This window comes from Candidatus Edwardsbacteria bacterium (assembly GCA_031082425.1).
Taxonomy (GTDB): Bacteria; Edwardsbacteria; AC1; order AC1; family EtOH8; genus UBA2226.
Genome location: JAVHLB010000007.1, coordinates 57672 through 113773, shown reverse-complemented (window position 1 = coordinate 113773; position 56102 = coordinate 57672). Strand labels below are relative to the sequence as shown.

General features: G+C 55.9%; 58 protein-coding genes and 1 tRNA gene (2 of these 59 cut by a window edge). 16 read left to right on the top strand and 43 right to left on the bottom strand.

Annotated elements, in window-relative coordinates; translation table 11 throughout:
• Both RDU76_08510 and RDU76_08505 read left to right on the top strand, forming a co-directional pair.
• Positions 1-38 carry the 3' portion of a tetratricopeptide repeat protein gene (locus RDU76_08510; GenBank protein MDQ7798965.1) on the top strand. The gene continues 1315 nt to the left of window position 1, outside the view, so 38 of the gene's 1353 nt are visible here — the last part of the coding sequence; the start codon falls outside the window, past its left edge; the stop codon is at positions 36-38.
• A 6-nt stretch (positions 39-44) separates the two neighbouring features.
• Positions 45-512, top strand: a complete 468-nt coding sequence (locus RDU76_08505; protein ID MDQ7798964.1) for a hypothetical protein — start codon at positions 45-47, stop codon at positions 510-512.
• Between the two features lie 690 nt (positions 513-1202).
• On the opposite strand, the gene RDU76_08500 is transcribed toward RDU76_08505, so the two are convergent.
• The 9 genes from RDU76_08500 to RDU76_08460 form a co-directional block, all read right to left on the bottom strand.
• Complete coding sequence (locus RDU76_08500; protein ID MDQ7798963.1) at positions 1203-2561, bottom strand: pitrilysin family protein; 1359 nt, start codon at positions 2559-2561, stop codon at positions 1203-1205.
• Positions 2558-3892, bottom strand: coding sequence for a pitrilysin family protein (locus RDU76_08495; GenBank protein ID MDQ7798962.1), 1335 nt, complete (start codon positions 3890-3892; stop codon positions 2558-2560). Before RDU76_08495 ends, RDU76_08500 begins: the two co-directional genes overlap by 4 nt.
• A gap of 13 nt (positions 3893-3905) precedes the next feature.
• Entirely contained in the window at positions 3906-4307 is a 402-nt protein-coding gene (locus RDU76_08490) for a PspC domain-containing protein (protein MDQ7798961.1), read from the bottom strand.
• A 12-nt stretch (positions 4308-4319) separates the two neighbouring features.
• Positions 4320-4511, bottom strand: coding sequence for a PspC domain-containing protein (locus RDU76_08485; protein ID MDQ7798960.1), 192 nt, complete (start codon positions 4509-4511; stop codon positions 4320-4322).
• 143 nt (positions 4512-4654) lie between these two features.
• Positions 4655-5908 (bottom strand): hypothetical protein, encoded by a 1254-nt coding sequence (locus tag RDU76_08480; protein ID MDQ7798959.1) that lies wholly within the window; start codon positions 5906-5908, stop codon positions 4655-4657.
• 22 nt (positions 5909-5930) lie between these two features.
• On the bottom strand, positions 5931-6503 hold the full coding sequence (locus tag RDU76_08475; GenBank protein MDQ7798958.1) for a zf-HC2 domain-containing protein: 573 nt from the start codon (positions 6501-6503) through the stop codon (positions 5931-5933).
• Between the two features lie 80 nt (positions 6504-6583).
• Positions 6584-7222: an RNA polymerase sigma factor gene (locus RDU76_08470; GenBank protein MDQ7798957.1), complete on the bottom strand. Its 639-nt coding sequence runs from the start codon at positions 7220-7222 to the stop codon at positions 6584-6586.
• 687 nt (positions 7223-7909) lie between these two features.
• Complete coding sequence (locus RDU76_08465) at positions 7910-8284, bottom strand: metallopeptidase family protein (protein MDQ7798956.1); 375 nt, start codon at positions 8282-8284, stop codon at positions 7910-7912.
• Positions 8277-9056 carry a TSUP family transporter gene (locus RDU76_08460; GenBank protein MDQ7798955.1) on the bottom strand — a complete coding sequence of 260 codons (780 nt, stop codon included), beginning with the start codon at positions 9054-9056 and terminating at the stop codon, positions 8277-8279. The genes RDU76_08465 and RDU76_08460 overlap by 8 nt, the downstream gene beginning before the upstream one ends.
• 313 nt (positions 9057-9369) lie before the next feature.
• On the opposite strand from RDU76_08460, the gene RDU76_08455 reads away from it, so the two are divergent.
• Positions 9370-10146: an inositol monophosphatase family protein gene (locus RDU76_08455; protein MDQ7798954.1), complete on the top strand. Its 777-nt coding sequence runs from the start codon at positions 9370-9372 to the stop codon at positions 10144-10146.
• 71 nt (positions 10147-10217) lie between these two features.
• The gene (locus RDU76_08450) at positions 10218-11594 is read left to right on the top strand and encodes a hypothetical protein (GenBank protein ID MDQ7798953.1); all 1377 of its coding nucleotides are present in this window, start codon (positions 10218-10220) and stop codon (positions 11592-11594) included.
• Positions 11595-11651: 57 nt separating this feature from the next.
• On the opposite strand, the gene RDU76_08445 is transcribed toward RDU76_08450, so the two are convergent.
• Both RDU76_08445 and RDU76_08440 read right to left on the bottom strand, forming a co-directional pair.
• On the bottom strand, positions 11652-13298 hold the full coding sequence (locus tag RDU76_08445) for a formate--tetrahydrofolate ligase (GenBank protein MDQ7798952.1): 1647 nt from the start codon (positions 13296-13298) through the stop codon (positions 11652-11654).
• Entirely contained in the window at positions 13288-16734 is a 3447-nt protein-coding gene (locus RDU76_08440) for an alpha-amylase family glycosyl hydrolase (protein ID MDQ7798951.1), read from the bottom strand. Before RDU76_08440 ends, RDU76_08445 begins: the two co-directional genes overlap by 11 nt.
• Before the next feature lie 154 nt (positions 16735-16888).
• Between RDU76_08440 and RDU76_08435 the strand changes: the two genes are divergently transcribed.
• Positions 16889-17608 carry a head GIN domain-containing protein gene (locus RDU76_08435; GenBank protein MDQ7798950.1) on the top strand — a complete coding sequence of 240 codons (720 nt, stop codon included), beginning with the start codon at positions 16889-16891 and terminating at the stop codon, positions 17606-17608.
• A 158-nt stretch (positions 17609-17766) separates the two neighbouring features.
• On the opposite strand, the gene RDU76_08430 is transcribed toward RDU76_08435, so the two are convergent.
• From RDU76_08430 to RDU76_08420, 3 genes are all read right to left on the bottom strand, one after another.
• The gene (locus tag RDU76_08430) at positions 17767-18300 is read right to left on the bottom strand and encodes a lipocalin family protein (protein MDQ7798949.1); all 534 of its coding nucleotides are present in this window, start codon (positions 18298-18300) and stop codon (positions 17767-17769) included.
• 35 nt (positions 18301-18335) lie between these two features.
• Complete coding sequence (locus RDU76_08425; GenBank protein ID MDQ7798948.1) at positions 18336-18755, bottom strand: secondary thiamine-phosphate synthase enzyme YjbQ; 420 nt, start codon at positions 18753-18755, stop codon at positions 18336-18338.
• Between the two features lie 62 nt (positions 18756-18817).
• A complete protein-coding gene (locus tag RDU76_08420) occupies positions 18818-20992 on the bottom strand; it encodes a Tex family protein (protein MDQ7798947.1) in 2175 nt (724 codons plus the stop codon).
• Positions 20993-21335: 343 nt separating this feature from the next.
• Here RDU76_08420 and RDU76_08415 point away from each other — a divergent pair, with 343 nt between their 5' ends.
• Complete coding sequence (locus tag RDU76_08415) at positions 21336-22037, top strand: tetratricopeptide repeat protein (GenBank protein MDQ7798946.1); 702 nt, start codon at positions 21336-21338, stop codon at positions 22035-22037.
• 32 nt (positions 22038-22069) lie between these two features.
• Here the strand turns inward: RDU76_08415 and RDU76_08410 are convergent, their stop codons facing one another.
• The 4 genes from RDU76_08410 to RDU76_08395 all read right to left on the bottom strand — a co-directional run bounded on the left by RDU76_08410 (position 22070) and on the right by RDU76_08395 (position 25921).
• Positions 22070-23254, bottom strand: coding sequence for an SPASM domain-containing protein (locus RDU76_08410; protein ID MDQ7798945.1), 1185 nt, complete (start codon positions 23252-23254; stop codon positions 22070-22072).
• A 72-nt stretch (positions 23255-23326) separates the two neighbouring features.
• A complete protein-coding gene (locus RDU76_08405) occupies positions 23327-24403 on the bottom strand; it encodes a type IV pilus twitching motility protein PilT (protein ID MDQ7798944.1) in 1077 nt (358 codons plus the stop codon).
• A gap of 1 nt (position 24404) precedes the next feature.
• Complete coding sequence (locus tag RDU76_08400) at positions 24405-25454, bottom strand: type IV pilus twitching motility protein PilT (GenBank protein ID MDQ7798943.1); 1050 nt, start codon at positions 25452-25454, stop codon at positions 24405-24407.
• Positions 25455-25834: 380 nt separating this feature from the next.
• Positions 25835-25921: transfer RNA gene (locus tag RDU76_08395), tRNA-Leu, on the bottom strand.
• A gap of 155 nt (positions 25922-26076) precedes the next feature.
• Between RDU76_08395 and hemW the strand changes: the two genes are divergently transcribed.
• Positions 26077-27207 (top strand): radical SAM family heme chaperone HemW, encoded by a 1131-nt coding sequence (hemW, locus tag RDU76_08390; protein MDQ7798942.1) that lies wholly within the window; start codon positions 26077-26079, stop codon positions 27205-27207.
• 475 nt (positions 27208-27682) lie between these two features.
• On the opposite strand, the gene RDU76_08385 is transcribed toward hemW, so the two are convergent.
• From RDU76_08385 to RDU76_08375, 3 genes are all read right to left on the bottom strand, one after another.
• Positions 27683-29440, bottom strand: a complete 1758-nt coding sequence (locus RDU76_08385) for a DEAD/DEAH box helicase (protein MDQ7798941.1) — start codon at positions 29438-29440, stop codon at positions 27683-27685.
• A 116-nt stretch (positions 29441-29556) separates the two neighbouring features.
• On the bottom strand, positions 29557-30420 hold the full coding sequence (locus tag RDU76_08380; protein MDQ7798940.1) for a 4Fe-4S binding protein: 864 nt from the start codon (positions 30418-30420) through the stop codon (positions 29557-29559).
• Positions 30421-31017: 597 nt separating this feature from the next.
• On the bottom strand, positions 31018-31584 hold the full coding sequence (locus RDU76_08375) for a nitroreductase family protein (GenBank protein ID MDQ7798939.1): 567 nt from the start codon (positions 31582-31584) through the stop codon (positions 31018-31020).
• A 156-nt stretch (positions 31585-31740) separates the two neighbouring features.
• On the opposite strand from RDU76_08375, the gene RDU76_08370 reads away from it, so the two are divergent.
• Entirely contained in the window at positions 31741-32475 is a 735-nt protein-coding gene (locus RDU76_08370; protein ID MDQ7798938.1) for a carbon-nitrogen hydrolase family protein, read from the top strand.
• Between the two features lie 12 nt (positions 32476-32487).
• Positions 32488-34083: an L-lactate permease gene (locus RDU76_08365; protein MDQ7798937.1), complete on the top strand. Its 1596-nt coding sequence runs from the start codon at positions 32488-32490 to the stop codon at positions 34081-34083.
• A gap of 100 nt (positions 34084-34183) precedes the next feature.
• On the opposite strand, the gene RDU76_08360 is transcribed toward RDU76_08365, so the two are convergent.
• The 22 genes from RDU76_08360 to RDU76_08255 form a co-directional block, all read right to left on the bottom strand.
• Positions 34184-34693 carry a hypothetical protein gene (locus RDU76_08360; protein MDQ7798936.1) on the bottom strand — a complete coding sequence of 170 codons (510 nt, stop codon included), beginning with the start codon at positions 34691-34693 and terminating at the stop codon, positions 34184-34186.
• A complete protein-coding gene (locus RDU76_08355; protein ID MDQ7798935.1) occupies positions 34680-36284 on the bottom strand; it encodes a hypothetical protein in 1605 nt (534 codons plus the stop codon). The genes RDU76_08360 and RDU76_08355 overlap by 14 nt, the downstream gene beginning before the upstream one ends.
• Before the next feature lie 120 nt (positions 36285-36404).
• Complete coding sequence (locus tag RDU76_08350) at positions 36405-36905, bottom strand: isochorismatase family protein (protein MDQ7798934.1); 501 nt, start codon at positions 36903-36905, stop codon at positions 36405-36407.
• A gap of 16 nt (positions 36906-36921) precedes the next feature.
• Positions 36922-39084: a DUF5916 domain-containing protein gene (locus tag RDU76_08345; protein MDQ7798933.1), complete on the bottom strand. Its 2163-nt coding sequence runs from the start codon at positions 39082-39084 to the stop codon at positions 36922-36924.
• A gap of 53 nt (positions 39085-39137) precedes the next feature.
• Positions 39138-39521, bottom strand: a complete 384-nt coding sequence (locus RDU76_08340) for a hypothetical protein (GenBank protein MDQ7798932.1) — start codon at positions 39519-39521, stop codon at positions 39138-39140.
• A gap of 141 nt (positions 39522-39662) precedes the next feature.
• Positions 39663-40370 carry a TetR family transcriptional regulator gene (locus RDU76_08335; protein MDQ7798931.1) on the bottom strand — a complete coding sequence of 236 codons (708 nt, stop codon included), beginning with the start codon at positions 40368-40370 and terminating at the stop codon, positions 39663-39665.
• Positions 40371-40543: 173 nt separating this feature from the next.
• The gene (locus tag RDU76_08330; GenBank protein MDQ7798930.1) at positions 40544-41002 is read right to left on the bottom strand and encodes a redoxin domain-containing protein; all 459 of its coding nucleotides are present in this window, start codon (positions 41000-41002) and stop codon (positions 40544-40546) included.
• 66 nt (positions 41003-41068) lie between these two features.
• Positions 41069-41203, bottom strand: coding sequence for a hypothetical protein (locus tag RDU76_08325; protein MDQ7798929.1), 135 nt, complete (start codon positions 41201-41203; stop codon positions 41069-41071).
• Between the two features lie 2 nt (positions 41204-41205).
• A complete protein-coding gene (locus tag RDU76_08320; GenBank protein ID MDQ7798928.1) occupies positions 41206-41727 on the bottom strand; it encodes a DUF255 domain-containing protein in 522 nt (173 codons plus the stop codon).
• A 31-nt stretch (positions 41728-41758) separates the two neighbouring features.
• Positions 41759-41935, bottom strand: a complete 177-nt coding sequence (locus tag RDU76_08315) for a hypothetical protein (protein ID MDQ7798927.1) — start codon at positions 41933-41935, stop codon at positions 41759-41761.
• Positions 41935-42339: an OsmC family protein gene (locus RDU76_08310; GenBank protein ID MDQ7798926.1), complete on the bottom strand. Its 405-nt coding sequence runs from the start codon at positions 42337-42339 to the stop codon at positions 41935-41937. The genes RDU76_08315 and RDU76_08310 overlap by 1 nt, the downstream gene beginning before the upstream one ends.
• A gap of 31 nt (positions 42340-42370) precedes the next feature.
• Positions 42371-42946, bottom strand: coding sequence for a rubrerythrin family protein (locus tag RDU76_08305; protein MDQ7798925.1), 576 nt, complete (start codon positions 42944-42946; stop codon positions 42371-42373).
• A gap of 82 nt (positions 42947-43028) precedes the next feature.
• Positions 43029-43409 (bottom strand): desulfoferrodoxin, encoded by a 381-nt coding sequence (locus RDU76_08300; GenBank protein MDQ7798924.1) that lies wholly within the window; start codon positions 43407-43409, stop codon positions 43029-43031.
• 89 nt (positions 43410-43498) lie between these two features.
• Positions 43499-44428: a thioredoxin-disulfide reductase gene (gene trxB, locus RDU76_08295; protein MDQ7798923.1), complete on the bottom strand. Its 930-nt coding sequence runs from the start codon at positions 44426-44428 to the stop codon at positions 43499-43501.
• A gap of 9 nt (positions 44429-44437) precedes the next feature.
• Positions 44438-44635, bottom strand: a complete 198-nt coding sequence (locus tag RDU76_08290) for a 4Fe-4S binding protein (protein MDQ7798922.1) — start codon at positions 44633-44635, stop codon at positions 44438-44440.
• A 138-nt stretch (positions 44636-44773) separates the two neighbouring features.
• Positions 44774-45418: a thioredoxin family protein gene (locus RDU76_08285; protein ID MDQ7798921.1), complete on the bottom strand. Its 645-nt coding sequence runs from the start codon at positions 45416-45418 to the stop codon at positions 44774-44776.
• A gap of 31 nt (positions 45419-45449) precedes the next feature.
• Positions 45450-45584, bottom strand: coding sequence for a hypothetical protein (locus RDU76_08280; protein MDQ7798920.1), 135 nt, complete (start codon positions 45582-45584; stop codon positions 45450-45452).
• Positions 45585-45590: 6 nt separating this feature from the next.
• On the bottom strand, positions 45591-45821 hold the full coding sequence (locus tag RDU76_08275) for a zinc ribbon domain-containing protein (GenBank protein MDQ7798919.1): 231 nt from the start codon (positions 45819-45821) through the stop codon (positions 45591-45593).
• An 8-nt stretch (positions 45822-45829) separates the two neighbouring features.
• Positions 45830-46033 carry a DUF2892 domain-containing protein gene (locus RDU76_08270; protein MDQ7798918.1) on the bottom strand — a complete coding sequence of 68 codons (204 nt, stop codon included), beginning with the start codon at positions 46031-46033 and terminating at the stop codon, positions 45830-45832.
• An 11-nt stretch (positions 46034-46044) separates the two neighbouring features.
• The gene (gene trxA, locus RDU76_08265; GenBank protein ID MDQ7798917.1) at positions 46045-46371 is read right to left on the bottom strand and encodes a thioredoxin; all 327 of its coding nucleotides are present in this window, start codon (positions 46369-46371) and stop codon (positions 46045-46047) included.
• A 76-nt stretch (positions 46372-46447) separates the two neighbouring features.
• Entirely contained in the window at positions 46448-46717 is a 270-nt protein-coding gene (locus RDU76_08260; GenBank protein MDQ7798916.1) for an anti-sigma factor, read from the bottom strand.
• Position 46718: 1 nt separating this feature from the next.
• Positions 46719-47288 (bottom strand): sigma-70 family RNA polymerase sigma factor, encoded by a 570-nt coding sequence (locus RDU76_08255; protein MDQ7798915.1) that lies wholly within the window; start codon positions 47286-47288, stop codon positions 46719-46721.
• Positions 47289-47522: 234 nt separating this feature from the next.
• Here RDU76_08255 and RDU76_08250 point away from each other — a divergent pair, with 234 nt between their 5' ends.
• From RDU76_08250 to dnaK, 7 genes are all read left to right on the top strand, one after another.
• The gene (locus RDU76_08250) at positions 47523-47831 is read left to right on the top strand and encodes a hypothetical protein (GenBank protein MDQ7798914.1); all 309 of its coding nucleotides are present in this window, start codon (positions 47523-47525) and stop codon (positions 47829-47831) included.
• A gap of 21 nt (positions 47832-47852) precedes the next feature.
• The gene (locus RDU76_08245) at positions 47853-48542 is read left to right on the top strand and encodes a hypothetical protein (GenBank protein MDQ7798913.1); all 690 of its coding nucleotides are present in this window, start codon (positions 47853-47855) and stop codon (positions 48540-48542) included.
• 67 nt (positions 48543-48609) lie between these two features.
• Positions 48610-50586 (top strand): PAS domain S-box protein, encoded by a 1977-nt coding sequence (locus RDU76_08240; protein MDQ7798912.1) that lies wholly within the window; start codon positions 48610-48612, stop codon positions 50584-50586.
• Positions 50587-50668: 82 nt separating this feature from the next.
• The gene (locus tag RDU76_08235) at positions 50669-53065 is read left to right on the top strand and encodes a histidine kinase dimerization/phosphoacceptor domain -containing protein (GenBank protein MDQ7798911.1); all 2397 of its coding nucleotides are present in this window, start codon (positions 50669-50671) and stop codon (positions 53063-53065) included.
• Positions 53066-53199: 134 nt separating this feature from the next.
• Complete coding sequence (gene tkt, locus RDU76_08230) at positions 53200-55197, top strand: transketolase (GenBank protein MDQ7798910.1); 1998 nt, start codon at positions 53200-53202, stop codon at positions 55195-55197.
• Between the two features lie 137 nt (positions 55198-55334).
• On the top strand, positions 55335-55931 hold the full coding sequence (locus tag RDU76_08225; protein ID MDQ7798909.1) for a nucleotide exchange factor GrpE: 597 nt from the start codon (positions 55335-55337) through the stop codon (positions 55929-55931).
• A 36-nt stretch (positions 55932-55967) separates the two neighbouring features.
• Positions 55968-56102 carry the beginning of a molecular chaperone DnaK gene (gene dnaK / locus RDU76_08220; GenBank protein MDQ7798908.1) on the top strand. It continues 1785 nt past the right edge of the window, so 135 of the gene's 1920 nt are visible here — the first part of the coding sequence; its start codon is at positions 55968-55970; the stop codon falls past the right edge of the window.

The following is a 56102-nucleotide window of genomic DNA, read 5'->3' as shown; positions in this document are numbered from 1 at the left end:
CCCGGAGAAAACTGGCCTCCTACCGGGCCCGGAGGTAGTTTTAGATGGACGAAGCCCTGCATAAAATAGAGAAGATCCTGGCCGAGCAGAGGCAGCCCTCCCGGATAGATCCCATCCTGCCCAGCAAGACCGCCATTCCCAAGACGGATGCGGCCATCGACATCGCCCATTACGGGAAAGTGTCGGCCGGAGAGCAGACGCCGGTTCCGGTCAAGGAGGAGGCGGTGGTCGAAAAACCGGCCCCCAAGCCCAAACCGGAACATATCGACCCGGCGGCCAAGATAGGAGTGGGCGCCCGGGAGTTCAACCTGGATGAGCTGTCATCCGAGGCCATGGGCGGAGATGTCAATTCCGAAGTGGCCTCCAAGATCGGCACCGGAGGGCGGGTGTTCAAACTTGACGACCTGAGCGGTGATCAGGGATCAGACCCGCTGATGGGGAATGTCTTCAAACCATCCAACAGCCGGGAGCTGAGCCTGGACGAGCTCTCCTCGGAGCCCCGGGAAGAGTGATTTTTTAAAACTAAAAAGCCCCTCCGTTTCGGAGGGGCTTTTTATTTACTGGTAAAATCTTTACTAAGTTTTATATAAAACAGGTTTTAACCGTTACTTTCTTATGACTAAGAAAGTAACCAAAGAAGTCTTTGCCGCCCAGTTCCGCGGGTGGTAAGGCCTATGCCCCGGCATTCATTGAACCAGAACAAGCAGGATGCAAATGACGCAATGACTGCTTTATCGGGGCTGAAGCCTTAGCCGCTCCACTTAAAGGCGGGGCACCAACCCCACCCCTTCCCTCCCCTCGAGGGGAGGGAGGCCGGCAGGCAGGGAGAGGTCCGGGTCGCATCAGCGCTGCTGACTGGCATAAGCTGCCGTTAAGAATGTTTTGCATGCGGGTGCCTTGTTTCGTGGTCAAGACATTCAGGCAGCTGAATATCATAAACTTCCGGGCAGCGGTGCAGCGACAGTTCTCTTTGGAGCTTTCTCTTCAAAGAGAAAGCGGGAAAAGGGTCAATAACTTGGAACGACCGCGATGATATGGGGCGCATAGTATCCAAAGATATTTATTTTTACCAGCTGAAGGCCAGCTTGTTTAGCAGAACCAAAAAGATGGTTATACTCAGATAAATGCTCCTTTGAACGATAGCATAAAAATCACTACCAAAAGCCCCTCCGCAAGGAGGGGCTTCTTTATTATCGGGCAACCTATTGCTTTTCTATCTTCAAGCCGGGGATGTTCAATTTTGTCTGGCTGGTGTCGGTGACCATCGCCAGCAGGAAATTGTCCGGCTTCAGGTATTTTTTGGCGGCGGCCATTACGTCGGCCTGGGTCACCTGAAGCGTCTTCTGCATATCCTGCCGGAAATAATCCGCCCCCAGATCGTAAAGTTCCAGGTACAGGAACTGCCGGGCGGTCTGGCCGCTGGTTTCGAAGCGGAAGGGATAGCTGCCCCGGATGTAGTCCTTGGCTTCTTTCAGCTCCTTTTCGCTGACCGGCTGGCTCTGGATCAGCCGCATCTCAGCTATCAAGCTCTTGATGGCGGTGTCAGCCGAGGCGCATTTGGTCTGGACGGATAGGATGTAGGGCCCGAAATCGCTGCGGGGATCGTAATACGAATCCACGTCATAGGCCAGGCCCTGGGCCATCCGGATATTTTTGACCAGCCGGGATACGAAGCCGCCTCCGCCCAGGATGTAATTCATCACCCGGATGGCCTGATAATCGGGATCGCTCCTTCTGGGCCCCAGAAATCCCAGATTGATGTAGGCTTGGTTGATCTGGCGGTTTATCAGCAAAGCCCGGGGCTGCCCGATGGGCGGTATCTCCGGAAGGATCGATTGGGGTATTTTCCGGGCGGCCCAAGTTCCCAGATTTTGCTCCAGCATTCTTTTGATCTGGGAGCTTTTAAAATCCCCCACCAGCGAGATAATGCAGTTATTGGGAGCATAGTATTTCTTATGGTATCCGGCCAGGTCCTGCCGGGAAATGCGGGAGACGCTTTCGGCGTCGCCCATCCCGGGATGGGCGTAGGGGTGATCTTTGAACAGCATCAGGTTAAAGGCTTCGGCTGACTGGGTATTGGGACGGTCCCCCTTGGCCTCGATGGCCGAGAGCAACTCGGCTTTCAGCCGCCCGGTCTCCAGGGAGTCAAAAGCCGGTTTGGTCAGCAGGTCGAATAAAACCGGCCCGGTCCGGTTAAAATCCTTCGTCAGGGTGGTCAAGGAGATGAAGGCCGCGTCATAGTCGCATTTGACTGCGAACTGGGCGCCCACAAAATCGAAATTATCGGCGATATCCAGCGCACTGCGGGAGGAAGTGCCCTTGGCCAGCATCTCGATTGTGAAATTAGCCAGGCCGGCATATCCGGCAGGATCAGTAACGCTGCCGGCCTTGACCATAACCTCCGCCGATATCACTGGCAACTGGTGGTTCTCCAACAGCAGTATCGTCAATCCGTTTTTGAGAACGATCCTTTTGGGCTGGGGAGGGGTCCAGATATTCTGGGCTGAAACCATTCCGGCTGCGGCCAAAAACAAAGCGACGGCCAAAAACATCTTTCTCATTGGGCCTCTCCTTTGCTCTGGGGGGCGCCGGTCGGGATCAGGGTGGCCACGGTCCGGTTCTGGTCGATGAAATATTTATTGGCCGCGGAGATGATGTCCTGGTTGCTTACCGCCCGGATATTCTTAAGGTAGCTGTTCAGGTAGCTCCAGGAGAGCCGGGTCTGGGCCGAACCGATCTGGACGGCCAGGCCGTTGTTCCGTTGCTGCTGGAAGATAAAATCCGCTTCCAGCTGGTTTTTGCTTTTTTGCAGTTCCCGCGGGGAGACGCCATCCCGCCTGATCTTCTCCAGCTCTTCGGTTATGGCCTGCTCCAGTTCTTCGGTATTGTGACCCTTCAGCGGCGCGGAATAGAAGATGAACAGGGTGGGGTCGGTCTGGGTGTCGTTATATCCGCCGGCGAACAGGGCCAGCTGTTTATCGTAGACCAAGCTGCGGTAGAGCCGAGAGCTTTCGCCGTTGCTGAGGATATTGGAAAGCAGCTCCAGAGCGTAGGTGTCGGGCTGTCCTATTTCCGGCGTGTGATATCCCATGGCCACCAGCGGCATCCGGGTGTCCTTCAGCACCTTGACCCGGCGCTCGCCCATCTGGGGAGGTTCCACGGTGGCAACTTTGGGCGGTGATGTCTTGTTGCGGGGGATGCCGCCGAAATATTTTTCCACCAGGGCTACCGCTTCTTTGCGGTTGACTGCACCCACTATCACGCAGGCGGCGTTGTTGGGGGCATAATAGATCCGATAATAGTCGCGAAGATCCTGAGGGGTGATGGCTTCAATGTCGGTCATCCAGCCCAGCACCGGCCAGCCGTAGGGATGGGCGGTATAGGCGGCGGCATTCATCTCCTCGAACAGCCGCCCATAGGGCGAGTTTTCCCTGAGGCGGCGCTCCTCCTTGACCACATTGCGCTCCGGTTCGAACTCCCTGGGATCCAGCTTCAGGTTGGCCATCCGGTCCGACTCCAGTTCCATGGCCACCGAAAGGAACTCGGTGGAGATATTCTCGTAATAGGCGGTGTAGTCCTGGCTGGTGAAAGCATTGCTGTGACCGCCGTATTTCTGGACGATCCTGGAGAACTCCTCGGGACCGATCTTGTCGGTCCCCTTGAACATCATGTGCTCCAGCAGGTGGGAGATCCCGGTGATGCCGGGACGCTCGTTGCGGGAGCCCACCCGGTACCACACCTGGAAGCTGACCAGTGGCAGGCCGGGCTTCTCCACGGTCAGTATTTTCAGGCCGTTGGCCAGGCTGTCCTGATGGACCGCCAGGGTGTCAACGGCCCCGGCCCCGGAGACCACCAGGGCCAGGCAGGATGCCGCCAGAATTAATTTTCTCATTAGTTGCATTCCTTTATCTTTTATCCCTGATCAGCAGCCTGACGCCGATGGCGATCAGGATCAGCGGCCAGATCAGGCTTAATTTAAAATGAAACAGGCCGTAATTATTCAACAAAAGGCCGATGCCCAGGATGATGACCAATATCCCGAACACCGCCCCGGATGGATTTCGCCGCATATTAGGATTCCTTTCCTCGGGAGTTGGCGGAGTTTCGCGTTGGCCGGCCGAAAGGCTCTGGCCGGGGACTATCAGCCAGGCCGCCAGATAAATAAGGATCCCCAGCCCGCCGGCCAGGGCCAGGATCATAAAGATAATGCGGATCAGCAGGGGGTCGATGTCAAAATAATCGGCCAAACCTCCGCAGACCCCGGCTACCAACCGGTCCCGTCCGGAACGGTATAATCGTTTGGGCATATAAATGCCCCCCTACATCACCACCGGCTGGTCGGGGATGATGATCCAGGCAATGATATAGGCCAGGATCCCGGCTCCGGACAGGGCGAACACCACCGCCACCAGCCGGACGATGGTGGGGTCGATGTCGAAATACTCGCCCAAGCCCCCGCAGACGCCGCCCAGCATCCGGTCCCTGGTGGACCGGTAAATTCTTTTAGACATGACTCTCCTCCTAACTATTGACCGTACAATTATAAACCCCAAAGGGTGAAACTTCAAGGGTGTTTATGGTTTTATCGGGAATTTATTGAACGGCCTTGGGGGTCGTTGACCCCCAAGGCCGTTCAATGTCCACTTATTTATTATTACTCGGCCGCAGCTATCTTCGGCGCCTTGGGCGGTCTGGGCGGAGCCTGGTCCCTGGTGCCCAGCCGGGTGGTCCATACCGCGCCCAGGCCCACGGTGACCCCGCACCACAGGACTATGAAGTTGATGATGATGAATATCACGCCCAGGGCGGTCAGCGGGCTGCCGGCGATGTTGATCAGGCTGCCCAGCAGGAACAGGGAGTGCAGCAGCACGAATCCCAGCACCACCGCCGGCAGGGTGTTCATGGGAGGCTTGTTGACGGCATGCAGGAATTTCTGGTTGATGATCACCCCGAAGCTGGCGATGCTCATCAGGATCCCGGCCACCACCAGCAGGACGGCCAGCGGTATCAGGGGGATGCCCAGGATGGAGACCGCCATGAACACCAGGGCCGGGGCCAGGGAGATCTGCACCAGGAATCCGATGCCGGCCGACCTCCAGAAGTCGACCTCGATGATGTGGACGATGCGCTCGATGGGTTTGGCAAAGAACACGCCCAGCAGGGTTATCAGGATGCCCAGTCCGGCCAGCATGAAAAAGACGATAAAGAATTTTATGGCCCGTCCGGCAGCCGGTTTTTTGTGGGCAAAGTGGGCCGAGCCGACCATGCTGGGAATGAACTGGTTGAGCATCCCTAGATCCACGTTCTTGATCTCGCCGCCCACCCGGGCCCCTTCGGCCTTGTCAACCGTGCCGCCCACGGTGGAGATATCCCCGCCCACCGAGGACTCGGGCCCCAGATTGACCATCCCGCCGAAGGCCGCCACCTCGCCGCCCACCGTGCCGTCGATGGAGACGGTGCCGCCAAAGGTGGCCACGTCCCCCTTGACCGTTCCGGCCACCACCGTGGCCCCGCCGAAGGTGGCCACGTCGTGCATCACCGTGCCGTTGACCGTCACCCCGCCGCCGAAGGTCACGCAGTCGCCGTTGACCATGCCGTCCACCGTGATGGAGCCGCCCTTGGTGACCACGTCGTCGTTGATGGTGTCGGCCTGGCCGACATAGATGTCGCCCACCTTGGCATCCTTGGAGTCGATCTCGACCTCTTTGTCGCCGATCTTTAATTTGTATGTGCCCTGGGAATCGGAATCGCCGATACCCTGGATCTTGATGGTGGTCTTCTTGTCCAGCAGCTTGGTGCCTACCACCGTCTCCTCGGCCAGCCCGGCGGTTGCCGCCAGCAGCAGGGCGATCATCGGCAGCAGGATTAGCCAGCCGGATTTGGCAGAATGCCTGTTAATTTTGTACATGATCGTGCTCCTTTATTGTGTGCTATATTTTTGAATTTATATAAATTCTTTTGGAGGTGACGGCGATGATGGCGAAGGCCGCGATGCTGGCGATGGCCAGCTGGACCGGCAGGTTGGATCCCTTGAGCAGGGTGGCGGCCACCTGTCCCAGCAGGTCGATCATATCGGCCAGCCGCAGCCCGGCCTTGACCAGGATCACCTGCAGGTTGGGCGGGGCCTTGATGAAGTCCTTGGCCAGGGAAAATATTTTGAAAGGATCCAGCTTGTTCAGGCCGAAGGTCAATCCCAGGCCGAATATCACCAGCCACAGGGAGCTTACCGATACCACAGCCCCGGTGGCCCATTTGAGCACCGGGCTGAGGCGCGGGACCTTATATTCCAACCCCAAAGCGTTAAAGATGTTAGCGTTGAACTCGGGGCTGAGCTGTGGCTGTGGCAGGGCTTTGAGCGACTGGGCCACCAGATTGAGCAGACGATAGTCGGCAGTGCAGGAACAACAGGATCTCAGGTGGGCCTTTATTGCTGTAACCTCCTGATCTTCAAGGGAGTTATCTATCAACTCCTGCAGCTTATTTTTTATCTCTTGGCATTCCATGATCTTTTCTCCGTTCTGGTAATAATACGTGGGCTTGGGTACAAATGTTTCATTATGATTACATATTGCAGGACAAATGATTACCCATATCCAAGCTTGACCAGTTTCTGTTTCATGATATCCCTGGCTCGAAACAGTCTGATCTTTACCGTACCAACCGGTATGTCGAGTGACTGCGAGATCTCCTCGTAAGAGAGCTCCTGTTGGTGTCTTAAAACCAGGACCTCGCGATAGAGGGGCGGTAGGGTGCCCAGCACTCGGTCTATCAGCTCCTGCTGTGAGGCGGCTTCGATCCTTTCCTCCAGGGAGATCTGGGTGTCTTCGATATCCACCGGGTTTTCTTCATCGTGGATGGAGAGCGATTCCGGCTTTTGGGCCCTGAGGAAATCGATGGCCGAATTGTGGGCGATCTTGAACAGCCAGGTCAGAAAGGGGTAGGAGGGGTCGTAGCCGGCGAAGCTCTTGTAGGCCTTGATGAAGGTCTCCTGGGCAATGTCCTCGGCATCGCTCTGGTTGTGGACCAGGCGGAAGATGAGGGAGAACACCTGCCGTTTATAGCGGTTGATCAGATCGTTGAAGGCCCGGCTGTCGCCGGCCAGACAGCGGTCTATCAGTATCTGGTCTTGGTTTTCGGAAGCCATGGGGTTAGTATAGCATTTGGATTTGACCGGTGTCAAATCCAAAATGGCTCCCGGGATGGCGGCGGCTTTTGAGGGCATGATGCGTAAGAACGTATTATTATATTAAAAGAAAACCGTTATGTCATTCCCATGAAAATGGGAATCCAGACCTTAATATTGCCGTAACAATTGTTTATTTGTGTATTTGATTTAGCCCGATATTTTGAATCCCTTCTTTTCGTTGCCGAACGAAAAGAAGCAAAAGAACTCTTGGGGTGTGGGGCTATCGTTTCACGAACTGAAAACGACGGTCAATGCATTATCAGGAATAATCTAAGCTTCTGTTCGGCCTTCGCTTCCGCTTCCGGCCATGCGACATATCGCTACCACACCCCAAATCCCGCAACGTCTGATCTGCCGGGTTGACCGGCATATCAGACGCAATGATGAGATTTTCGCCCGGATAAAAGTCCCATAGCTAAAAAGCCGGAGATTTTCCGGCTTCTTTTCTGGAGGTAGTTTATGGGGTTGGGTATCTTTACATTATGGATATCAGCAACAGGCCGAGCAGTGTTCCGATGGGGATCAATCCGCCCCAATCTACGCTCTTGATATCGACTATCCCTTTCATGGCCGTCTCCTTTTATTTGGAAATTTAGTATTTTTCTTGGTTCATGGGAGACTACGCAGGATCGGGGGGATATGTTACATAAAAAGTAAAAATATTTTTTGTTAACGAAAAACCGCACTGCCAAAGCAGTGCGGTGGTAAGAAAACGGCATCTGATCAAATATCCTGCAATCTTTCCAGATCCTCTTCGCTCAACCCGAAATAATGCCCCACCTCGTGGATGATGGTCTCCTTGACCTGCTCCACTATCTCCTGGGGGGTGCGGCAGATGGACTCGATGTTCTTCTGGTACAGTTCTATCCGGTCGGGCAGCTTCCCCGAGATGTGATAGGCCGGACGCTTGTTATAGGGGATTCCGATATACACCCCCAGCAGGGAATGCTTGCCGGTCCGTTCCTCCAGCGATCTCAGCACCGCCGGGGAGGGATAGTCCTCCACCGTGATGGCGATGTTCTCCAGCTTGTCCCGGAAGTCCTGCGGCAGGTCGTCCACCGCCTGCTCCACCAGTTTGTTGAACTCTGCGCTATCCATGATATTGCCCCGCGATCATGTCATAAACGATCTTGGCCAGCAGCAACAGCAGAACCAAGATGAATATCGGCCGGATGATCCTGGCTCCCCTGGTCATCACCATCCTGGCGCCCAGCAGGTTACCGGCGATGCCGCAGGCCGCCGCCGGGATGCCCAGGGCGTAGAGCACCTTGCCGTGGGCCATGAAGGTGATCACCGCGGCCACATTGGAGGCCAGGTTGACCACCTTGGTGTTGGCGTTGGCGGTGACGAAATCGTACTTGAGCATCAAAGTATAAAAGAGAATCAAAAAGGCCCCGGTGCCCGGCCCGAAGAAACCGTCATAAAAGCCGATCACGGCAGAGGCCAGGGCCGCCAGAATGAATTTGGTCTTTACCTCGGTCTGATGGGAGTTATTATGGACACCCAGGTTTTTATTCAGCAAAGTAAAGATGGTGACCACCGGCACCAGCACGATCAGAACATAGCGCAGGAAGCCGGGGTCCATCAGCAACACCGCCCGGGTGCCCAAAAAGGAACCGGCCAGGGCGAAGCAAGCGCTAAGCAGGGCCACCTTCATATCGATCAATCCTCCGTGGTAATAGCGCAGGGTGGCCACCAACGTGCCGAAACTCGAGGAGAACTTGTTATTGCCCAGCACGAAATGGGGCGGCAGGCCGGCGGCCCAATAGGCCGGAAGGGAGATCAGGCCGCCGCCTCCGGCGATGGAATCGACCAGCCCGGCGAAGAACACCAGCGGCAGGACCATCAGATAGGTATGCCAGGTGATCATTGTGTCAAGCCTTCGTTTTAAAATGAATTTTCATAAGAATAAGCGATGGGGTTTTCAAAGTCAATCAATATTTTTGTAAACCCCCTCTCCAAATGCCTTTGGAGAGGGGTGGGGTGAGGTCGTATGATTTTATTTGAAATCCTAAAGCCTTTGGATTATACTATTAGTTAGGCGCTAAATAGATCACTAGACCATATTGTCATGCCATTCCCACATCAAGTGAGAGATAAATTCCGAATGGCATCCGGGCCTGGATTCCTGCCTTCGCAGGAATGACTTATTGCTGCATATAGTTGTTGGAGTAATAATACCCATGCATGAAAAAGAATTAAAAACCGCCGTGGCGGCGGCGATGCAGGCCGGGGACCTGCTGATTAAAATGTCCCGGGGGAAGTTCTCGGTGAGATTAAAAAGCCCCATCGACCTGGTCACCGGGGCCGACCGGGCCTCCGAGGCCCTGATCATCTCCATTATTAGAAAAGCTTTTCCCGGCGATGACATCATGACCGAGGAAAGCCAGAACCAGAGAACCTCTTCCAAACGGCGTTGGATAATTGACCCGCTGGACGGCACCACCAATTACGCCCACCGATTTCCGGTGTGGTGCGTATCCATCGCTTTCGAAGAAAAGGGTCAGGTGAAAGCGGGGGCCGTCTATAATCCCAATCTGGACGAAATGTTCACCGCGGCCAAGGGGCGGGGAGCATTTTTGAACGGTAAGCGGATAAAAGTATCGGCGGAAAAGAACCTGGTCAAAAGTCTTTTGGCCACCGGGTTTCCCTACGATGTCCACACCAGCCCGGACAACAATCTGGCAAATTTCCAAAGATTCATTAAGCGGGCCCAGGCGGTACGGCGGCCAGGCTCGGCGGCCATCGACCTGGCCTATCTGGCCTGCGGGCGGTTCGACGGGTTCTGGGAGATAAAACTCAAGCCCTGGGACGCGGCGGCCGCCTCTCTGATGATCACCGAGGCCGGAGGGAGGATCACCGACTTTTCCGGAGGCCGCTACGGCCTCTATTACCCGGAGTGCCTGGCCTCCAACGGGAAGATACATAAGCAGATGCTCAAGGTCCTGGAGAACAGGTAAAAATAATTCTATATTAGCGAAACAAATTGTCCTATGCTTCGTAGTTTTATAAAAGGAATGAAGGAGGAACCATGTTTTATAATCTCAAATTCCTGGCGGGCGGCATTTTATCGGTACTGATGGTATGTTTCCCGGCCCGGGCCCTGGAACTGCAACGGGAGATGGAATTCGCCCCCGGGGATGTGCTGAAGATCGACATCAAGGCGGGAAATATCAAGATCACCGGCAACGATGGCGGGGCGATCACCATCAATGCCCAGGGCGACATCCTGCCGGAGGTGGAGAGATCCGGCAATACCGTCAGGATCTTTACCGATAAGCATCAGAACCGGAACCGCAAAAGGCTGGACCTGACCATCGGCCTGCCGAGTTGGGCCGCGGCCGATATCTCCAGCGGGGCGGGCGATGTGGCGGCCTACGACATCTCCGGAGGAGTGCTGATAGATATCGGGGCCGGCGACATCTATGTTAAAAACATAAGCGGCAGGCTGGATGCCGAGACCGGGGCCGGGAACATCCAATCCGCATGGCCGGGGGTGGCAACGCTGCCGGGCCATTGCCGGCTGACCACCGGGGTGGGAAACATCTCGCTGGAACTGCCCGACAGTGCCGGGATCAGGATCGAGGCCCAGGCCGGGCTGGGCAGGATATCGGGCAGGAACGACAGGAGCTACGGCCGCCGGGCCGATCTGACCCTGGGTTCTGGCGAAGGCCTGTTCCGGCTGGCAGCCGGGGTCGGGAACATCCGCATAGATTCGGAAGAGGCCTTGGGCCGCGATTGGCCGGACGATGATATTTTGAACTGGAAACACCAGCGTCACGGATACCAAAAGGATTTTCATTTTGAGATGGGCGGCGGGCCGCTGGCCTTCTGGCCGGACCGCTCGGCCGGACGCCTGCAGCCCCATATGTCGCCGGCGGGATTTCCCGAACTCCGCCGGGAGAGCTATTGCTGGGGCGGCCAGGGATATCTGCAGTTCAACCGCTTCAGGATCGGCTATGCCGGCTGGGGACAGGATCTGAAAGCCAGGTCTTCCCTAGGCGATACCCAGAGGTACTACGATTATAATTACAGCCTGGGCGGGGTGACCCTGGAGTATGTGCTGCTGAGGGGCCGGAGGGCCGACATCAGCCTGGGGGCCCTGCTGGGCGGGGTAGATGCCGAGATCAACCTGGCCCGCAGCGCCAGCTCCGACCTAACTTGGGACCGGACCATTCTGCTGGACTCCGAAAGGGAGCTGGCATTGAGATCGGACGGATTCGCGGGAATGCCGCTGGTCAGGGGCAAGCTGAGGCTTTTCGGCATCGTCTGGCTGCAGGCCCAGGCCGGTTACCTCTACAGCCGGATGGGCGACTGGAAGACCCATACCGAAAAAGAGATATTCAACGCTCCTAAGGCCGATCATTCCGGATGGATCTTCGCGGTCGGGCCGCATTTCGGGATCTGATAGCAAAAGATAAAGAGGGCCACCCAAAGGGTGGCCCTCTTTATTTAGCCGCAGAGGTTAAAATAATCCGGTTATATTCCCATCCGGGTCTATATCGATGCTCTGGGCGGCCGGCTCGGCCGGCAGGCCGGGCATCAGCATGATCTCGCCGCAGACCGCCACCACGAAACCGGCGCCGGCCGACAGAAAGACCCGGTCCACGTCCACGTCGAAATTCAGCGGCCGGCCGATGGCCCTGGGATCGTCGGACAGAGAGGAGGGGGTCTTGGCTATTATCACGTGCAGGCTGCCATATCCCAGTTTGTTCAAAAGATCGATATCCTTGCGGGCCTGCCGGGTATAATTGATCCGGGCGGCGCCGTACATCCTGGTGGCGATGGTCTCAATCTTGCGGCCGATGGCCCATTCGGTCTGGTAGATCGGTTTTACCACGGCCCCGGTCCGGGAGGCGGCATCCACCTCGCGGGCCAGCTCCAGGCACCCCTGGCTGCCCTTGTTGTAGGGATCGCTGATGACCGCCTTGGCATTTTTGGACCGGACGTGCTTCAGGGTAAGCTCCAGCTCCTCGGGATCGTTGTCCGGGAAGTAATTCAGGGCTACCACCAGCGGGATCCCGAAGGATTGCATGTTCTGGATATGTTTGTCCAGGTTGTCAAATCCCTTGATCAGAGCCTCCAGGTTCTTCTCGGCCAGGTTCTCCTTGGCCGTACCGCCGTGATACTTCAGGGCCCTCAGGGTGGTCACCAGCACCACCGCATCCACATTGAATTTTCCCACCTGGCAGACGAAATCCATGAATTTTTCGCCGCCCAGCTCCGAGGCGAAGCCGGCTTCGGTAACGGTTATCTCCGCCAGGGCCTGGGCCAGCCTGATGGCCTGGAGGGAATTGGTGCCGTGGGCGATATTGGCAAAGGGACCGCCATGAATGATGGCCGGGGTGCCCTCCGAGGTCTGCACCAGATTTGGCTTGATGGCATCCTTCAACAGCAGGGCCATGGAGCCCACCGCCCGCAGATCGGCGGCGGTGACGGGTTTGTTGCGGGATGTGTAGCCCACCACCATCCGGGCCAGCCTGGCTTTCAGGTCGGCAAAATCCTCCGCCAGGCACAGCACCGCCATCACCTCCGAGGCCACCGAGATATTGAAGGCGTCCTCCCGGGCAAAGCCGTTCTGGCGGCCTCCCAGGCCGATGACGATCTCCCGCAAGGCCCGGTCGTTCATGTCTATCACCCGGCGCCAGGCGATGCGCCGGGTATCAATGCCCAGCTGGTTGCCGTGCTGGATGTGGTTGTCGATCATGGCCGCCAGCAGGTTGTTGGCGGTGGTGACGGCATGGATGTCTCCGGTAAAATGGAGGTCTATCTCGTCGCTGGGCAGCACCCGAGAGGCCCCGCCGCCGGTGGCTCCGCCCTTCATGCCGAACACCGGACCCAACGAAGGCTCCCGCAGGGTGACGATGGATTTGTGGCCGGTCTTGTTCAGCGCCATCGACAGGCCGATGGCCGTGGTGGTCTTGCCCTCGCCGGCCGGGGTGGGGGTGGTGGCGGTGACCAGAACCTGCCGGCCGCAGGTCGAGCATTGCGGCAGACGCCGGGCCAGCGAGGGCTCTAGTTTGGCCTTGTAGGGGCCGTAAAGGTAAAGCTCCGTCTCGGCAATGCCGAAACCGGCAGCCACCTGTTTGATGGGCAGAAGATCAGGGGGCATCTTCCGTTCCTCCTTCCAATAATTCTATCAGGCGGTGATAATCGTAACCCGATGATCGGGCCAGCTTGATAATTTTTAAGGCCGTGCGGTATGTCGAAACCAAAGTCCGCCGGCAGCCAATGTTCTTGGTACCGTCAGGCGCGAAAATCAGCCCGGCCATGGCCAGACAGAAAACCAGGTAAAGGAAATTCTCCTTATTGAACCAGAAAACGTTCTGATGCCAATTGCATCCCAGGTACTGAAAAACTTTGGGCCTTTCTAAAAATCTCCTCAGGGCGGCTTTTTCTCCCAAGATTGCCGGCCAGCTCCAATCCCCCTCCGACAGGACCTCCACCAGCAGGCGGATATTGTAGGCCTTTCCGCCTGGCAGGCAGCCGTTTTCCAGGGCATTCTCCAGGCGGTTCCACAGCAGTTCGCGGGCCTGGGGCTGGGGGATCATTCGATTGATGTGCTGGAAGACCAGGAAGGCATAAAAGACGGACGTATCCAGCATATCAAATCCGCCCTTGCCGGTTGCCGCGAGCAAAGCGTAAAGCCGACGGCCCCCTGTTTTCGAAGCCAAGGTTGAACAGCGGAAACGCTCAAAAATATCCGGGATGAGATTTTCCCGGGCGGGCAGGCCGAAAATCCTTGATGCTTCCGGGATCAGCTTTTGTAATGACTCCCTGGTCCGCCGGACCAGATCCAGCTTGGCCGGGCCGTTTTCCAGGGCCTGGGCCAGTCCGGCCGGGTCCCGCAGGGGAATAAGCAATGCCTCAAAAGATTCCAACAACCCCTCCATTCGCTGCTCCCACAGGGCTCGTTCGATGCTGGGCGTCCCCTGCCCCTTGAGGCTGGCGGCCAGCCTGGCGTACTCCCCGTCCGGGTCGTGCTGGTGATAAAAATTTGTGAAAACGTGGCACTCGAAGCCGCTCAATTGCACATAAAGCCCGCTGTCCCAGACCTGCCTGGCCGGGCGGATATATTCCAGCCCCGACAGCAGGTCGCGGAAGACCATCCAGCCGTCGCCGGCCAGGCCGAACTTTTCGGCCAGCTTGGTCCGGACCAGGTCGGGGGCATCGGATCTTTTATAGGGAACCGACCAGTTCACCCAGCCCTCCGATCTCTGGTAGCGGTTGTTGTAGATGACCAGGGCCTGCTCCCCGCCGGAGGAGTTGGAATAAGCGAAGACATCGTGCTGGGCATGTCCGCCGGAGGAGGCCACATCGTAAAGCACGAAATTGTCCACCTGGCTGAAGAGGTGGCGCTTTTTCAGCAGGGGGAATATCTGGCGGCGGTGGCGGTCCATCAGGTCCCGGTCCGGGCTCTCATCCCAGTAGGCCCGGCGGTATTCCATGCCATATTTCTCAGAAAAGCCCTCGATCTGGCCGTGGCCGAACATTGGCAGGCCCGGCAGGGTGGACATCATGGCGCAGACCCCGAAATACTTGTCTCCCTTGCCGAACTGGGCGGCGGCCGGCTCCTCGTCGGGATTGTTCATGAAATTGACGAAGCGTTTCAGTATCTGGGGATCGAACTCCAGCAGATTCCGGATCACCATCCGATAGTTGGCGTTCTCCTCCCGCTTGAGCATGTTCATGAAGGCGCTGTTATAGACCCGGTGCATGCCCAGGGTGCGCACGAAATACCCCTCCATCAGCCAGAAAGCCTCGGCCAGCAGCAGGGTGTCGGGGGCCTCCCGGGCCACCCGCTCCACCACCTCCCGCCAGAACTCCACCGGAAAGGCCTTATCAAAGTCCTCCTTGCTCATCCCCTGCCAGGAGCGGGAGGGGATGTCGCCGCCGCTGCCGGGCTGGGGGAACCACAGCCGCTGATAGTGCTTCTTGGCCAGGGTCATGGCGGCGTCAAAACGTATCACCGAGGAATAGCGGGCCACCCTCAATATCTCGCCGATCACCGCCTCCCGCAGGTCGGGCAGCAGGAAATTCAGCTGGGCGGTGTCGTTCCAGGGCATGTGGGTGCCGTCGTTGCCGTGATAGATGTAGCGCACCCGGCCGCTCCGCCGGTCGACCCTCTTGAACACCACCGCGGCATCCCGCTTGCTGTAATAGCCGTCCTCGATATAAATGCCGATATCGGGATGGCCGGAGAGGTCCGGCCCGTTGAAGGAGTAGGCGGGATAGGGCGATGTTTCCAGCTGGACGAACCATTCGGGATGCTCCACCATCCATTTGGAGAAAATACCGGTATGGTTGGGCACCATGTCCACCGCCATCCGGATGCCATGCCTCATGGCCCGGTCCTTTAAATCATAATAGGCGCCGTCGCCGCCCAGGTCTTCCGAGATCCGGTAATCATATAAAGAATAGGCCGATGAGACCGCCTCGGGGTTGCCGCAGATCTGTTTTATCTTTTGCGAGGCCGGACTGCGTTCCCAGACCCCTATCAGCCACAGCCCGGTGAAGCCGCTTTCGGACAGCAGTTGCAGTTCCTGGTCCGGCACCTGGTCCAGATGCCGGATATCAGACCGATATTTTCCGGACAGCTGATCCAGCCAGACATAGGTGTTCTTGGCCATCATTACCAGGTTGGGCATCCAGTCCAGGTCGGGCGAGTATTTCTCCGGCTCGTGATCGGGCGAACCGTCCGGCCCGGCGAACATCCTTTTATAATCCGGCAGAGGCTCCACCCCCGGGGCGAATCCCCGGAACCTTTCGGCTTCCTTCAATACATCCAGGGCCAGGAGGATCCGGGCGGAAATTTTTTCGAATATTTCGGCCGGGAGGATTTCACCCCAATGCTCCCTGATATATTCCAGCTGCCCGGCCAGCGAATAGGGGCTGGCCAGGGCCGGAGCTTTCAGCAGTTCGAACAGATCCAGGGCATGCGGCCCGAATTTGGGCTGGGTCTTGAAATAATCCCTCAGCCCGGATATGCCGTCCAGGTATCTGGTGTTTTGGCGCAGGGGGGCGTCATCGAACAGCTCGGAATAATGGCGGTAGGCGGGATTGTCGTTGGCCAGGAACAGGAACAGCAGTTCCTCCAGGGCCACCGCCCGGTGGGGATAACCATCGCTGCTGCCCCTAAGATATTCGACGGAGGTCAGCTGGTTGTCCATGACCTTGAGGGGAGGAAAGGAGGCGGTGAATTGCTCAAGGCATTTTTCCGTTTGGGCCGGATCCAGGACGGCAGAAAGATTTTTCAAGGCCGATTCGAATATTTTGGGATCGACCTGCCGCCGGTAGCCGGCGGTCACCAGATGAAGGATCTCCTCGATCAGGGCGATGATGTTTATTTCGGCGGCCCTGACCGCCAGGTGGGGGTTACTGGCGGCATCCCTCACCTGGTTCATCCGGTCGGCCAGGCGCTGTATCGCCGGGAAATCATCCAGTATCACATTGCCGTGCAGTCCGTAGATGGCTTCCTCGAAGCCGTATCTTTTGCGGCAGCGGCGGGAGATGTGAAATTCGAATATGGGGAGATCCTTTGCAATCATGCGATTATGATAGCACTTTGTCCGGTTTTTTTCAATTTATTATTTGATTTTGTTAAAAGTCAAAAATGGGTTGCTCAACAAAATGAAACTTAAAATGCTGCCCCTCGTAATATCTAACGGATATCAATCCATAAATATTTATAAGGAGTGTAAAATGAAGGGGTTAAATTTAAAACCGGCCGTCGGGCTGATCGTCGTCTGTCTGGCATTGATTTCGGCCATGGCCCATGCCGGCCAGACTATCAGCCAGAGCAGGGATGTCTCCGGCTTTGATAAGATACAGGTTAACGGAGCCTATGACCTGTACCTGACCCAGGGCAAGGAATTCAGCCTGCGGATAGAGGCCGAGCCGGAAGTCTTGGAGAAGGTCAAGACCGAAGTGAATGACGGCTGGTTGAAGGTAGGCGACAAGAAGCACAAGATACGGATCGGCGTCTTCAAGAGCAAAGCCCGCAAGATATATGTTACCCTTCCGGAATTAAAGGAGCTGTGCCTCAACGGATCATCCGATGTCAGGGGCCAGAACAAGTTCAAGGCCGGGGATCTCCGTCTGGAGGTGAATGGCGCCGGGGATGTCGAACTGGAGTTGGAGGCCGGGGATGTTGCCGCAACGATCAACGGAGCCGGGGACATAAAGCTCAAAGGGACTGCCGAAAATTTTAATATCTCAATAGACGGTGCGGGAGATATCTCCGCCAGTGACCTGGCCAGCCAGAAGGCTTCCGTAAGGATCAGCGGGGCCGGCGACTGCCGGGTGAATGCCAGCCAGGAACTGACCGTCAACATTGCCGGCAGCGGGGATGTCGGTTATCAGGGAAGTCCCAAGGTGGTGACAAAGAATGTGAGCGGGGTGGGCCGGGTGCATAAGGAATAAGAAATCCTGCCGCCCGTTCAATTTGACAAGCCGGCGGCAATTATCAGGGGAACAGGATATTGGGTCCCATAGCAAGGGAGCAGGCGATCATGCCTGCTCCCTTGTCTGTCATTCCCTTGAAAAAAGGAAACCAGAAAATATCCAAATATCTGAAAATTTTAGTCCGGCTGGGGCGTCTTGATGATCGCTGATAATTCGTAGCCGTGGTTCTTTATCCGCTCCATCAGGTCGTTGTACAGGGGGTCGTCCATTTTCCGGTTGCGGGACAATATCCACAAATATTTCCGGCCGGGGTGGCCTACCACCGCATACTGGTAGTTGCTGTCAAGCTCGATGATCCAGTAATCCCCCGAGAAGGGCCAGAAGAATTGGACCTTGAGCTTGGCATTGGTCAGCCTGTCTGTAACCCAGGCCTTGCCCTTGGCGGCCTTGTATCTCCCGTTGAGGGAATCCTTGCAGCATTCGTTGAGCACGCTGATCTTGCCGTCCGGGCGCAGGGTGTAGGTGGCCGAGACGGCGGTGCAGCCCTTCTGAAAACGCTGGGGGATGGTGGCGATCTCGTACCAGGTGCCCAGATAGCGGTTCAGGTCCACTTTGGGAACGGTCTGCAGGGGCGGCAATTCCTGCTTTTGGGCCATTGCTGGTAAAGAAGCAAGCAATAGACCCAGTGTTAGAAAAATTGAAGCTTTCATAATTACCTCATTTAAATATATTTGAGTGATATATCTTATTCTCCTACTATCTTAACCAGCACCCGCTTTCTTCTTCTCCCGTCGAACTCGCCGTAGAATATCTGCTCCCAGGGACCGAAATCCAGTTTTCCCTTGGTCACCGCCACCACCACCTCCCGGCCCATGATCTGCCTTTTAAGGTGGGCGTCGCCGTTGTCCTCTCCGGTCCTATTATGCAGGTACTGCGAGGTCGGCTCATGCGGGGCCAGAATCTCCAGCCATTTCTCGTAGTCCTGGTGCAGGCCGCCCTCGTCGTCGTTGATGAACACGCTGGCGGTGATGTGCATGGCATTCACCAGGCACAAACCTTCCTTGATGCCGCTTTCCTTTAAGCATTCCTCCACCTGCCCGGTGATGTTGACGAACCCCCGGCGGGAGGGGACGTTGAACCAAAGCTCTTTCCGGTATGATAGCATAAACAAACTCCTTTTTATACCCACGAAACACGCGAAAACATAAATCTGTTATTTTGGTGTATTTAGTGGGCAGGGTTATCCTGGTTTCCCTCTTTCATGGAAAGGGCGATGCGCTTGCGTTCCAGGTCAACCTCCAGCACCCTGACCTTGACCTTCTGGCCCACCTTGACCACCTCCTTGGGGTCCCGGACATATTTGTTGGCCAATTGTGAGATATGCACCAGGCCGTCCTGGTGGACGCCGATGTCCACAAAGGCCCCGAAATTGGCCACATTGGTGACCACGCCCTCCATCAGCATTCCGACCTTTAGGTGGCTGATCTCGGTGACGCCTTCCATGAAGTTAGCCAACTCGAATTTTTGGCGGGGGTCGCGCCCGGGCTTCTTGAGCTCCGACAGAATATCGTTCAGGGTGGGAAGGCCAACCAGATCGGTGACGTATTTTTTTGGATCAATTTGGTCGGCCAGCAAGGGGTTGCCCACCAGCAGATAGGTCTTGGTCTTCAGGTCCTGGGCCATCTGCTTGACGATGGTATAGCTTTCGGGATGAACCGCCGAGTTGTCCAGGGGATCGCCGCCGCCCCTGATGCGCAGAAAACCGGCGGCTTGCTCGAAGGCCTTGGGCCCCAGCCGGGCGACCTTCAGCAATTCCCTGCGGTTCTTAAAGGCTCCGTTCTCATCCCGGTATTTGACGATATTTTTGGCCATGCTCTCACTCAGGCCCGAAACGTATGACAGCAGGGAATAGGAGGCGGTGTTCAGGTCCACCCCCACGAAGTTGACGCAGGACTCCACCGTCTCGTGCAGGGCCTGCCTGAGCTTGGGCTGATTAACGTCGTGCTGGTACTGTCCCACCCCGATGGATTTGGGATCGATCTTCACCAGCTCAGCCAGCGGGTCCTGCAATCTTCTGGCGATGGAGATGGCCCCCCGCACCGAGACATCCAGGTCGGGAAATTCCTCGCGGGCCAGGTCCGAGGCCGAATATACCGAGGCGCCGGACTCGCTGACCACCACCGGCTGGAGCCTGATCCCCTGGTTGTCCTTTATCACTTCGCGAACGAAGCTGTCGGTCTCCCGTGAAGCAGTGCCGTTGCCGATGGCCGCCAGCTCCAGCTGGTGCTTTTGGACCAGGGCGGCCAGGGTTGCTGCCGCTTCCTGTCTTTGGCGGGCGGAGCCATGGGGAAAGACGGTGGCGTATTCTAAAAATTTCCCGGTATCATCCAACACCGCTATCTTACATCCGGTGCGCAGTCCGGGGTCTATTCCCATTAGGGCCCTGGAGCCGGCCGGCGGGGCCAGCAGAAGATTCCGCAGGTTCTCGGCGAACACTTTTATGGCCTCGATGTCCGATTTCTCCTTGATCTCCGAACGCAGTTCCACTTCAATCGAACTGCTCAAATAGACCCGGTAGGCGAAGCCGATGACCTCGGTCAAAAAGACCGCCTGGGCATAGGAGCCATTCCGCAGGAACTTTTTCAGCAGATATTCATCTATCTCAACGGCCGGAGCCTCCAGGCCTGCCGTCAGCACCTCCTCGTTCTCGCCGCGGATGATGGCCAGAAAGCGGTGGGAGGGGATGCTTTTAAGCGGCTCCTTGAAATCATAGTATTGGTTGAATTTGGTCTTCTGCTCCCGGAAGTCCTCTTTTACCCGCGAGGTCAGGATGCCCTTGGCCAGGGTGATCTCCCGGATGAATTTGCGGACCTCGGCATCGTCGGCTATCAGCTCGGCGATGATATATTTGGCTCCCTCCAGAGCTTCCTTTACATTGCTGATGCCCAATTCGGGATTGATATATTTCTCGGCCAGTTTTTCCGGGGCGATGCTTTGTCCCTGCAACCACAGCTCCAGGGCCAGCGGCTCCAGTCCTTTTTCCTTGGCCGCCATGCCCTTGGTCTTTCGTTTGGGCTTGTAGGGCAGGTAGAGATCCTCCAGTTCCTGTTTTACCTGGCAGGCCTCGATCTTGGCTCTTAGCTCTTCGCTGAGCTTACCCTGCTCTTCGATGCTTTTGAGGATGGCGTCCCGGCGCTCCTCCAGTTCCTTGATGTAATCGAAGCGGTCTCGGATATTGCGGATCTGGACCTCGTCCAGCAGTCCGGTCCTTTCCTTGCGGTAGCGGGCGATGAAGGGGACGGTGGCCCCCTGGGTGAATAGTTCCAGGGTGTTGCTTACCTGGAAAGCCTGAAGCCCCAGTTCACTGGTAATAGCCCGGGTTATCTGAAGTTCGTTAAGCATAGCGCCTTTCGCATTAGGTTTGCCGTCCCATGATTATAATCCATTTTGGCGCCGATTTCACCAAGGAAAACATCGGCGGTTGAAAATACTTCTTGATAATTTCCCCTTTTTGGGTTACATTTATGTGGTCACTGATCCCAGCAACAGTTGTTTAGGCTTTTTTGCCACCAAGACACTAAGGCACCAAATTGAATTTGCTTTTGGTTAGGGGGTTAATAAACTTTGTGTCTTGGTGCCTTTTCCGCCACCGCAGCAAGGTTCATATAGGCGGATCTGCCTATGGCATGAGTGGTTGGTCTCCGCTATCCGATGCCCAGGCAATCAACATCCCGAAGAGGTGAAAATGGAATTCGAAACCGAACAACACTACAAGTCAGGCCTGGAACTCTTCTCCAAGGGCCGCTACGGGGAGGCCAGCCAGGAATTGAAGCGGGCGATAAAACTTTCGCCCAAATTTCCGGACCTCCACAACCAGCTGGGAATGTCCTACCATTTCAACGGACAGTTCGAGGAGGCGGTCAAGTCCTTTCATGCCGCCATCGAGCTCAATCCCCGCTATGTGGAGGCCTACCTGAACCTGGCCATCAGCCTGAACGAACTGGGACGCTATGAGGAGGCGGTCAAATACTTCAACAAGGCCTCGGAGGCAGAGGATATCAAGGACGGGCTGACCCTCAGCATCCGCAACCGGCTGGCCGAGACCCATACCAAGCTGGGGATCACCTACAGCGACATCGGCTATCATTACGAGGCGGTGGAGGAATTCGGCAAGGCCCTGAGCATCAATCCCCATTATCCGGACATCCGGCTCCGGCTGGCCAAGAGCTATTTAAACCTGAATAATTTTCACAAGACCATAGACGAAATAGAGATCATCCTGTCCTCCAACCCCAATTATATCGAGGCCATGATCCTGCTGGGGGTGGCCTATTTGAAGGACGGCCAGAAGGAGCTGGCCCGCCAGCAGTGGGATAAGTGCCTGGAGATCGATCCCAATAACATCCGGGTGAAGACCTACCTGGCTTTGATGGACAAGGAAAAATGACCGGGGGATGAAGGAAGGGGGCCTGAAAGTTTTCAGGCCCCCTTCTGGTTGGCCGCCGCGGCCAGGGACAGCATCTCTCTAAGGGCATAGTGCCACTGGCTGCAGTCGGCATCGGGCGGCCTGGCCCGGCAGCCGCCCAGGCACCAGGGCAGGATATTGCACAACCGGCAGTGGGCCTCGTGAAAGGGGGCCCAGTCCAGCCAGCGGAAATTCTGGGGGGCCAGCGGATCATCGGCATCCTCCGTCAGCCTTTTCTCCGGAACGCCCAGATCCTCCCAGCATTTATAGCTGTTCCCGGCGACGTCGATTATGAAGCTTTGAGGGTCGGTTGCCTGGCAGGACACCAGTTTGGGGCGGGGCAGGTTCTCAACCGTGAAACCGGATTCCAGCAGGCGGTTGATGTCCCCCACCTCCTCGTCCTCCAGATTTGGCGCGCTACGGCACAAATGATTGACATTCCGGCAGAGTTTCTCCCCGGGGATATTGTTTATGAATCTGATCCGTGATCCCGGGGGAAGCTGATCCTTTCTTTTTGAGATCCCGGCGATACCCCCCAGCAGAACAGCCGGGTCCGCAGGCAGGTTGCCAAGATCGACCGATTCGATATTCAGATATAATTCGTTCTCCCGGGAAAGGGCGGTCAATCGATTGGCCGGGCCGCCGCCGCTGCCGATGGTGCGGTAGGAATATTCGAAGCCGAATTGCCGCGCCAGCTCGGCCAGCTTTTTGTCGAACTCCAGCACCATCTTCCAGGCCAGGGCCGGCTGGCCGCCCCACCAGTTGATGCCCAACTGCTTCAGGCCCGGCGTCCGCCCGGAGATCAGCCGGAATACCTTCTCCAGGCCTGAGGCCGACAGGTCGGAACGGCCGTCCTGATGGGGACAGCCGGGGCAGTTCTGGTCGCAGCGGGTGGTGGGGCATATCCACAGCTCCAGCCGGCTGCGATCGAAACGGTGCAGGTGGCTCAGCAGCTCTATCTGTTTCAGCTCGTCGCGGTCATCATCGATCAGGAATTCCATTTTGGCCAGCCCGGCCACCAGCTTGGACACCGACGGATCCTTCTGGTTGATCAGGCTATAGGTCAGGGGCAGGGACAGCCCTCCGTAGACCGCCGACTGGGAGTTGTCCAATTCCCAAAACCGGTGGTGCCAGGAATTGTACAGCAGCTGCGGCAGGTTGCGGCGCCAGATGATGTGGTTGTAGCGGGAAGCTTTCATTTCCTACCCCTGAAGTCAAAACGCAAGGCTGATAACATCACCAGCCTTGCGAAAACAATTAACCTCGGTATATTATTTAACCGCTCCCGGCGACGGCCGGGCCAGGATGGCTTTCAGGTCTTCCTGGTTGTCGGTGTGGCTTAAGGCCTCTTCCGGAGTGACGATCTTGCGCCGCACCAGGTCGGCCAGGGAATGGTTGAGGGTGGTCATTCCCTGCTTAATGCCCATCTGGATGGCCGATGGTATCTGGGAGGTCTTGGCCTCCCGGATCAGGTTCCGGATGGCGCTGTTGACCATCATGATCTCGTAGGCCATCACCCGCCCGTTGCCGTCGGCCCGCTTCAGCAGCACCTGGGAGATGATGCCCAGCAGGTTGCCCGAAAGCTGCATCCGGACCTGGGTCTGCTGGTGGGGCGGGAAGACGTCCACTATCCGGTCGATGGTCTGCATGGCGTCGGTGGTGTGCAGGGTGGAGAGCACCAGGTGTCCGGTCTCGGCCGCGGTGATGGCCAGGGAGATGGTCTCCAGATCCCGCATCTCCCCCACCACGATCACGTCGGGATCCTGGCGCAGCACGCTCTTCAGGGCGTTGGTGAAGGACAGGGTGTCCTTGCCCACCTCCCGTTGGTTGATCTCGGCCTTGAGGTCCTGGTAGACGAACTCGATGGGATCCTCGACGGTGATGATATGGCATTCCTGGTTGGCGTTGCGGGTGTTGATCATCGAGGCGATGGTGGTGGACTTCCCGCAGCCGGCCGGCCCGGTTACCAGCACCAGTCCCCGGGGGCGCATGGCCAGGTTCTTGGAGATGATGGGCAGGCCCAGCTCGTCCATGGTGGGGATCTTGTTGGGGATCAGCCGGAACACCAGGCCGAACTCCCCGCGCTGAATGAAGGCCGAGGCCCTAAAGCGGCAGAGGCTGGCGATGGAACAGGAGATGTCCAGCTCCTTGTCCCGGCGGAAACGCTCCAGCTGCTCCTTGGTCATGATCTCCACCGCAAAGCGCTTGGTGTCCTCGGGATTGAGGGGGGGAAGCTCCAGCGGCACCAGGCTTCCCTGCAGCCGCATCATGGGCTTGTTCCCCACCTTCAAAATCAGGTCGGAGGCCCCCTTCTGGTATATCATGTATAAAAGTTCGGGAAGCTGCATATCACCTGCCTATCGACTGTTCCAGTTCCTGGGGATTGGACGACTTGGCCAGGGCGTCGTCCAGCGTGACGGTGCCGCTGCGCACCAGATCCTTGAGGGCCTGGTCCAGGCTCTGCATGCCGAACTTGGCCCCGGTCTGGATCAGGGAATATATCTGGGGGGTCTTGCCGTCGCGGATGACGCTGCGGACCGCCGGGGTGCACAGCATGATCTCGAAAGCCCCGGCCAGCTTGCTCTTGCCCACCGCCGGAAGCAGGGCCTGGGATATCACCGCCTGAAGCACGGTGGCCAGCTGGACCCGGGCCTGGGCCTGGGACTCCGGCGGATAGGTGTTGATGATGCGATCCACCGTCTGGGCGGCGTCGGTGGTGTGGAGGGTGGCCAGCACCAGGTGGCCGGTCTCGGCCGCGGCGATGGACAGCGACATGGTCTCGTAGTTGCGCATCTCACCCACCAGGATCACGTCGGGATTCTGGCGCATCACGTGGCTCAGGCCGGAGGCGAAGCTGGGGGTGTCGGACCCCACCTCCCGCTGTTCGATCACCGACTGGCTGTCCTTGTACAGGAACTCGATGGGGTCCTCCAGGGTGATGATATGGGCCTGGCGCCGCTGGTTGATATGTTCCACCATGGCGGCCAGGCTGGTGGATTTGCCCGAGCCGGTGGGGCCGGTGACCAGCACCAGGCCGCGGGGCATCAGGGCCAGGTCCTTCATGATGACCGGCAGGCCCCACTCCTCGATGGTCTTTATCTTCAGCGGTATCACCCGCATCACTGCGCCGGCATAGCCCCGCTGGCGGAAGGAGTTCACCCGGAAGCGGGCCACCCCGGGCAGGCCGAAGGCGAAATCCAGCTCCAGCTCCTGATCAAATCTTTTCTGCTGCTCGACATTCATGATGCTGAACAGCAGGGCCCGGGTGTCGTTCTCGCCCAGCACCGGGAATTCGCTGCGCACCAGCCTTCCGCCGATGCGGTAAATGGGCGGCTCCCCGACCCGGATATGCAGGTCGGAGGCCTCCCGTAATACCAGCTCCTCCATGAGCTGATCCATCTGCGGTAATTGTGGATTCGGTGCTTCCATAAATAAAATATCGTTACCTGATTATCCCGCCGATGCCCGAGTGGCCGTTCATCTCGATATGGTTTTTCCGACTCGATGAACGGCTTTATCGAGGGGACGGCGGGCTTCTGTCATATTATAGGGCTTACATGGTGCCGGTGGAGGGAATCTCCGCCGGCAGCCCGGCCACTTGGGTCATTCGGCGGCGGATGCGCCGTCGCGGGACTGTCATTAAAACTGCCGGCGCAGAACCCCCATAAGTTCGGTATTTTCTACCCTGGGCGCTATGGAATCCTGCTTGCGATAAACAACAGCTCATCTCAAGATGGTGCCAGCCTGCGGCGGACTACTGCCAACCGGTGGAGCCAAACTGGTGCCGGTGGAGGGAATCGAACCCCCATGGTATTGCTACCGGTGGATTTTGAGTCCACTGCGTCTACCAGTTTCACCACACCGGCCCAAAGGATGCCTAAGGATAGCAAAAGAAGCCGGTTTTGTCAATCAGTAATTGCGTTAAAGTCCGGGCAACATATCGACAAAAATGTCCTTTTGGGGCCACCGGGCAGAAAATCAAAGTTGCCTTTGATTTTACGGTGTGCTATCATATCCAAATATGAATAGCGTTTACATCCACATTCCGTTCTGCCTGGCCAAATGCGGGTATTGCGGGTTCAATTCGCGGCCGCTGGCTTCTGATGTCGAGGCCGGAGTCTATTGCTCGGCTCTGATGAAAGAGATTGCAAATTGTAAATTTCAAAATGACAATTTGAACACCATCTATTTCGGCGGGGGAACGCCCAGCCTACTTTCAGTCAGACAGCTCAAGGATATCCTGGGGACGGTCAGGGAAAATATCGGCCCGATCGGCGATGACTGCGAGACGACCATCGAGGCCAATCCCGGGACGGTGGACATCTATAAACTTTCCGACCTGCGCGAGGCCGGCTTCGACCGATTGAGCCTGGGAGTGCAGTCCTTCGATCCGGATCTTTTAAAACTGATGGGCCGCCGCCATGCCGCCGAGCAGGCCTTGGCGGCCTTCCGCGATGCCCGGCAGACGGGCTTTGGGAACATCAGCCTGGACCTGATCTTCGCTTTGCCGGGCCAGTCTTTGGAAAATTGGGAAACTGACCTGGCTAGGGCCTTAGACCTGGGGCCTGAACATATCTCTTTGTATTCGCTGACCTACGAGCCGGACACCGAGTTCACCCGCCGAAAAGAGCAGGGCCGGTTCACTCCGGCCTCCGAGGAGCTGGAGGAGGAGATGTACCTGGCGGCCATCGAGACCATGGGCTCCGCCGGGTATGCCCATTACGAGGTGTCCAACTTCGCCAGAAAGAATTATCGCTCCCGGCATAATCTCAACTACTGGATGGGAGGGGATTACCTGGGATTCGGGGCCGGGGCCCATTCGCACCTGGATGGCAAACGCTGGTCAAATTTCAAAGAGCCGGATAAATACGTCGCTGCTCTGGCAAAAGGGAACAGCCCGGTGGAGATGGAGGAAACGCTCACCCGCGATCAGCGGATATTCGAGGCCATATTTCTGGGTTTAAGGATGGTCGAGGGGATAGCCATCGGCGAATTTGAAAAGAAGTGGGGGATGGCACCGGCCAAATATATGCCCAAGGTGTGGCGCAGGCTGGAGGAGAATTATTACCTGGAGAAGGAGGGGGGCCGGGTGCGTTTGAGCCTGGAGGGTCTGCTGCTGTCGGATACGATTTTGGCGGACTTCGCCCCGTAGGGGATCTTTGCCCACAAAATACACGAAAATTTCTAAAATATTTTAGTGGTATTTGGTGGATTTGGCGGGGAATCCAGGTTTCCTCTCACACGGAGACACTGAGGCACAGAGACTTTTATCCTTTTTACTTTCGACTTTATGCTGACGTGTCATTGCGAGGTGATTGCTATGCTCGGCAAACGAAGCAATCCACATTGTCATTCCCGACCTGATCGGGAATCCAGGCGTTTTCGCACTCACCCCTTCACCTCTCCAAATAAATTTGGAAAGGTTTTTTTATTGGTCATTGCGAGAAGGCGTCGTAGCCTAACAAATGAAGCAATCCCATAAAGAAGCCCCGCCGATTGGCGGGGCTTCTTTATAAACGCAGTGATGCTAGGAATAACATCGCTGGTGCATTCAACAAGGCCGACATTTCGGCCTTTGATGATAACCAGCGATAGCCTTTAGGCTATCGCTGTATGGTATATGATTTCTATCCTCTCCGTCCCGGCCGGCCGCTGCCGGGCTTGTGGCTGCTGTGGGTGGTCTTGGGGGCGGTCGGCGGGCCCTGCCTGGGCCGCTGCCCGGCCTGCGATGCCCGCGGCGGACGCTGCCCGGAGCGCCCCTGCTGGGGCTTCCGTCCGGTGCGGCGGCGGTGCTCGCTGATGGCCTCGTGCACCGGCATCCGGGAATGGTAGGGGTGATCCTCCACCACCGGAATGCTTTTATCCAGCAGTTTTTCTATCTCCCGCACATCCTGGCGCTCCTCGGCGTCGCAGAAGGTGATGGCCGATCCCACCGCCCCGGCCCGGCCGGTCCGCCCGATGCGGTGGATGTAGGAATCGGCCTGCTGGGGCACGTCAAAATTCACCACGTGGGAGATGTTCTCGATATCAATACCCCGGGATACTATGTCAGAGGCCACCAGCACCCGGATGGAGCCGTCCTTGAACCCGGCCAGCACCCGTTCCCGGGCCCCCTGGGACTTGTCCCCGTGGATGGCCGAGGCCGGAATGCCGTCGGCGGTCAGCTTGCGGGCCACCCGGTCGGCCCGGACCTTGGTGCGGGTGAACACCAGCGCCCGGGTGAAAAGTTCGTCCGATAGCAGGTGCTTCAGCAGATCGGGTTTGTCGTTCCGTTCCACAAAATATAGCGACTGCTCCACCGTCTCGGCGGCGGTGGTGTCCGGCGTCACCGACACCGACACCGGATTATCCAGGATGCTGCCGGCCAGATGGCGGATCTCCGGCGGCATGGTGGCCGAGAAGAACAGGGTCTGCCGGCGGATGGGCACCTTGGCCACGATCTTGCGGATGTCGTTAATGAAGCCCATGTCCAGCATCCGGTCGGCCTCGTCCAGCACCAGGATCTCCACCTTGTGCAGCAGGATCAGCCGCTGGTTCATCATGTCCAGCAGCCTGCCGGGGGTGGCCACCAATATGTCCACCCCGCCCTTCATGGCCTTCTGCTGATGCCCCTGAAAGACCCCGCCGTAGATCACCGCATAGCGCAGGCCGCTGTGTCGGCCGTAGGCGGCGAAGCTCTGGCCGATCTGGGCCGCCAGCTCCCGGGTGGGGGTGACGATCAGGGCCTTGATGTCCCGGAACTGCTGTCCCACCACCTCCGGGCGGGAGAGCTTCTGCAGGATGGGCAGGGCGAAGGCGGCGGTCTTGCCGGTGCCGGTCTGGGCGCAGCCCAGAAGATCCTTGCCGGACAGGGCCAGCGGGATGGTCTGCTGCTGGATGGGGGTGGGATCGGTGTAGCCCTCTTCGGCGATGGCTTTCAAAAGAAACGGCGCCAGTCCCAGCTGGTCGAACTTAAGCTGGGGGCCGGTGGGCGCGGCCGGTTTTTTATGAACCTGGGGCGGCCGGCTGACCGCTGCCGCGGGGCGGTGGATCTCTGTCCGGGGCTGAAATTGGGTTTTGGGTTGCTCCGGTTTGCGATAGGTCGCCGTCCGGGGAGTTTCAGCCCGGGGCTGATGATGCGGCTTGGGGTGCTCCGGCTTGCGATAGGTCGCCGTCCGGGAAGTTTCGGCCCGGGGCTGATGATGCGGCTTGGGCTGCTCCGGCTTGCGATAGGTGGCCGTCCGGGAAGGCTGTTGCTGGGGCCGCTGGTTTTGCCCGCCGGAATGGCGGGCGGGGGCCCGCTCCGGGACCTGGTGCCGGGCGGCCGGTTTATGATCGGTCTTCTCTGGCGCGGCCGTTTCTTTTTTCTTTCCCTTGAACAGGGATAATAATTTTCTTAAGGGCATAGATTCTTTCTTTAATTTGATGGGTTGAGAACTCAGAGCAGCTAACCACTGAAACATGAAAATTCTGAAAAACACGGAATGAGGTATGGTAAATCTGGTGCTTTTGTTTGGGTAATTTAATGTTTCCGTGGTAAAGGTCTTTTTACGGAGGTCTTTGTTCGGTTAATGGTTTTGATGGGTTTTTCCAGTTTTACTCCGGGGCATTTGGTACATTGCAGGCAGCGGATGCAGTCGGCCGAGGCCGGGTCCCGGGTGATGTCAATGTCCACCGGGCACAGCTTTTTGCAGTCGGCCTTATCCGAGGTCTCGTATTGGTCCACTTTTATCTGCAGAAGGGAGATCCGGCTGAACATTCCGAAGATGCCCCCCAGCGGGCAGATGAAACGGCAGAACGGCCTTTTGATGTAAATGGCGGCGCCGACGGTCAGGGCCAGAAGGAGGATCTTCAGCCAGAACAGCCAGCCCAGCATCGACAGTTCGGTGGCGAACCTGCCCAGTAATTTGACCTTGATGAAGGCCGTGACCACTATCGGGATCCCGGCCTCGAGGGTCCCCACCGGGCAGAGCTTGGAGAACCAGGGCTCATGGGTCAGCGCCGGGATGATGACGGCCGCCCCGAACAGCGACACATAGCGCCCCCAGCCCAGCCAGGAGGGCGGGTCGAATTTCTGCTTCCGGATCCTGGCCAGAATGTCCTGGAACAGCCCGAAGGGGCACAGGTACCCGCAGGCCCAGCGGCCCACCAAGGTCCCGACCAGGAAAAGGATGCCCAGCAGGAAGAAAGGGAACACCCCGATGATCACGAAGTGCTGCAGGGTCCCGATAGGGCAGGCGAACACCGACAGGGGGCAGGCATAGCAGGTCAGGGTCGGGCAGGGCAGATATTTGAGGACCGGCGCCAGAAAATACGAAAAGGTGAGGACGGTGGCCGCTATCTGGACATAGAGCCGTTTGGTCCTGGTGGTAAGTTTGCTGAACATAGTGTAATGATAAGGGATAGCGGCGATTTTGTCAATCAGCAAATAGGCCAAGTTGAGCAAACTTGCCTATCTCATCGTTCTGCGTAATTTCGGGTCGGCTTTTCTTTAGTGAAGATCTCGAACGCAATTACCAGCAGTAAGTGAGCATTTTCGGTTCTTTCTTGTCGCCAAGAAAGAACCGAAGAAGCGCCGGGGGATTTGGAACGGGCGTAATTTTAAAATAGACGTATCAGTACTTAACAATTATTTGCGTCCGATATTTTATCCTTGCACCTGTTCCGTCAAATCCCCCGGACCCCGTCTATCCGCCTTTGGCGGATCAGGGTAACCCTCATAATCTGCTTTCAGTTTCCCCGCCATCCCTCCTACGCTCTGCTGCGGCGGACAGGCAGTGGAGCGGCATTGCTGCAGCTCCGAAAAAGCATTCAGTGTGTTATTGGCCTATGACCGGTTCTGGTTCAGTGAATGCCGGAGCAAACGCCTTACCTACCGCGCAACTGGGCGGTAAAGACTTCTTTGGTTACTTTCTTGGTCACAAGAAAGTAACAGAGTTCAATTTTTAGTCCTTTGTTTTAGGCATAATCCCTGACTTGAGAGCTATGCTCCCCGGCCATATCTATTATGAAAAGCGAATTCCCCCAGCGGTTTCCGGGGAGGACGTTCCTTCTCTACCTTGGCCTGATCGGGACTCAATCTGGGGCCTATTTCCTCCGAATGTTTTCCCACATTGATCAGGGTGATCACGGTCAGGTCGGCTGGTACCCCCAAGATAGTCCGGACCTTTTCCGGATCGAACCCGGCGATGGGGTGGGCCACCAGCCCCAGCTCGGTGGCCCGCAGGATCAGATGGGCCGCGGCCATGCCGGTGTCGAACAAAAAATACTCCCGGCCGTTCTTGATCACACAGTCGTCCTCCTTTTTGGCGGCCACGGCGACGATCATCGAGGCATCGTAAGCCCATTCATTCCCCTTGGATAAAGCCCCGTGCATTTTTTTCAACGCTTCCTTCTCATAAACGAAAACGAAACGCCAGGGTTGTTTGTTGAAACAGGAGGCGGCCAAAGAAGCCGCCTCGGCCAGCTCTTTTGTCATCTCCTGGTTTATTTCCACCGGCGCCAGCGAGCGGTATGCCCGCCGGGCCTGGATGGCGGTAGATACATCCATGTGTGACTCCTTTCACCAACGTTACCTAATTAAATATACTCCATGCAGGGGCCTTTTTCAAGGCGACCAGAGATTTTTTGTTGACAGCACAGAAGGCTTGCTATAAAATAGTGCTTTGTCATTATGAAATTATAACCGAGGACAGTCGGGCGTTATATGCGCATTTGCCTCATCCCGCTAAAAACCGAAGTGCGAAAGCCTTTGGTAAATATCGAACACCTAAAAGACCGCCTTGACAAAGCAATGTGTCATCGACCGGATTTGGTCTGCTTTCCGGAATGCACTATCACCGGATACTTATGCTCCAAAGATGATTTTACAGAGTTTGCAGAACCGATACCGGGACCTACCACCAGTATAATTGGCCGACTGGCCAAGGAGAAAAAGACATACATTTGCTTTGGCCTGCTGGAATCTGCCGCTGAAGGAACATACAATACGGCAGTTTTATTTGACGGATCGGGAAACATTGTTTTGAAGCACCGTAAAATATCCGAAAAGCCGCCCTTTGTTTCCGGCAATATTTTAACCTTTGCGGACACGGCTTTGGGCAGACTGGGCATCCTGATCTGCGGGGATCTATTTGATAAAAAATGTATGGGTCATTTAGATACATCCCTGGATTTTATTCTGACGCCAATGTCCCGTGGTTTTGGCAACTTGTCTCCGGATGAGGACCGCTGGATAAAAGAGGAACGGCAAGCCTATCTCGAGGAGGTCAAAACTTCCGGAAAAACGACTTTTTTAGTAAATGCATTGGAGACCTGCAAAGAGGGGCCTGCCTTTGGAGGGGCCATGGTAATTAACAGCCAAGGCTGTCTATTAGCCGAGTCCAGACATGGAACAGATACGGAATTGGTTTGGGATCTTAACTCTAAAATTCAACTTTAGTTGGAGAACTTCATGTCCATCTGGCAACTGCTGTTGACACTGCTGCCCATCGTCATCATACTGGTGATGCTGATAGCCTTCAAACGTCCGGCCGACCAGAGCGGCCTGGCCGGATGGCTGGCCATCTCTCTGACCGCCTTTTTCTTCTTTCACACTTCGGCCGAGGTCATCCTGCGCTCCACCGGCGCCGGCATCGTGCGCTCCCTGTCGGTCTCCCTGATAGTGGCCACCTCGCTGCTGCAGATGGCCCTGATGGAGAAGACCGGGGCCTTAAAGAGGATCATCATCTTCATCAAGACCCTGGCCGGGGGACACCGGGCGGTGCAGATCATGATGATCAACATCGGATTCGGCACGCTGATGGTGGCGGTGGGGGCCACCCCGGTCTCCATATTGCCGCCCATCTTGCTGGCCATGGGCTATTCATCATACGTGGCCATCGCCCTGCCCTCCATCGGCTACGACTCGCTGTGCACCTACGCCCTGCTGGGGGCGCCCATCGTGGTGTTCGTGGACATCGCCAACAGTTTTCTGGGCAAGGGCAACGAGATCGGGCTGAGGCAGGCCGGGCAGGTGTTCTTCATGTTCCTGCCGCTGGTCTCCACCATGATCGGCTTCTGCATGCTGTGGATCGTGGGCAAGTGGCAGGCGGTGCGGCAGGGCTGGCTGCCCTGCCTGCTGACCGGCGGAGTGATCGGGCTGGTGGCCTACTTCACCAACCGCTTCGAGAATCTGGTGGTGCTGACCGGGGTGCTGTGCGGGCTGGCGGTGATCGCCGCCATGGCCCTGTACCTCAAGGCCTCCGGCAACAAGATCATCGACCGCAGCCTGCTCAATTCCGAGGAGATGGATTTCGAGAAGACCTATCCCCTGTGGAGGGCCTTCATGCCCTGGCTGATACTGATCGGGCTGATCCTGGCCCTGAACATCCCCAAGGACAGTTTCAATTTCCTGTACCGCACCCTCCGGCTGCCGATCAACGGGCTGTCTGCCGACGGCAAGCCCCTGGACACCCGGGCCCTGTGGCAGGCCTACACCTGGATACTGGCCAGCACCGTTCTGGCCCTGCCGTTCCTGAAACCCAACAAGGTCCAGATCAAGGACACCATGAGGATATGGCTCAAGCGAGCGCCCCGGCCGGTGTTCGCCGCCGCCATCTTCTTCGCCATTGGCGAGATCATGAATATGTCGGGCTATGACATGGCCCTGAAGCAGTTTGCCGTGCCCAGCATGATCCGGGTGCTGGCCGACTACTCCACCCAGATATTCGGCGGGGCCTACGGCGCGGTGGTGTCCTTCATCGGCCTGTTCGGCGGGTTTCTGACCGGCAGCGAGGCCTCGGCCATCGCCATGTTCGCCAAGTACACCATGACCACCGCCCAGAACCTGGGCCTGTCGCTAAATGGGCTGATCATTGTCACCGCCGGGCTGGCCTTCGGCGGCGGGCTGGCCAGCGTGGTCTCGCCGGCCAAGCTGCAGAACGCGGCGGCCTCGATAGACAGGATAGGGGAGGAGACCAAGGTCATCAAGATCGCCTTCGTCTTTTCGCTGATCCTGACCGCGGTCACTTCTTTGTTCGTGGTGGTGCTGTTGAGGTTCTACGGGTAGAACCGCAGGCCCCAGGATTTGATGATATCCGGTCAAGCAAAAGCCCTCCCGAAAACGGGAGGGCTTTTTTTACAGCAGATAGCAGTAGGCAGTTGGTTAATTATTTTATCATTTCTGGGGTTATTCCCTCCGGCAGGCCCTGCGGGAAGCGGGCGAACAGTTTAAGTTCTTCAAATGTCATGGCCCGGCTGTCCATTTCATAGGCCTGGGAGGCACCAACCGCGATCACGGATGTGGCAATTAAGTTTATGGGAGCGGTAAAAATAAAAAACAGGCCATGAGAAAGTGATCCCAGTGTGTACAGGGGCACCGCCCAGCCATAATTCTTGCCGTTAGCGTACCTTAAGGAAAACGATTTGATATCCATCAGGGGGGATAAAAAACAATGGGCCAGGCTGTCGAGTTCCTCCCGCACCACCAGAACAGAATCGCCCACCGCTATAAGCTCCCCGGCATATACCTTTCCGCTATGAGTGCTGATCACGATATAGGCGCCATGGTTCTCCTCGCCGATCATCTCCTGCTCCGGCAGATAGCTTACCGGGGCGGCGCAGGAGGCGGTCAGGGCGGCCAAAACAAAGGCCGCTCGGAGCAGGTTATTTTTTACCATAATAACTGAACATCCTATGATCTATTTTTGTATTCCAGAATTCCCTTTCCATCACCGTTTCATAGCGCTTGTAATCGGCGGCCTCCTCTTTAAGATACATCTTGGGCACCATCAGCATCCGGGCCAGCTTGCCCAGGTCCTTCTCCTTGATCCAGCTGCTGCGCATCCATTCCAAATAGTATCCACTGGAATACAGAAACAGTTCGTAATCGGCCGAATCATCGGGCAGTATAAAGTCAAAGCGCCGGATGTCGCCCGGCATAGATATTATGGGCCGGGTGAAATTGTCTGCCGATGAAAGAGCCGGTTCCGGTCCCGTCTTGAAATATTCGATCTTTTCCGGGGAAAGAATCACCGGTTCGGCCGGACCGATGATCCCGGCCAGGGCCAGATAATCAATCCGCCACAGGCCCCGGTTCAAGACCAGCTTGATCTTTAAATCCCCCTTGAATCCGGAAAGGCTTTTATTGAAAGGCAGCAGCTGATGGTTGAATGCGATGGGTCCGGTTTCGTAAAAGCCGCCCTGCTTGAGCCATTTATCAGCGCTTTGATCACACAGGTAAACTTCTATGTCGCCCAATTCCCGGCGGATCCCGCCCAGATCCTTTTTTTGACCGGCTCTTTTTTCCATCTCGGCGAAGACGCTGCCCATTTCATCGCCCATATACCCAAAGGCGCTGAAGATCAGATATGTGGTCATCATGGTCTGGCGGAAACTTATCACCAGCCCGGCCTGGTTTAGGTTTGCCGGATCGAACGACAGTATTATTTCCTCCTTGCTGCTCATGTTCTCCGGGTCGGACAGGCTGAAGCGTTCCACCTTGTCGGCATTCTCCAGCAGAGTGGTGCAATCTCCCTCATCGGCGATGGCGCTTTTAAGCGGCAGCGACTGATGGCAGCGGAAGAACTTGTTCTGCGGGGTGTGGAAGATCCTTTCCCCCTCCCTGCGGGGAACAGCATACATTCTGACGTCCTTGACCACATGGGTTTCCATGGCCTCGTTCTTCATCTTAAGGGATATTTTCGGGCTGGCGATCCGGTCGTTGTTAAGGGCGTCTATATCCGAGGTCTCCAGCGATGGTGCGATAGCATTGGAGAAGCCCTCGGCATCGGAGTGGAAAACATTTTCATCACTGCCCAGATAGAAGGTGGGGCAGGAGCCGAAACAGGCCTTGGGATTGGTCAGGCAATAAAGGGCCAGGACCACATCCAGCCCGGCCAGAATGGAAAGGGCGGCTACCCGTTCGTTTTCCGGACCCACCAGTTTCTGGTTGGTCTCAAATACCGCCACGCTGTCGATATCGATAGTAAGCCGCCCTTGCTGTTTGTTGTTTCGGTTGAAATCATAGCGGTCCCCCTCGCCCACCAAGAACTGGTAAACAGTGTCAACCCGCCAGGTGTCCCGTAAGATGCAAATGTCCCCGTTCTTTAGATGAGCTTTCAAAAAAGGCTTGGCGGCCAGATTCTCCATATCGTGCAGCAGGGCATTGGCCCGGGTGTAATCCTTTCTGAAACCGTAGTGCCGGGCACAGGTGATTACGATCAGGGCCAGGCAGAGCAAGGAAATTCCCAGGATGATTGTTTTTTTCATCTTATAGAGCTAATTTATAGTTTTTTATATTGTATTTATTCTACATTCATCAGGACGTTAAAGTCAAGAAAATAATAAAAAAGCCGCCCTTACGGGCGGCGGTGCGTTAAACCAAGGCTTTTAATTACTGAGCACGTACTTCAGGTTGCTTACCGACACCACATCGCTGATGCATTCCACAAACCGGATATTCTCGTGGCTGGGGCTGGCCAGGGCATTCCGGATCATGATGGCGGCGAAACCTTCGTCCTGGGCCCCCCGGTAGGTCGAGAGCACGCAGTACTCGGCCCGGAATCCGGCCAGAAAGATGGTATCCACCCTCAGATCCTTGAGGACCTGGCAGAGCCTGGTCTGATGAAACGAATTGCCGTGTTCCTTTTGGAGATGGATATCGGTGGGCAATATCTTCAAGCCCTCCGGTATCTCATATCCCGGATCCCCGGGCGCCAGGCCGTCCTTGGGGGAAAGGTGCTGGACGCATATCACCGGAAGGTTCCGCTCCCGGAACAGCTCTATGGCGCTGTTTATGTAGGCCTTGGCCTGTTCCAGCGACCGGACGGTATGGGGATCGCCGGATAAGAAAGCCTTTTGAAAATCTATGATTAAAAGGGCGGGTTTCATCTCGAGATCCTTTCTGTTAAAAATACAGCAGGTATTTGGCCTTGACGGCGCTGATGGTGTACTGGGGCTGCATGAAGCCGTTGAGGTCCTGGGCCTGATAATCGTTGAGGGCCACATAGATCCAGCTTTTGGGGGCGAAGTTCCAGGAGAACAGGGCTCCCATACGGTTGGACAGGTGCTGGGACGAGGTCAGTTGGGTCTTGGGGGCCAGGAACACCATCTCATTGAAGGCCGAAAGGGTCATGGTGGGGGTGATCCGGAAATCCATTCTGGGGCGGATGACCGACCAGCTGGCCAGGATGCTGTTGGTGGTGTCCCATTCCATCCACAGGTTGGTGAGCAGGGTCGTGCTCAGCGGCGAGATGAGGGAATAGCTGGCCACCATATAATTGGAACCGTTGTAGGCCAGGTAGCCCCGGTTGTAGTTGTATTCGTAGGCGTAGCGGCAGCCGGCGTTGAAATTATTGCCGAACAACATGCTCCAGGCGCTCAGATCGAGGCTGCGGAACAGGTAGCTGGTGTCGGCCTCGTATCCCCGCCCGGCGTTCAGCTCCAGGCTTCCGCCCCGGTTGCGGCGGAAGGTGGGATTTATGATCAGCGATCCGATCTTCGACCATTGGCTGCTGCCCGGCTGTTTTTCCAATGTTCCGCCCAGGTTGATGACCAGATTGCGCAGGGCGCCCTGCCTGTAGGTCCAGTATGGTCCGCTGCCTATTGTCAGCTTGCTGCGGCCGGCCCAGGGCACAAATCCGATGTCCGAAACATCGAAGGAATCGTTCACCACCTCGGCGGTGGCCATGGTCAGCAGCGGCCCGGTGAAGCCCCGGAAGCCGGCGGTGCCGGCCCAGCCGGTCTTGCCGCTGCGGTCCGAGAAGGCCGCCTGCATGATCAGCTGGTTGGGGCCGCTTCTCAGCACCGTCTCCAGGGCCGAGGAGCAGTTGTAGTTTTCGCCGTCGACCATGGTTCCGCTGGCCAGAATACCGAGCTCGGAGTTGGCCAGTATCCGCCGCCTGGCCCTTAGGGCGCCGAAACGACGCTGGGGCTCGGCGATGCCCAGCTGTTGGTCGGAGTACCTGTCGGTCATGGCCGCCAGTACCCCCAGGTTCCAAGCGGAGGTCTTATGGGTCAGCTTGGCCCCGCCCATTATCTGGACCGCTTCTCCGCCGATGGAACGGCCCACCGCCCGGGAGTAAAATATGTTCAGAGGCGAGAACCCGTCCCCGTCGCCGAAGCTGGAAAGCCGGAATACATCCTGCCCGTCTACAAAAAACGGCCGCTGTTCCTGGAGGTAGCGGGGGTACCGGGAAAGGTTAAGGGAAAACTGGTCAGACTCGATCTGGGCAAAGTCGGGATAGGCGGTGGCGTTCAGGGTGGTCTGCGGGGTCAGGTCCCATTTCATGGTCAGGCTTCCGCTGGGCTGGGCCTGGTCCTTGAAGCCGGCGAACTTGTCGTTGCGCATGAATCCCTCGGGGTACAGCTCGAAGTAATAGCCCGTTGCGCGTGGCTCGATGCCGGCCAGCTTTCCCCAGCGGGAGATCAGGTCGTTGTCGCGCTGCGCCACCGGGACCCAGGAGTCGTCCTCGAAGTTCTCGGCTATGTGCCGCCGCAGCTGCAGCCCCCATTCCGAAAGCCCTTTTTTATAGCGGATGGTCTTGAACGGTATCTTGAACTCCACATCCATCCGGTCGGGGTGGACCTTCACCGCCTGGTACCAGACGCCCTCCCATGCCAGGTCCATGCTGCGTCCGTCATCGGTGTACATGCCATCCCAGAAAATGCCGCTGGCATACTGCCAGAAGAAATAACCGCCGGTCCGGCTGCCCATGGGATCTATCCCGATGAGCACATAATCCTCATCCTTGGTATAGCTTTTGGTGGGGGGATTCTTCTGCGAATAACAGCGGAAGGCGACATACAGGTTCTCGTCGTCCTGCATCAGATAGGCCACAGTCCGCTCTCCGGGCCGGGCATTCTCATAGGGCCGGTTCTGGACGAAATCGCTGACCGAATCGGCCTGCTGCCATATCTCTTCGATGATCCCGTCTATTTCGGGGGCCGTCATGGTTCGCTGGACAGAGATCGTTTTATCCAGAGTCGTTTCCTGGGACAACAGGCCGGCGGGGGAGAACGGCAGAAAGAGCAGGAAGGCCAGTAATGTTACAGGTAAAACCTTTTTCATGGGGGTTCTCCTGAAAATAAGATTTTTGTTATGGTTATCAGCAGGACCGATAATTAGCGAACCAGGGCCGTTAAGTTTGAACGGGCCATGATCAGGGCCTCAGCATAATTTCTTCCGGTATGGGAAATTTTATCCTGACCCAGGTTATCCGCTTTGGCGATACGGCAGAAGCCCTTGATCAAAAAGCTGCCGACCTTTTTAAAGGTTTTCAGCGCCAAGCGTTCAACGCCTTTTGCTTGATTGAATTCGCGATCGTTGCGGCTCATTCTATGGTTTGGAACGCTGACCATCAATGCAACATCGGCCCTTTCGCTGACCAACGAGACGGGGGGCGTTTCTATGGTTTTGGATATTATTATCTGTTCGGTCACAGACATTGCATTGCAGGCAAGTACCAGCCCGATCAGCCCGGCGGTTGTTAGCAGTATCTTTTTCATGGGAACCTCACATTTAAGGGGTTAATTATTTTAATAAACGGACAAACGTTTGTTTATGGGTTGGTTAAAAAAATATATCCCGAGAATTTAGGGCTTTAAATAGATTCTTTCATTTTTGTATCCTCCCAATTAATACGATGTTTACCCGTTCGAGGTTTCCTGTTGTCCATATTTCATCTTGTCTTTCTGGGTGGCATAGATTACCCCGTGGAAATACTGGTTGACCAAGAGGTCCGTAAAACGTTCGTAGAACAGGTCGTCGAATTCGAACTTATTGGCTATTCCTTTGGCGCTTTCAGCTATTTTGGTCTTTTGCTCCTCGGTCATCTTCTCCCAGGTGTACCTCTGCTGGAAATGGTTTTTTATCATGCCGCCTAAAAAGCCATTGTAGATGCTGGAGTGCACCTGGTCGGCCAAATTGACTCCCATCTGGGTGAAAAGGCTGTTCATCAGGGAGAAATTCATTTTCCCCCATTTTTCCTTGATGGCGTGGATCTCCGGGATGTCAAAAAGCATGGTGTTAAAGGCTATCAGGGCCACCTCATTGTTTTCTCGAAAGAAGGTCACCACATTGGAGACAAGTTTTCGAACCCGTTCTTCGGGCGGGGTGGTATCGTCGCCGGCCGAAGCCTGGGCCTGGTGGTATTTCTGATAGGATTCATCCAAGATGTCCCTCAATATGCCCCCCTTGCCGCCAAAGTAATAGTTGATCATGGCAATGTTCACCCCGGCTTGCTTGGCGATCTCGCGGACCCCTATGGCCTCATAACCTTTATTTACAAAAAGCAAACAGGCAGCATTGAAGATGCGTCTTTTAGGATCGGTTAGGGCGTTATTTTTAGGGGACATGGGAATCTCCTTGATTAATCAAACGTTTGTATTATACCATTAAACTTCAGTTTTGTCAAGCCCTTTTTTATAAAAAGCGAAAATATTTTAAAAATATTTGTATATTATTGTAAATCAATGATATACAAAATTAAAAACCGCCTTTTTATGGCGGTTTTTAAAGATCCTCAAACTTAGTTTGATATAAATTTGATAATTTCCTTTATATCCGGCAATTCTTTTATCGGGTAAACCTTCACCCAGATCACCTGGCCGAATTCATCAACAATAACATTAGCCCGCTCGGAGAAGCCTTCCTTCTCCCGGAACAGGCCGTAAGCCTTGGCCACCTTGCCATGAGGCCAAAAATCGGCCAGCATCCGGAGATTCTTTACCTTAAGAGCCCTGGCCCAGGCATGTTTGGAGGGAATGGTATCCACGCTCAGCCCAACCGGCATGGTGTTAAGCAGGTCAAAAGTCTTGAGATTTTTATCCAGTGACTGCATCTGCCTGGCGCAGACCTTGGTCCAGGCCAGGGGATGGAATGACAGCAGCACCTTGCGTCCCCTGAAAGCGCTCAGCCTGAATTCGGCATGGTGCTGGTCCTTTAAAATAAAATCAGGTGCCTTTTGGCCGATCTTGATCACCGGCATAGTTCATCCTCCTGAAAAAATTGACTCTGGATTCCGGATCAAGTCCGGAATGGCTCTATGGCCGTTCTATTGCAGGCCGATGCAGGAATAGCAGATGGCCATGGCGTTAATGTACAGGGGTTTCAGTTCTTTTCGAAAAACGCCGGCCGTTATGGCGGCGATGGAGAGTATCAGGATAATTATCCCGGCGGTTTTTTTCATGGTTATTTCCCGGAAAGGTAGTCGTCCAGCTTTTGGGTCTTATAGGCCTGGGTGGAGACATAGGCCAGGATCTTTAAATACACCGGGGCCTCGATATATCCCGGCAGGATACCGATCACCTTTCCCTCGCTGTCCATGAACAGGGTGGAGGGAAAGCCGCTGACCTTCATGCCCATGGTAAAGTCCGACTGGGCCATGGTCTTTCCCAGGTATGTGATCTGGTCCGAGCTCTCGCCGTTTATTTTGGCGATGACGAAATTTTGCTTCAGGGCCGCCGCAACCGAAGAATCGGCGTAGGTTTTATCGTCCATCACCTTGCACCACTTGCACCAGTCGGTATAGAAGTCAACCACCACGTATTTCTTGTCGGCGGCGGCCTTTTCCATGGCCTGGTCGAAGGCCAGCCACTCGGCCTTGGCCGGAACCACCTTGGCCTCGTTGTTCTCGGCCTTCTTGTTGCCAGCGCAGGAAATTCCGGCGGTCAGCGATAAGGACAGGATCATCAGGGGGAGGTATCTCTTCATTGGGCACTCCTATGGTTGTTAAATTTGTAAACTATTTTTTGAGGCCGGCCATCATCAGTCCGCCGATAACCGCCCATACCAGGATGCTTATCCAGGGGTTGGCGGCCATGGGGCAGGCTCCGGTGCGGCAGCCGATGAACTTGTAATACAAAAAACCAACAGTTCCTCCTCCGGCCGCTCCCAAAACTATCTTGAGAATCGGATGCATCAGCTTATCACCCGGCTTTCAATCTTCATATTTGTCCCGTTCTGGATGGTGGCCGAGACCGAGCAGTATTTTTCCTTGGACAGCTGGATGGCCTCCTCCAGAGCCTCCGGCGGGACCTTGCCCCGGGCCTCGAAGACGAAGTTCATATCGGTGAATCTTTTGGGATGCTGGCTGGCCCTGGCTCCGTCCATCAGCACCCGGAAGCCGGCCAGGCCCACCCGTTTCTTCTTGAGTATGGAAACCACGTCCATGGCCATGCATCCGGCCTGGGAGATCAACAGCAGCTGCATGGGGGAGAACCCGGAGGGGATGCCGTCCTTTTTTGATTCCAACACCAGGCCGTGGCCGGCGTCGTCGCTGGCGGTGAACTGCAGGTCCCTGACCCAATCCAATGTCAATGGCATATATCTCTTTTATCTTATGATATGTTTGTGATTAATAATTTTCAGCCATTGCTTCGTAATAGCTCTGGGGATGGGCGCAGGCCGGGCAGGATTGGGGAGCCTCATTGCCCTGGTAGACGTAACCGCAGTTGCGGCAGCGCCACTTGATGGGCTGGTCCTTTTTGAACACCTGTTTTTTCTCGAGGTTGGCCAGCAGTTTAAGATAACGGGCCTCATGCTCCCGCTCCACCTCGGCGATGAACAGGTATATCTTGGCGATCTCGGAAAATCCCTCCTCATCGGCGATGGCGGCGAACTCCGGATACAGCTTGGTGTGCTCCTCGTTCTCGCCCTCGGCGGAGGCCTTCAGGTTCTCAGGCGTGGTGCCGATCTTGCCGGCCGGATACATGGCGGTGATCTCAACCCCGCCGCCCTCCAGGAATTTGAAGAATCTCTTGGCATGCTCCTTTTCGTTCTCGGCCGTTTCGGTGAAGAACCATGATATCTGCTCATAGCCCTCCTTCTTGGCCACCGAGGCAAAATAGGTGTAGCGGTTGCGGGCCTGGGATTCCCCGGCGAAGGATTTGAGCAGGTTCTTTTCGGTGCGGGTTCCTTTTAAGCTTTTCATTTTTCCTCCTGAAATTATTTTAATAAGGAAACCAGGAACACTGCAAACAGCCGATCCTGGATCCGTGTCTTCCTAATGATTGTTATCCCTGAGTCAACCATAACCCGTGCAGGTTGCAGAATTCCTTGGCCGTCACTTTCTTGGCCCGGCATAGAAATTCGGCCTCCGGAGCATCCCCGGGCTTCAGATATTTGCGAAGGACCCGGCCGTCGGCATACAGGGCGATCCACTCTATATAATGCTTCTCCTCCATGGGATGCGCCACCGAGCCGACCCTGACCTTGTATCCATCAGCTGTCTTCTCGATCACCGGCAGGTGCTTCTCCCTGGCGGCGTCGACCGTATTTTCGGCATAGAGCTTCATGGGCTTGCCGCAGCAGACCAGCTCTCCCTTGCCCCCGTGCAGCACTTCCACGATATTGCCGCAAATCTCGCATTTGTAGATCTGATTTCTCTCAGCCATGATGATTCTCCTTTGGTTGGGGCAATTCATGAATTGCCCGTACTTTGATTATTAAATTATCTGCCGTTATGAGGTGGCGAACCGTTTCCTTACATTAATTCTATATACTGCTGGGCGGCGATGGCCGCGGTGGCGCCGTCGCCCACCGCACCGGAGATCTGCCGGACCAGCTTTTTACGGATGTCGCCGCAGGCAAATATGCCCGGGACCGAAGCGGCCATATTTTCATCGGTGATGATGTATCCCTGCTGGTCGGTCTTGACGGCATCCTTTACCAGATCGCTGTTGGGCTTATAACCCACGTAGATGAATGCTCCGGTGACCGGGATCACCTCTTCCGCCAGCGTTTGTTTGTCCATGACTTTGATGCCGGTCACCCCGGTGCTGCCCTCGATGGCCAGGATTTCCTTGTTCCAGGCAAATTCTATCTTATCGTTGGCGAAGGCGATCCTCTGGATGGAGTCGGCAGCCCTTAAGGCATTGCGGCGGTGGATAACAGTCACTTTTGAGGCCAGCCCAGCCAGGTAGATGGCCTCCTGCACCGCCGAATCACCGCCGCCCAGCACTGCTACCGGCTGGTTTTTAAAGAAGGCCCCGTCGCATACCGCGCAGTAGGAGACCCCTTTGCCCAGCAATTCCTTTTCCCCCGGCACCCCCAAGGTTTTTGGGAAGGCGCCGGTGGCGATGATCAGGGCCCGGGATTTGACGGTGCTGCCGTCGGACAGGGATATCAGCTGAAACTTATCATGGGCCGAAACGCCGTCGGCCTGGGCCGAAAGAATCTCGGCCCCGAATTTTTTGGCCTGTTGTTCCATCCTCTGGGCCAGTTCATAGCCCGAGATGCCTTCGGGGAACCCGGGATAGTTGTCTATCCGTTCGGTATTGGCCACCAGGCCGCCGGGCATCATCTTTTCTATTATGGCCGCCTTCAGGCCGCCCCGGCCGGCATACAGCCCGGCGGTCAGCCCGGCCGGGCCGGCGCCCAAGATGGCGATGTCGTAATTTTTAACGTTTTCCATATTTTGCGTTCAGTTCAACGAATTGGCCGGGACAGGGGCCTCTTGAAAGACCCGGCAGCTTTGCAGACAGCGTCCGCAATTGGTGCACTTATCCTGATCGATATAAGGCGCCTTAACGCCTTCCTGCTTGATGGCGCCTGCCGGGCATACCCGTAAGGACGGGCAGCGGTGGTTCTGGGGGCAGTATTCGGATTTAATAACTATCATGTTTTTTGGACGCAGATGTGCGTGGATATACCCAGATATAATCCAGGTATGGTTTTGTTTGATATTGAGGTATTTTAATATTTGACAGACCGAAACACCAAATCAATAAAATCTGCGTTGATCAGCGTTCCGGAGTTTTTATTCTGCGGCTTTTAATATGTGGTTGATGAAAACCGGCTCGGGCTGGGCTCCCTCGAACTGGATGGTCTCGTTGATGATCACCTTGGGGACGCCCATCACCCCGTATTTCTGGACCAGGTGCGGGAACTCCGCCGATTCCACCATGTGGGCGGTGACCATGTCGCTCTCGATGGCCGCCTGATGGGCCATCCGGACCGCGGCCGGACAGTAGGGACAGGTGGGGGTGATGAATACCTGGATCCTGACCGGCTTGGCTATCTTCTTCAGTTTTTCCCGGGAGTCGAGGGTCAGCCCGGTGGTGCCCCGGGAGACGTCGATGATGTCCTCGATCAATGATGTGAACTCAAAACCGGAGGGGGCCCCGAAGAAACGCACTCCGTAATCCTTTTGGCCTATCAGGGCGATGCCCGGTATCTTGTCGATGCCGTACTGGTCGGCCAGGGATTTATCCTCCAAAAGATCATGCTTCTCCAGCGACAGCTTGTCCGAAAGGGCGGCGATCTCGGTCAATATCTCCTCGGTGGGCTGGCAGTACAGGCATTCCAGCCTTTGGGTGAATAACACCATCTTTACCGGGTTGACCAGCTTTCCGGAGAATTCATGGCGCAGATGATCCTGGTCCTCTTCCCTCAACATTCCCATGATACAAAACCTCCTTGATTTATTGCCATCCTCAGCGGCAGTTCCCGGAGACGCTGCACTGAGATGCTGTTCCCGTGATTATCCCCCGGACCACCTGGCCCCCGAAAGCCAACAGGGCCAGCAGGGAAAATATTATTATCAAGTGGCGGGCATGTTTGTGCATCATCAGTGGCTAAAGTCCGCAGGAGCCAGAGGAGCAGCCGCAGTTGCCGGAAGGGCATGACCCGACGGTGTCTCCACTGGAAAAGGGATCCGAGCTGCTGACCGAAGCGGCAAAGGTGGAGAGCATCTTCTCGGTCTTTACTCCGCATTTCGAACACCGGGGGGCCGGGGCGAAGAATGATGCCACCAGCTCTTCGGTCTTCACTCCGCACTGGGGGCACTGATATTCGTAGATCGGCATTTTATATGTTATTCCTTTGTTTTTTTATTGGTGTTGATCCCGAAGACCCTGTAAAGCAGACAGAAGCCGGTGACGGCGGTTATCAAAGCGATGGCAGCCAGCACCAGCAGGACCCATTTTATCGGACCGGCCATCAACAGGCCTGCGGCCAGCAGAGCGATGCCCAATACGGCCCGGATGATCCGGTCAAGGGCGCTTTCGTTGGTTTTCATGGGGATCCTCCTTATTTATTTATCGCGGCGTCCAGCCTGGCGGCGATGGCCGGTTTGGGCATGGCGCCGACCAGGGTGTCAACTATCTGGCCGTTCTTGAAGATCAGCATGGTGGGAATGCTGCGGATGCCGAACTGGGAAGATTTTTGGGGGTTGGCGTCGACATCCAGCTTGGTCATCTTTATCTTCCCCTGGTAATCGTTGGACAATTCCTCGATGATGGGCCCCACCATCCGGCAGGGGCCGCACCAGGCCGCCCAGAAGTCCACCAGAACCGGGAGGTCGGATTTCAAGACCTCCTGGTCGAAGTTTCCGTCGGTCAAATGCGCTACTGACATTTTGTCTCCTTTGTGTTATCAAAATAATTTGGTTTCTCTGAATTTAGATGCCGCAATCCGCCAAAGGATTCAAGGTTTAATTTTTGCCTTTGCTCCGGGCCAGTTTGATGGTGGCGAACAGGCGCTTTTCGGCATCCTTGGGCAGGGGCTCCTGTTCCAGAGAACGGTACAGGGTCACGGTCCTTTTCAGGGTGTCAAGATACATCCGGCAGTCGGGGCACTCGGTCAGATGGGCCTCCAGTTTGCGGCACAGATGTTTCCTGAGATCCTGGTCCAGATACTCGGAAAAGGCCGCCGTCATCCGGTGGCAGTGGTGCTGGGCCTTTTTAGAAATTATTTTCGGCATGTCAACTATCCTTTAAATAACCCGACAGGTTTTTCCTCAAAAATTCCCGGGAACGGTGAAGCTTGGATTTCATGGCCGGCAAGGTGAGACCCAGTATCCTAGCCACCTGGCCGCCATCCAGCCCCTCGATGTCCCTTAAAACCACCACCGCCCGGTCCCTGGCGGGGAGCTTCTGCAGCTGTTGATCCAGCACCGCCCGGAATTCGCTGTTCAGCAGCGATTCCAGGGGCGAGGCCGCCTGGTCCGGCAGCTCTTCGATCACGTTAAGCGACAGGTGGCCGGAATCGCGGCCCCGGCGTTTGCTGCGGCGCAGTTTCATCAGGCTGAAGTTGGTGGCCAGGCGGAACAGGTAGGTGGCCAGCTTGGATCCGCCCCTGAAATGATGCAGGTTCTGATACAGGGCGATGAAGGTCTCCTGCAGAACGTCCTCGGCCTCGCTTGGGCTGCCCAGCAGCCGCAGGGCCACCGAATATATCCGAGACTGGTGCAGTTTCACCAGCTGGTTGAAAGAACGCGAATCTCCGTCCCTGGCCTGCTGTAATAAAATATCTTCGTCTATTTGCTGCTTCATGTATTTAGATGTCAAATATGATTAAAGGATTCAAAATAAATAAAAAATGTCCTTGACAGGATAAAATAGTGGAGTTATGATAATCGCAATGTGTTATAGTATAGTAACCGTTCCCTCAAAAGATCCATAGAACAGCCTAACCCCCTTTTTAATAGTAATTCAAAGAGCGGTAAATGTCAATAGCGGGAGAAAAGAAACCCGCTGGCGCGGCAAATGCAATTGAGGAGTCAGAATATGTTCACCGGAAAAGAGGAGCATAAGATTAGTTTTAAGAAAGCGCAGGCTCTGGTCAAGGCCTATCAAAAAAACCAGGCCAAGAAAAAAGTGAAAGCGCTTTATTTCAGCAGGGATGCCATCGGCAAAATATTAAAACAGAAGGGCTGCCTCGGCCTGCGCATATATTATGCTAAAAAACCCACCGGGGCCAATACCCTGGTCATGACCGGGGTTGACAAAAAGGGGAATGATATTGCCAAAGGGCTTTTGGCCGAGTTTGGATTTCCCTGTCCGCCATATTGTCCGCCGGATAGAAGCATAATATAACACAGAAGGTTTGTAAGCATCATGCATACCGCTGATTACGTTTTGGGTGCCGGATATTATCTATCGCTGCTGTTTCCGATCGCAGGCGGGGCGTTCTTTTTAAAAAAAATGCCCAAAGCAACAAAAATATTTTTTTTGCTGACAGTTATCGCCTTTATAGCGGAAACAATTGCTTTGTCGATGGCCCTGAGGAAAATAAATAACTATTTGGTGTATCAAATCTATTTTTTTATTGAAACGGTAATAATTGCAATAATTTTCTGCCGGTGGAACGAGAGATCTCTTATTAGGGCGATAATAGCGGCGGGGTGCGCTCTGATGGCGATAGTTTGGATTTATTTCAATGTTATCGGCCCCTCCAAGGATGGCTTTGCCAATATGCCCCTGTTGATAGAGAGCATTGTTTTTATGCTGGCGGCAACCCATTTTATGATATATATGTCAATATGGGGAAAGACTTCTATATTCGATGATCATCGCTTTTGGATCTGCCTGGGCCTGCTTCTCAACTTCACCGGAAACATACTGATATATTCCAACCTTAATTTTGTTTTTACCCAGGCCGCGCCGTTGTGGAGGATCAACTGGGTCGTCAGCTTTTTGGTCAATGGGATTTACGCCACAGGCTTCATAAGCCTCAAATGGACCGATAGGTCGGCACCGCGGTTGACCGTAAGTGGGAAAGAAGCGGTCTGGGAGGTGGCAGATTGAATAATTATTTGATTTTATTATGAACAATGGAAACTTATATTGGCTGATTTTAGCCGGAAGCGGAACGATGCTGCTCTTGTTGGGCGCCTTTGTCGGCGCGGTCTTCTTGGGCCACCGCAAGATAAGCCATCTTTCGACCGAACATCAAAAACAGCTGGAAAAAAGCGAGGCCCGGTTCCAGCGGCTGATTGAGAACAGCCCGGTGCCCATTGCCGTGACAAATCTGCAGGGGTTTTTGTACGCCAATCCTGCCTTTGCCAAAATGCTGGGTGTGGAAAAGGCGGATCAACTGCTGGGGCAGAGCATAAGCAACTTCATGCACCCGGATTACCGGCAGATAGAGCAAAACAGGATCGAACGAGTGATAACCAACCGCATCAATGCCGGCCTGCTGGAGCAAAAAGTGGTCCGGCGGGACGGGGTGGAGCTGGATGTCAAAACCATCAGCTCGCCAATCGTCTTTGCCGGCCAGCCGGCCGCCCAGATCACCTTTCAGGATATCACCACCAGCAAGCACATCCAGCATCTTCTGGAGAAAAACCAGCGGGATCTGGAGGCCGAGATCAAGGGAAGGACCAAGGAGCTTTACAACTCAAATCAGAACTTAAAGCACGAGATCGGCCAAAGGGTGTTGATCGAGGAGATCCTCAGCACCAGCGAGAAACATTTTCGTTCGCTGATAGAGAACAGCCTGGACCTTATTGCCATCGTGAGCAGGGAGGGCCGCCTGACCTATGTAAACCCCATGGTGAAAATAATGCTGGGTTACGACGGAAAGGATGTTCTTGGAGCAGGGGTATATGATTATATCTCTCCCGAGGATATGCCGGAAGTGAAAAGGATCTTCGGAGAAGTTGCCTCCAGGGTGGGGGAGGTGCGGGGTGCGGATTTCAGGGTCAGGCATAAGAACGGCAGCTACCTGACCATCGAAGCGATGGCCAGGAACATGCTGGACCTTCCGGCAGTCAACGGCATCATGATCACCATCAAGGACGTGACCGAGAAGCGGAAGGTCCAGAAACAGGTGGAGTACCTGAGTTTTTATGACCGGCTTACCGGGCTGCACAACCGGGCCTTTTTCGAGGAGGAGATTTTAAGGATCGACACCAACCGCCATCTGCCCATCACCATCATCGTGGCCGACGTCAACGGCCTCAAGCTGGTCAACGACGCCTTCGGGCATCTCGAGGGCGATGAACTGCTAAACCGGGTGGCCCAGGTTCTTAAACTGTGCTGCCGGCGCGAGGATATCATCGCCCGGTGGGGCGGCGACGAGTTCGCCCTGCTGTTACTGAACACTCCGGGCTACAAGGCCGACGAACTTTTCCAGAGGATAAGCCAACTGTGCCAGGAAAAGGTCAAGGGTCCGGTTACCTTGAGCCTGGCGATGGGCCATGCCACCAAGAAAAAGATGGAGCAGAACATCAAGGGCGTCCTGAAGGAAGCCGAAGAAAACATGTACCGCAGCAAGATGATGACCAGCAAAAAGGTCCGGACCGACATCATGTCCCATCTGCTGGGATTGTATTACCAAAAAGGACAGCGGACCAGGGAGCAGCTGAAGGTATTGCAAAGCCTGGCCCGGGAGATGGCATCGGCCCGGGGGCTGACCCCGCCCGAAACCTTAAAATTGCAGCAGGTGCTGGAATACTGCGACATCGGCAATATAGCCATAGAGCAAAGACTGTTCAATAAGAAGGATCGACTGACCGCCGAGGAATGGAAGATGATGCACCGGCATCCGGAGATAGGCTATCATATAGTCCAGAACACCCCGGAGACCGCCGACCTGGCCGAGCCCATCCTGGCTCACCATGAGTGGTGGGACGGCAGCGGATATCCCCGAAACCTGAGGGGTGAGGACATTCCCCTATATGCCCGAATGGTTTCCATACTTAACGCCTACGACGCCCTGACCCAGAAGAGGCCCTACCGAAAGGCAGTCGGGCCGGAACGGGCCATCCAGGAGATCAAAAGGTGCGCCGGCACCCAGTTCGATCCCTTCCTGGCGGAGGTGATGGAGGAAATAACGATCCGGCAGTGAGGACAATGTCGCTGGCGTATGTTTGCTTTATCATTTGAAATGAGGTGAAAAAATGAGAAGCTTGGGGGCAAAGCCCATCAGAATGCCATGGCGGTTGGCCGTGGTGTTTTTTATTCTGGCTGCGGCCTTTTGCCGGCCGCCGGCCGGCGCCCAGACCGTCCGGGTGGGGATCTACCAGAACCCTCCCAAGGTCTTCTGGAACGGGAGGGGAAAACCCCAGGGGATCTTTGTTGACATAATGGATCAGATCGCCAGGAACGAGGGCTGGACGGTGGAGTATGCGCCCGGCACCTGGAGCCAGAACCTGGAAAGGCTGGAGAAGGGCGAACTTGACCTGGTGTTGGATGTCACCTATTCACAAGACAGGGCCGAAAAATTCTCTTTCAATAAAATATCGGTGATCGAATCCTGGCTGCAGGCATTCGCCGGCAAGGATGTCAAACTGGAAAGCGGCAAGGACCTTGACGGGAAAAGAATAGCCGTGCTTAAAGGGGCGATCCAGGAGGAATACCTGCCCCAGGAGATCAAGGGGCTGTTGAATATCGATTTTACGCTGCTGCCCTGCCCCGATTATGCCGGCACCGTGGAGGCCCTGCGGAAGGGCCGGGCCGATGTCATTATAGCCAACCGTTTCTTTTATTTTTCCGACCTGCGGGGCACGGATATTCTGCCCACCTCGGTGATGTTCCGACCCTCGCTGATTTATTTCGCCTTTCCCAAGGGCCGGGATGAACCGATCATCAACCGCATCGACCGCAATCTCACCAGCATGAAGAACGATCCAGGCTCGGTGTACTACCGGTCTCTTAACAAATGGCTGGGAGAAAGGCCCCCGGCTATGATCCCCCGCCATGTGAAATGGGTTTTGGGGGCCTTGATCGGAGGGCTGGCCTTAATGGCCCTGTTCAGCCTTATGTTGAGGAGGCAGGTAAAGGCCAGGACCTCAAAAATTTCGCAGTACAGCCAGGACCTCAAGGAATCAGCAACCCTGCTGGGGGCGGTGTTTGACGTCATCCCCGATATACTGGGGATCCAGGATGCCGAGCATGGGGTGGAAAAATACAACCGGGCCGGCTATGAGTTTTTAAAATGCTCTCATATTGACATCAAGGGAAAGAGGTGCTTTCAGCTTATCAACCGCGAAAAGCCCTGCGATAATTGCGCCACGGCCATAGCCATAGATACAAAAAAACCCGCCCGGGTGGAGAAATATTTTAAGGACCTGGGGGTATGGATCGACGCCCGTTCCTATCCGGTGCTGGACGAGGGGGGCCAGGTGACCAAGGTGGTGGAGCATTTGAGGGATATCACCGAACAAAAACAGGCCGAACAGGCCCTGCTGGAAAAACATCAGGCCTTGCTGGTGCTCAACCAGAGATTGACCGAAACCGATGAGGAGCTTCAGGCCTCTGACGAGGAGCTCAGGCAGCAACTGGCGGAATTGCAGGCCAGCCGGGATGCCTTGCTGGCCTCGGAACAGAGATACCGCAACATATTTGAAAACACCGGCACGGCCATGGCCATCATCGAAAGCGACCTGACCATATCCCTGGCCAATCAGGAGTTCGAGAAGCTCTCCGGCTTTGACCGCAGCGAGATCGAAGGACAGAAAAAGTTGACCGAGTTCGTCTGGAAGCCCGACCTGGAGCGGATGGAGGAATACCACCGGCTGCGCCGAGATGACAAACCGGCCGCACCCCCCAAGTACGAATTCCGCTTCATCGACCGGATCGGCAAGATAAAGGACATATACCTGACCAGCGACATGGTTCCCGGAACAGAGAAGAGCGTGGCCTCGCTGCTGGACATAACCAAGAGGAAATCGGCAGAACTTCAGATCCGGGCCGCCCTCCGGGAAAAAGAGGTGCTGCTGCGGGAGATATCCCACCGGGTGAAAAACAACCTGCAGGTGGTCTCCAGCCTGTTAAGCCTCCAGTCGGGCTATGTCCACGATCCCCGGGACAGGGAGATCTTTTTAGAGAGCCAGAACCGGATACGCTCCATGTCCCTGGTGCACGAGAACCTGTATAAATCCTCCAATCTGGCCAGGATAGACTTCGGCCCCTATGCCCGGAACCTGATCAGCGATCTGATCCGGTCATACGGCATCATCAGCGACCAGATAGTACTGACCATGGATATAAACGACATAGAATTGGGGGTGGATGTGGCCATCCCCTGCGGGCTGATGATAAACGAGATGGTGTCCAACAGCCTCAAGCACGCTTTTAAGGAGCCTCCGCTCGGGGGCAAGAAATGGGAGATCACCGTCCGGCTAAAACTGGAGGACGATGTCCTTTACCGTCTGGAGGTGGCCGATAACGGGACCGGGTTTGCCGAAAAGGCCGCCCCGCTGTCAGACCCGGCCACCCTGGGGCTGCAGTTGATCACTATTTTGGCCGAGCAGCTTGGCGGCAAGGTTGCCGTGCGCCAGAAGAACGGCACCAGGTATGTGGTTGAATTCAGGAAGGTTGCATAGATAAGACAGCCGCCGGAAAGGGCCTGAATGATCAGGCCCTTCCTTTATTTATCATTTGCAAAATAACCCGATAAATGGTATGATTACTGTTTAAATAAACCTCCAAATATCAAGATAAAAGCAATAGGCTCAAGATGGACCAAAAGCTGTCTAAAAAGTGCGCTGATACCCTGAGGATGCTGGCGGTGGATGCGGTGGAAAAGGCCAATTCCGGACATCCCGGACTGCCCATGGGGGCGGCCGATTTCAGCTTTGCCCTGTGGCACGATTTCCTGTCCTTCAATCCCCGGGATCCCCAATGGCCCAACCGGGACCGCTTCATCCTTTCGGCCGGGCACGGCTCCATGCTTTTGTACGGGTTGCTGCATCTTTTCGGGTACGACCTGCCGCTGGAAGAGCTGAAAAGGTTCCGCCAGCTGGACAGCCGGACCCCGGGCCATCCCGAGTACGGGCACACTTCGGGGGTGGAGATAAGCACCGGGCCGCTGGGCCAGGGCTTTGCCAGCGGAGTGGGCATGGCCATCGCCGCCAAAATGGCCGCCCGGAGGTTCAACGATGAAGAGTTCAATATCATAGACCATAAGGTATATGCCCTGGTGTCCGATGGCGATCTGATGGAGGGCATCTCCACCGAGGCGGCCTCCATCGCCGGACACCTTAAGCTGGGCAATCTGATCTGCCTCTATGACGACAACGGCATCACCATCGACGGCAGGACGGACCTGTCATTTTCCGAGGATATCAGGGCCAAGTTCAAGGCCCTGGGCTGGGGGGTCCTGATGATTGACGGGCACGACCAGGCCCAGGCGGTCAAGGCTCTAAAATCGGCCGACAGGGATGCCAAAAGGCCGTCCCTTATCATTGCCAAGACCCATATAGCCTACGGCAGTCCCAACAAGCACGACAGCTCGGCGGCCCACGGCTCGCCGCTGGGGGCCCAGGAAGCGCTGGCCACCAGGAAAAACCTGGGCTGGCCGGAGGAGACATTTTACGTGCCGGCCGATGTTCGACAGGCCTGCGATGCCAGGGTGAAGAAACTGAAAAGAAAATACACCAAGTGGCAGAAGGAATTCAAAGCCTGGAAAAACCGCAATCCACAAAAGGCCCAGCTGTGGGACGGCATGTGGTCAAAGCGGCTGCCGGATGATATCGAGGAACAATTGCTGGGATCTTTATCCGCCGAGGCCGCCGCCACCAGGAGCCATTCCGGCAAAATCATCCAGAGGGCGGCGGAGCTGGTGCCTTCGCTGATCGGCGGTTCGGCCGACCTGGGGCCCTCCACCAACACCGAGATAAAGGGATCAACCTTCGTTTCGGCGGATGATTTCTCGGGCCGCAATTTCCATTTCGGCATCCGGGAGCACGCCATGGCGGCCGTCATGAACGGGCTGTCACTTTACGGCTGTTTCATTCCCCTAGGTTCCACTTTTCTGGTATTTTCCGATTACTGCCGGCCGTCGATCCGACTGGCGGCCCTGATGAAGCAGCAGGCCATCTATGTCTTCACCCACGATTCCATCTTGGTGGGCGAGGACGGGCCCACCCATCAGCCGATAGAACAGGTTTCGGCCTTAAGGCTGATCCCCAACCTGAAAGTGATCCGCCCGGCCGACGGCCCGGAGACGGCCCTGGCCTGGGCCGCGGCCCTTAAAAATACCGGCGGTCCCACCGCCCTGATCCTGACCCGGCAGAAACTGCCGGTCCTGCCCCGCCTGAGCATCGATGCCGAACAATTCCGCCGGGGCGGCTATGTGCTTGAAACATTGGGGCACACACCGGAGATCTGCATCATGGCCTCGGGATCCGAGGTCTGGCTGGCTCTGTCGGCCGCCCAGTCCCTGCAAAAAGAGGGTCTGTCGACCACGGTGGTGTCCCTGCCCTGCCTGGAAGATTTTTTAAGACAGCCGGAGGATTACCGGGATTCGGTGGTTCCCCCTCGGGCGGTAAAGGTGGCCATCGAGGCCGGCAGGGGGGCGTTATGGCGGGGCCTGCTGGGCCGGGACGGCCTGTTCATCGGCCTGGAGGATTTCGGAGCCTCGGCCCCGGAATCGGACCTGGCGGAGAAATTCGGGCTTACACCGGATCGGGCGGCAAAAAGGATAGCCGATCACCTCAACCAGCTGGGAAAATAAGGAAGGGGCAAGCTGTTTTTTACAGCCGGAATTATTGACAAAGCCAGGTTTAATGATTATATTTATTCGGTCCCAAAATTATCAGGGAAAGATAGCCGGGCCGATTTTCCTCCAAAGCATTGTAAGGAGCCGGTTTAGTGGAGTTAAAGAAAAACAGCGGTCTGTACAGAAAATTGAAGGCCAGGCTTAAGGAGCTGATGTCTCAGGGTAGCTATTACAAACAGTTGTCCGATGAGAATTTTGACAAATATGTCCGGGCCATGGCCGATTTCGACAACTATCGCAAGAGGGTGGCCAAGGAATATCTGGAGAAGGAGGCCGAAGCCAACCGCAACATGATCGCCAAGCTTCTGCCGGTGCTGGACAATTTCGACCGGGCCATAGAAGCTTCACGGAGCGGGGCCGAGAACGACGAAGCCTTGAGATCGTTCCACCAGGGGGTCCAGATGATAGACCAGCAGATCCACAAGATCCTGGAGAACGAGGGGCTAAAGCCGTTCAGCAGCAAAGGGGAGGAATTCGACCCGGCCCGGCATGATGCCGTTCTGTCCATCGAGACCGCCGAGCATGAACCCAACCAGGTGCTGGACGAGGTGGAGAAGGGCTTCGTCTTTCGGGGCAAGGTCCTAAGGCATGCCCGGGTGACGGTATCCAAGCGTCCGGGCGGGGAGCCGGAGGAGCCGAATGAAGAATATCCGGAGGAGGCGGACCAGAATCAAGAGACCACGGAATAGAATCTTTAGAATCAATTGAAAATCAGGAGAGAATAAATGGGCAAAGTAATCGGGATCGATCTGGGGACCACAAATTCCTGCATAGCGGTGATGGAGGGCGGGAACCCCACGGTAATTCCCAACCAGGAAGGCCTGAGGACCACACCCTCGGTGGTGGGGTTCCTTAAATCG

What these genes read in the sequence shown, in the direction of transcription:
- RDU76_08505 (MDQ7798964.1), top strand. Translation starts at nt 45, where the DNA reads ATGGACGAAGCCCTGCATAAAATAGAGAAGATCCTGGCCGAGCAGAGG.
- RDU76_08500 (MDQ7798963.1), bottom strand. Translation starts at nt 2,561, where the DNA reads ATGAGAAAGATGTTTTTGGCCGTCGCTTTGTTTTTGGCCGCAGCCGGA.
- RDU76_08495 (MDQ7798962.1), bottom strand. Translation starts at nt 3,892, where the DNA reads ATGAGAAAATTAATTCTGGCGGCATCCTGCCTGGCCCTGGTGGTCTCC.
- RDU76_08490 (MDQ7798961.1), bottom strand. Translation starts at nt 4,307, where the DNA reads ATGCCCAAACGATTATACCGTTCCGGACGGGACCGGTTGGTAGCCGGG.
- RDU76_08485 (MDQ7798960.1), bottom strand. Translation starts at nt 4,511, where the DNA reads ATGTCTAAAAGAATTTACCGGTCCACCAGGGACCGGATGCTGGGCGGC.
- RDU76_08480 (MDQ7798959.1), bottom strand. Translation starts at nt 5,908, where the DNA reads ATGTACAAAATTAACAGGCATTCTGCCAAATCCGGCTGGCTAATCCTG.
- RDU76_08475 (MDQ7798958.1), bottom strand. Translation starts at nt 6,503, where the DNA reads ATGGAATGCCAAGAGATAAAAAATAAGCTGCAGGAGTTGATAGATAAC.
- RDU76_08470 (MDQ7798957.1), bottom strand. Translation starts at nt 7,222, where the DNA reads ATGCCCTCAAAAGCCGCCGCCATCCCGGGAGCCATTTTGGATTTGACA.
- RDU76_08465 (MDQ7798956.1), bottom strand. Translation starts at nt 8,284, where the DNA reads ATGGATAGCGCAGAGTTCAACAAACTGGTGGAGCAGGCGGTGGACGAC.
- RDU76_08460 (MDQ7798955.1), bottom strand. Translation starts at nt 9,056, where the DNA reads ATGATCACCTGGCATACCTATCTGATGGTCCTGCCGCTGGTGTTCTTC.
- RDU76_08455 (MDQ7798954.1), top strand. Translation starts at nt 9,370, where the DNA reads ATGCATGAAAAAGAATTAAAAACCGCCGTGGCGGCGGCGATGCAGGCC.
- RDU76_08450 (MDQ7798953.1), top strand. Translation starts at nt 10,218, where the DNA reads ATGTTTTATAATCTCAAATTCCTGGCGGGCGGCATTTTATCGGTACTG.
- RDU76_08445 (MDQ7798952.1), bottom strand. Translation starts at nt 13,298, where the DNA reads ATGCCCCCTGATCTTCTGCCCATCAAACAGGTGGCTGCCGGTTTCGGC.
- RDU76_08440 (MDQ7798951.1), bottom strand. Translation starts at nt 16,734, where the DNA reads ATGATTGCAAAGGATCTCCCCATATTCGAATTTCACATCTCCCGCCGC.
- RDU76_08435 (MDQ7798950.1), top strand. Translation starts at nt 16,889, where the DNA reads ATGAAGGGGTTAAATTTAAAACCGGCCGTCGGGCTGATCGTCGTCTGT.
- RDU76_08430 (MDQ7798949.1), bottom strand. Translation starts at nt 18,300, where the DNA reads ATGAAAGCTTCAATTTTTCTAACACTGGGTCTATTGCTTGCTTCTTTA.
- RDU76_08425 (MDQ7798948.1), bottom strand. Translation starts at nt 18,755, where the DNA reads ATGCTATCATACCGGAAAGAGCTTTGGTTCAACGTCCCCTCCCGCCGG.
- RDU76_08420 (MDQ7798947.1), bottom strand. Translation starts at nt 20,992, where the DNA reads ATGCTTAACGAACTTCAGATAACCCGGGCTATTACCAGTGAACTGGGG.
- RDU76_08415 (MDQ7798946.1), top strand. Translation starts at nt 21,336, where the DNA reads ATGGAATTCGAAACCGAACAACACTACAAGTCAGGCCTGGAACTCTTC.
- RDU76_08410 (MDQ7798945.1), bottom strand. Translation starts at nt 23,254, where the DNA reads ATGAAAGCTTCCCGCTACAACCACATCATCTGGCGCCGCAACCTGCCG.
- RDU76_08405 (MDQ7798944.1), bottom strand. Translation starts at nt 24,403, where the DNA reads ATGCAGCTTCCCGAACTTTTATACATGATATACCAGAAGGGGGCCTCC.
- RDU76_08400 (MDQ7798943.1), bottom strand. Translation starts at nt 25,454, where the DNA reads ATGGATCAGCTCATGGAGGAGCTGGTATTACGGGAGGCCTCCGACCTG.
- hemW (MDQ7798942.1), top strand. Translation starts at nt 26,077, where the DNA reads ATGAATAGCGTTTACATCCACATTCCGTTCTGCCTGGCCAAATGCGGG.
- RDU76_08385 (MDQ7798941.1), bottom strand. Translation starts at nt 29,440, where the DNA reads ATGCCCTTAAGAAAATTATTATCCCTGTTCAAGGGAAAGAAAAAAGAA.
- RDU76_08380 (MDQ7798940.1), bottom strand. Translation starts at nt 30,420, where the DNA reads ATGTTCAGCAAACTTACCACCAGGACCAAACGGCTCTATGTCCAGATA.
- RDU76_08375 (MDQ7798939.1), bottom strand. Translation starts at nt 31,584, where the DNA reads ATGGATGTATCTACCGCCATCCAGGCCCGGCGGGCATACCGCTCGCTG.
- RDU76_08370 (MDQ7798938.1), top strand. Translation starts at nt 31,741, where the DNA reads ATGCGCATTTGCCTCATCCCGCTAAAAACCGAAGTGCGAAAGCCTTTG.
- RDU76_08365 (MDQ7798937.1), top strand. Translation starts at nt 32,488, where the DNA reads ATGTCCATCTGGCAACTGCTGTTGACACTGCTGCCCATCGTCATCATA.
- RDU76_08360 (MDQ7798936.1), bottom strand. Translation starts at nt 34,693, where the DNA reads ATGGTAAAAAATAACCTGCTCCGAGCGGCCTTTGTTTTGGCCGCCCTG.
- RDU76_08355 (MDQ7798935.1), bottom strand. Translation starts at nt 36,284, where the DNA reads ATGAAAAAAACAATCATCCTGGGAATTTCCTTGCTCTGCCTGGCCCTG.
- RDU76_08350 (MDQ7798934.1), bottom strand. Translation starts at nt 36,905, where the DNA reads ATGAAACCCGCCCTTTTAATCATAGATTTTCAAAAGGCTTTCTTATCC.
- RDU76_08345 (MDQ7798933.1), bottom strand. Translation starts at nt 39,084, where the DNA reads ATGAAAAAGGTTTTACCTGTAACATTACTGGCCTTCCTGCTCTTTCTG.
- RDU76_08340 (MDQ7798932.1), bottom strand. Translation starts at nt 39,521, where the DNA reads ATGAAAAAGATACTGCTAACAACCGCCGGGCTGATCGGGCTGGTACTT.
- RDU76_08335 (MDQ7798931.1), bottom strand. Translation starts at nt 40,370, where the DNA reads ATGTCCCCTAAAAATAACGCCCTAACCGATCCTAAAAGACGCATCTTC.
- RDU76_08330 (MDQ7798930.1), bottom strand. Translation starts at nt 41,002, where the DNA reads ATGCCGGTGATCAAGATCGGCCAAAAGGCACCTGATTTTATTTTAAAG.
- RDU76_08325 (MDQ7798929.1), bottom strand. Translation starts at nt 41,203, where the DNA reads ATGAAAAAAACCGCCGGGATAATTATCCTGATACTCTCCATCGCCGCC.
- RDU76_08320 (MDQ7798928.1), bottom strand. Translation starts at nt 41,727, where the DNA reads ATGAAGAGATACCTCCCCCTGATGATCCTGTCCTTATCGCTGACCGCC.
- RDU76_08315 (MDQ7798927.1), bottom strand. Translation starts at nt 41,935, where the DNA reads ATGCATCCGATTCTCAAGATAGTTTTGGGAGCGGCCGGAGGAGGAACT.
- RDU76_08310 (MDQ7798926.1), bottom strand. Translation starts at nt 42,339, where the DNA reads ATGCCATTGACATTGGATTGGGTCAGGGACCTGCAGTTCACCGCCAGC.
- RDU76_08305 (MDQ7798925.1), bottom strand. Translation starts at nt 42,946, where the DNA reads ATGAAAAGCTTAAAAGGAACCCGCACCGAAAAGAACCTGCTCAAATCC.
- RDU76_08300 (MDQ7798924.1), bottom strand. Translation starts at nt 43,409, where the DNA reads ATGGCTGAGAGAAATCAGATCTACAAATGCGAGATTTGCGGCAATATC.
- trxB (MDQ7798923.1), bottom strand. Translation starts at nt 44,428, where the DNA reads ATGGAAAACGTTAAAAATTACGACATCGCCATCTTGGGCGCCGGCCCG.
- RDU76_08290 (MDQ7798922.1), bottom strand. Translation starts at nt 44,635, where the DNA reads ATGATAGTTATTAAATCCGAATACTGCCCCCAGAACCACCGCTGCCCG.
- RDU76_08285 (MDQ7798921.1), bottom strand. Translation starts at nt 45,418, where the DNA reads ATGGGAATGTTGAGGGAAGAGGACCAGGATCATCTGCGCCATGAATTC.
- RDU76_08280 (MDQ7798920.1), bottom strand. Translation starts at nt 45,584, where the DNA reads ATGATGCACAAACATGCCCGCCACTTGATAATAATATTTTCCCTGCTG.
- RDU76_08275 (MDQ7798919.1), bottom strand. Translation starts at nt 45,821, where the DNA reads ATGCCGATCTACGAATATCAGTGCCCCCAGTGCGGAGTGAAGACCGAA.
- RDU76_08270 (MDQ7798918.1), bottom strand. Translation starts at nt 46,033, where the DNA reads ATGAAAACCAACGAAAGCGCCCTTGACCGGATCATCCGGGCCGTATTG.
- trxA (MDQ7798917.1), bottom strand. Translation starts at nt 46,371, where the DNA reads ATGTCAGTAGCGCATTTGACCGACGGAAACTTCGACCAGGAGGTCTTG.
- RDU76_08260 (MDQ7798916.1), bottom strand. Translation starts at nt 46,717, where the DNA reads ATGCCGAAAATAATTTCTAAAAAGGCCCAGCACCACTGCCACCGGATG.
- RDU76_08255 (MDQ7798915.1), bottom strand. Translation starts at nt 47,288, where the DNA reads ATGAAGCAGCAAATAGACGAAGATATTTTATTACAGCAGGCCAGGGAC.
- RDU76_08250 (MDQ7798914.1), top strand. Translation starts at nt 47,523, where the DNA reads ATGTTCACCGGAAAAGAGGAGCATAAGATTAGTTTTAAGAAAGCGCAG.
- RDU76_08245 (MDQ7798913.1), top strand. Translation starts at nt 47,853, where the DNA reads ATGCATACCGCTGATTACGTTTTGGGTGCCGGATATTATCTATCGCTG.
- RDU76_08240 (MDQ7798912.1), top strand. Translation starts at nt 48,610, where the DNA reads ATGCTGCTCTTGTTGGGCGCCTTTGTCGGCGCGGTCTTCTTGGGCCAC.
- RDU76_08235 (MDQ7798911.1), top strand. Translation starts at nt 50,669, where the DNA reads ATGCCATGGCGGTTGGCCGTGGTGTTTTTTATTCTGGCTGCGGCCTTT.
- tkt (MDQ7798910.1), top strand. Translation starts at nt 53,200, where the DNA reads ATGGACCAAAAGCTGTCTAAAAAGTGCGCTGATACCCTGAGGATGCTG.